This window comes from Pantoea sp. JZ29, assembly GCF_035190385.1.
Classification (GTDB): domain Bacteria; phylum Pseudomonadota; class Gammaproteobacteria; order Enterobacterales; family Enterobacteriaceae; genus Pantoea; species Pantoea stewartii.
Genome location: NZ_CP045241.1, coordinates 1,555,677 through 1,613,347, shown reverse-complemented (window position 1 = coordinate 1,613,347; position 57,671 = coordinate 1,555,677). Strand labels below are relative to the sequence as shown.

Here is a 57,671-nt window from a genome sequence, read left to right as displayed (position 1 = left end):
TGATCAGCTTTTCGGGTTCAGCCGCGTAACTGCGACCGAAAATGGCGCGGGTTTTCTCATCCAGAAAACCGACGGAATCCTGATCCTGACCACTGCGACCAAAGTAGGCGCGGTCCATATCATTCACCAGCGCGAAGATACTGCGGCTGACGGAAACCCGCGGTTCACGTTGATGCCCTGCCGCTTTCCAGGCATCACGGTAGGCGCGAATCTGTTTGGCCTGCTGGATGTGGAACGGCTCGCCGGTTTCATCATCTTTCAGCGTCGAGCTTTGCAGATTCATGCCCATTTTCGCTGCCCATACTGCGGTGGCGTTGGAACCCGAGCCCCACCAGATACGCTCACGTAAGCCTTCCGACAGCGGTTCAAGACGCAGCAAGCCCGGTGGATTGGGGAACATTGGCTGGGGATTCGGTTTAGCAAAGCCTTCGCCACGCAGCGCATCCAGGAACACTTCCGTATGGCGACGGCCCATGTCCGCATCCGTCTCGCCTTCCTGCGGCACGTAGCCGAAGTAACGCCAGCCATCAATCACCTGCTCGGGTGAACCACGGCTCAGTCCCAACTGTAAGCGACCGTTGGAAATCAGATCCGCAGCGCTGGCATCCTCCACCATATAAAGCGGATTTTCATAGCGCATGTCGATCACGCCAGTCCCTATTTCAATTTTTTTGGTGCGTGCACCGACCGCAGCCAGCAGCGGGAACGGCGAGCTGAGCTGACGGGCGAAGTGGTGCACACGAAAATAGGCCCCATCCGCGCCCAGTTCTTCCGCTGCGACGGCCAGGTCGATAGATTGCAGCAACACATCCTGGGCAGAACGCGTGGCGGACTGCGGCGAGGGCGTCCAGTGGCCAAATGAGAGAAAACCAATCTTTTTCATCTGTAACATCTCCTGGCGAAAGACGGGTGCTTTCGCATGATAAACATCGATGAAATAAGGTTACGCCAGCCATGTCATGAGGGATAGTGAATATACTTAAGCACTATATTCAAGATTTTTGACATAGGTCGCGCTCAATGGAACACGATCAATGCGCGATTCTGTGCCCATGCGGAATGTAATAATGCTTGCGGGCAGAATGGGTTTTAACGCATAACTAAACTTTCTGTCCTGCATCTGGACAGGCGCGTTTAACAGAGGGAAAAGGGATGCGTATTTTACTGGTAGGTGCGGGTGCAACCGGCGGTTATTTTGGTGCGCGGCTGATGCAGGCCGGACAGGATGTGACCTTTCTGGTCCGTGAAGGCCGTTTCCGTCAGTTACAACAAACGGGCCTGGTGCTGCAGACCCCATCAGGGCAGGAAACGCTGCATCCGACGTTGATCACTGCCGACAGCCTGGACACGCATTACGACTTAATCATCATCACGGTCAAAAGCACCGGTCTGGATCAGGCCATCCAGGACATTGAGCGGGCTGTCGGTCCGCACACGCTGATCATGCCGATCCTGAATGGCATGCGGCATATCGATACGCTGGTCACCCACTTTGGTGCCGACAGGGTGATCGGTGGGCTGTGCAAAATTAACGCCACGCTGAACGACCAGGGCCATGTGGTGCAGTTAACGCCTCTGCACCAGATCTGTTACGGCGCGCTGGATGGTAATAATGAGGCCCGGCTTCAGCGGGTTGATGTTGCCCTTCGCAGCAGCGTGGTCGACACAGTTTTTACCGACAATATTATCGGTGAATTATGGGAAAAATGGCTGCTGCTGAGCACGCTCGGCGCCGTGTGCTGTCTGGCGCGGGGGAATACGCAACAGGTGCTGAACCAGCCAGGCGGCGAGATGTTGCTTCAGGGCATTTATAGCGAAGTGCTGCAGATTATCTGTGCTGAGGGCTACCAACCGCGCCCGGCCGTGACCGCCAAAATCTACGCGCTGCTGAACGACGCGTCGACGCCGATGACCTCCTCAATGTATCGTGATTTGACCCAGGGCTTTGCGATTGAAGCCGACCCGATCATTGGCGACCTGCTGTTACGTGCCAGCCGTCATGGCATCACTGCACCGCTGTTGAACGCGGTCAATGTCAACCTGCAGATCTATCAACAGAACCGTTAAACACGGATGTGATGAGCACGCAGCCACGCCGTTGCACGACGCGTGGGTAACGGAAATTTGTTACACTCGCTGCCTCATCTTTTGGAGGAAGAATGACGTCCCGCTCTGTGACCCTTGATGATGTTGCCCAACTGGCGGGCGTTTCCTATCAAACCGTTTCTCGTGTGCTTAATCGCTCTGAGCAGGTTTCTCCCCGTACCCGCGAAAAAGTGGAAGCGGCGATGCAACAGCTCAACTACGTTCCCAATCGGGTTGCGCAGCAGTTAGCGGGTAAAGCCACGCGGACCCTTGGCCTGGCCACCAGCAATCTGGCGTTAATGGCCCCAGCGCAGATTGCCTCGGCAATACAGCAGCGCGCCGCCAGAGCCGGCTACCATTTAGTCATTGCTATGGACAGCGCGGACGATGCCGAAGCCACGGTGAATGAACTGATGGCGCAGCGCGTTGATGCCGTGCTGATTAATATGCCGCTTGAGGCCGCCGACGCGGAAAAAATCCGTCGTCTGTGTGGCAAAAAACCGGTGCTTTTTCTGGATGCTGAACCGCACGCCGTTGTGTCTCATTGCCAGTACTCCAATGAAAAAGGGGCGCGGGCCGCGGTTGAGCATCTCGTCGCGCTCGGACATACGCACATCGGCCTGCTGAATGGTCCGGTTCGCTCGGTATCGGCCCGTCAGCGTGAAGCGGTCTGGCGCCAGGCGCTGGCCGGGCACGGTCTGTCTCCCTGTTGTGTGCTGCGCGGCGACTGGAGTGCCCAGTCGGGCTACCAGGCTATGCTGTCTCAGTTACCGGACGCGCTGCCCCAGGCGCTGCTGGTAGCGAATGATGAAATGGCGCTGGGTGCCATGCGGGCATTGCATCAGCATGGCGTGGCGATTCCGGCTGAAATCTCCATTGTCGGCTACGATGACACGGCAGAAAGCGCCTGGTACCAGCCGCCGCTGACCACGATTCGTCAGGATCTCCAGCAACTGGGTGCCACGAGCGTGGAGCAGGCGCTGGCCGCGCTGCAGGGGGAAGCGGTCGCGTCACGGACGCTGGAGCCGGTACTGGTCGTACGGGAAACCACCGCCGCGCCGGCCAGCAAAGACGCAGACTTATCCGCGCTGGCCCGTCAGTTACAGCAGATTGCCCGCAAGCTGTCCCGCTGATCGCGGACGCAAAAAAACCCGCCCAACCGGATGGTTGGAGCGGGCTGGTTATCAGCGATAATACGCGTTGCCTTATGGCGTTTTCGTCTCGCCCACGCCCATGGTCTTGAGCTTTTTAGACAGCTCGCGGCGCTCTTTAGACAGGTCAGCGTTTTTGATGATGTACTCATCCACGCGATCTTCATAGTCGGCACGCATGCTGGCGATGATTTCCTGAATCGCCTCAACGCTCATGCCGGGTTTGATGTATTCGCTCAGGTTATCCAGCAGCAGCACACGCTTTTGGTTGTCACGAATTTTCTTCTCATTATCGACGATTTCACGCTGCAGTTTGTTCTTGCGGCGGAACGTACGGACAAACTCAAGTACGTCCTGAAATGATTGCTTGGCATTTTCCATGATGGCACCTTTCTTTAAGCCTGCTAAAGCAGGGAGAGAGTCAAAACGATCAGCTTAGCGGCCAGCCAGCCTTGTGGGCAATTCTCACAGCTAAATTCGGACTGGCTCTTATCTTAGCGCAAAAAAACCGGGTTTCGCATTAAGTCATTGTCTGAGGTGATTATTTACGCAGCGCCAGGCGCATCAAATCCGTCATGCGTTCCAGCTGCTTCGCCAGCTCCAGACTCAGCCAGACATAGCCATAAATCGGCGCTTCTTCCAGACGGTCACTCCCGTCAGCGATCAACTGCTTAAGCTCTTTGACGATTTCCGTTAACTCATGATTGGCCGCGATGATGTCGTAGGTTTCCCCCTTCACAGCCATGACCGATAAGGTTCGCAGCGCGTTTTCGGTCATCTCCTGCGTGCGGCGTAACGTCGGAGCATTCAGCATGATCAGATGACTTTCGCGTGATGCCCACCAGGCATTAATTTGCATCTCAATGGTGTACACCATATTACGGTTCAACGTCTGTATCGCTTCAAACACCGATTTTGGGATGCGGGTTTCTTTACTGGACGGCTCCAGCAGGGCACGCATTTTCACCACACTGGTGAGCAGTTTGCCCAGCGGTTTGTTCAGCCGGGGCTTTTCCACGAGGTTGGCGGAAAACCCCGCATGGTAGATTTTGGCCATTTCTGCCAGCGTATCTGACAGCTGAATACGCCAGTGAATATACGCACGCTGCGCCCAGATGGCCGTAAATAACAGCGCCAGTAACGATCCTAAAATGACATCGCCACCGCGCCACATCGCCACGGTGAAATCCCCCATTGGCGCGCCTACAACCACGCACAGCGTGATGCCAATCAGCAATGCCATGTAAGGGTGTTTCCCCAGCGTCAGATAGCCGCTGATAAACATGATCACTGCGCACCATGCCAGCATGCCGGGCAGCGAAATCATCTCCAGCCTGAGGGCGATAAGACCAGAGATTGACCCGGCAATCGTTCCGCCAATGCGTTGAATGGCGCGCGGGAAGACGTTTCCCCAGGTCGAGATCGGCCCCATCACCACGACCAGGGTAATCAAAGGCCAGGTGCCTTCGGGAATGCCCGTGACGCGGACAAGCAGAAACGCACACAGAAACGCCACCGCGATGCGTAACCCGTGCACGCTGCGGTAATGACGATATAACCAGAATTCCAGATTTGAGATGGGTTTATCAGAGCGCAAAGTCGCTTGTCCGCTGGTAAAAAATGATTCTACGCGTCGCGCCCTGCCGATCCTGGCGCGCCGTCAATGTTTTCGCTTGTACAGCGTTGATCGGACCATTATCAACAACCCTGCCCCGGAAATCAGCAAAATTCACCATGACGACAACACATGACGCACGATAGCGGGTTCATCCCTGCCCCGCGAAGGCGAAGCAGGGACGTAACGATTAGAACTTGCGTTTCAGGTAGTCCGTGATGCGGCTCACTACGCCCGCCTCGTTAACGGCGGTGAGTGCCACCAGCGGATAGCTGGCGATCTGCTTGTCCTTGTCCATCACCTGGATTTCACCAATATTCTCATTGGCTTTAAGTGGCGCTTCCAGGTCGGTGCGGTTGATCACGTATTTGGCTTTGACGTTCGGGATTTCGCTGCGCGGCAGTGACAGATAAACATCGTTTGCCGTGCCCACGTCAACCTGGTGCGGATTACCGTACCAGACATGTTCACTGCCAATTTTCTTACCGGCATGGAACAGTTGTACGGTATCAAACGTATTCTGGCCCCAGACCAGCAGCTTGCGCGCCTGCTCTTCACGCCCTTTCGCACTTTTCCCGCCCATGATGACGGCAATCAGGCGATGCTGACCCACAATGTTGGAGGCAATAATATTGAAGCCCGCCGTTTCAGTATGGCCCGTTTTCAGGCCATCGACGTGCAGGTTGTTGTCCCACAGCAGGCCGTTACGGTTGTTCTGGGTAATGCCGTTCCAGGTGAGGGTTTTTTCACGGTACATGGCATAGAAATCGGGCTCGCCATCAATAATGGCGCGTGACAGTTTTGCCATATCCAGTGCGCTGGAATATTGCCCCGGCGCATCCAGACCGTGTACGGTTTCGAAATGGGTATTCGTCAGCCCCAGTTTCTCCACGTAGTGGTTCATTAACTTAACAAAGTTGTCCTGGCTACCGGCCACGTAATCCGCCAGCGCAACGCAGGCGTCATTGCCTGAATCAATGATCACGCCGCGGCTGAGATCACGCACGCTTAACTTATCACCGGGCTTAAGAAACATCAGTGAGGAGCCTTTAAAGACCGGATTGCCTGCTGCCCAGGCATCTTTTCCCACCGTCACCATGTCGTCGCGGGTAATTTTCTTTTGGTCGATCGCGCGGTCGACCACATAGCCGGTCATCAGCTTGGTCAGACTGGCGGGATTCCGGCGCTCGTCGGGATTGCCCGCGGTCAGCACCTGCCCCGTGGTGGCGTCCATCAGCACCCAGGAGGCTGCATCAATCGCCGGTGGCGTCACAGGAAATGGCATATCGTCGGCCTGTGCCAGCGAAGCCCAAAAAACAGTTACGGTAATTAACAGACGCCTTTTCAACACTTCATCCTTAGTTGAGCAAGTAAAACGGACATGAACAGCGGGACGTTTTACGGCAAAACCCTTAATAAGGTTTAAATAAATTGAAAAAAAGTATGAACTGCTGCGCACCATTCAACAGCCTGCACCCTGGCAGTTGTACTCAGGCACGCAGACGACTATCCTGAACGTTGATTTTTTGCAGACAGGACAGCGACGTGCCCGCCTCTGAATTCACTTTTTGGTTGAGGGAAATGCTTCGCGCTCCGGGAAGAGTTCGGCCGCTGTGTCCCCCTCTGACGAACGTTTAAGGGCGACGTTAAATACTTACTAGAGGTACGAGCTTTGCGCTGTCAGGTCTTTCGTTGAGGTCATATCCCTGCAGGGTGTTTCTTACTGACGCGCCATGCATCGTTAACCCGCCCCGGCCGTTTCTTTGCCGATCAGTATTTGATAAATCGTGGACACCCTGAGTTTGAATCCACTTTTTAGCGGTATGGTTAGCTCTGCGCCAGTATTTTGGTCTGAACGTCATCATCAGGAATCAGACAGATGTCTTTCTTAATTCTGTTTCGGAATCTACGCCCTGACACCATCAAGGAAGGTAAACCGTTGCATAACCTTCATCAACTTAAATGCCCTGTCAGCTGAACATCGCCATGTAAAGGATGATACAAGCATATGATCTTTTACACACCGTCACGCTTTGTGAAGAAATGCGCCCGTCGTGACCGTCAGAGTCTGCCGTTACGAACCGACCGGAAGCGGATTTATCCTCTGTGCCACCGCGTTTTGTGCCACTCAACATCATCCTGATTTTGTTACACAGAAAAATCGCTTCAGTAATAAATATTGAATGAAATAACCTTTAAAGACAACGAACCGACTCTGGCAAAAGCCAACACATGATTTAGATCAAGCCGCTATGGTGGAGAGATTTGTAGAGTCAGTGAAATTTAATCATTTTCGCGTGAGTACTTTTGCTTTAAAAATCCATCCGCTTACTTAACAGACTAATAATTACACACCAATATGGTCAAAAAGTTTTCATTAACCTCGCAGCAGATCATTAAGGCGAGCGGTTAATACGAACATCAATGGACATCGAAAAGGACAAGGAAATGTATTACAGGGATGAGATAATAAATTATTTGCAAGCTAATAACATATTAGCCTCTAAATTAGATCGTGCGTTAACAGGTGTAATGGATTCTGTTTCAAAGCAGATTAATACGATTGGCGCAGGTGCCAAAAGGGCCATTTATTACACATCGTGCTTTACTCAGCAATACCAGGATGTGTGTAAGAAACAGCGGAATGAAGATGTAAGATTTACTAAAGGTCTCTATCATTTTTTACAGCATGAAGAAGTTATTCATAAGATGTTTTATTTTTATTTTGAGGAGATACTCAAGCAAAAAACACCCGCTCAAATAGAATGTATCAAAGAAATCCTAATGACTGTTAATATTTATATCGCAGCAAGCTCTTTAACTAAATCTGGATTTGCTTTTGCAGTGGCAACATGTGTTTCAATCGGCCTGAATCTGAGTCTTAACATGGGCGCTATTGCTGGTCGTACAGCGAGTGTAGTAGTAGCATATGCGGGAATGTATGGCATTGTGCAGAAGGCCGCAGAGAGTGCTGACCGTCTTCGAATGAGCTATCCAGCATTCTTTTCGACACTATATGCTAATGAGCTTGAGATGCTCTACTTTCTGGTTGAGCCCTTATTTATCCGTGCCGACGCGTTCCCGGCTCAATGGGCATCAGAGGCAGATATTGCTAATATCATTGAAAGGATGATTAGGTAGCCATAATGTCATTTATTAAGAAAACTTTTCTGTGGCTGTTTCAACAGCTGTTTTCGCTTCATGCACCACCCGCTTGCGTTCTAATATTTGCAGTTGTTTTCTTCCAGATATTTCCTGATGGACCTCTATGGCCTGTGGGTATTTTCGCTATATTCATCATTTTTATCTTTATGAAGTATTTTAAATGGTAATTTTTTCATGACAAGGAAGTGAGACATCTGTTCACATGCGCTTGTGTCTTGAAGATGAAAGTTTTAGCGTAAATGCCTGGCATCAATAATTCAACAGGTTACTCGGCAACCCAACAACCATACGTTAATATGAACAAAAGTTTCTCAGTTAAAAACAAAATAAACAGTAAATTGCAATACATAAAAACATCCCTTATGGCTGTGAATGTTCATGTTGCAGCCAGTTATCTGACAAATACCGGTTTTGCATTAGCAACGGCATCAGCCGCCGCCACCGGTATAAATTTGAATCTCCAAATGAGTGCATTGACTGGTCGACACGCAGGTGTGGTTGCAGGCTTTCCTGGTGTTTATGGCGTTGTTCAGAAATCGGCAAACAGTGCGAACCGTCTTCAATTTATAAATACGGCTTATTACTCTGATTTATATAAAAATGAACCCGGAATGATGTATTTCTTAATAGAGTCATTATTTGAGCGCATTGGACATATTAAAACTCAGATTTTCACTGATGATGAAGTCGTCGATATCATTTCCAGCATGGCTGGATAATACTTATGGGCCTGTTAAAAAGAGCCCTTATGATAATATTAAAACCATTGGTATTGCAGTACACTCCAACCGTATTAACTCTCATATTTTCTGTAATACAGGTCAGTTTTTTCCCAAAAGCTCCACTATGGCTTATTTCTCTGTTTTTTTGTTCATTCTTTTCCGTTTTGAACGGTGATTTTTAACATAAATAATTTAAGGAAATCATATGACTACCCCCGCACATTTATGGCTTGAAGATGAAAACGGCTCACCCATTGTTGGTAGTTGCCAGATGCCACTACGGTTAGGTTCAATCGAATTAAAATCTTTTTCTCACGGCGTAACCATTCCGGTTGATCCCAGTTGGGGGAAACTAACTGGGACCCGTATTCACCGCCCCATTACAATAGTGAAAGAATTTGACAGAACCACACCCATTTTATATCGCGCTGTATGCCAGGGTCGTCCTATGAAGAAGGCTACAATTAAAATGTATCATATTCTGGATTCTGGTACAGAAGTCGACTATTTCAATATTATCTTAGAAAATGTCAAAATAACGACTGTTTCGCCCTACCTCGCACCGAATGGGATGAGCAGCACTCATCTGGAAACCCTGGAGATGCGCTATGAGGCGATTACCTGGAAATATGTAGAGGGAAATATTATCTTCCGCGACGCATGGAACGATCGCGCGACGGCTTAAACGACCTGCTGGTCTGCGATGGAGCCAGAAGCATTGTTGTCGTAAGCCTGCAACGACGCGGGCACGCGTTCGCGTCTCTTCTGCGCCAGTTGATTAATCTTATCAGCGTATGAGCATACCAACGGACGAGACAAGGCATTCGGCTATGACCCCAACCGGCCGCCAGAATAATTGCACACAAACGCGGCGTCCAGCGTTTAACTGTCATCACAAGGCAATAAAAACGGCACGTTGCTTTCCATAAGCGGCACGTCCTGGTATGAGACCGCCTCCCTGCATGATGTCCTTTCCCTTACCATTGGCAATTCTGAAACCATACCGAAAACGAATCACGGTTTTAATGAAATGCGTGTACCCTGGCCGCCGGTATCTGCAACTTTAGATGGGCCGGAATATGCTTTACCCTGTATGGAACACAGTCTTATGTCACTTAAATCAAAATATGTTTGGTACACAGAAAAATCGGCTGGGTACAACACAGGATATGAAAAATTTAAACGACGGCGAACCGGTGGTGGCCAAAGTGAACAAGCAATGGAAAAAAATCGATAATTATCTTTTTATTTCATATAATTAATGAACATACATGAATGGTAATGAACATTGAAAAACGATCGCGCACAACTCACGTTCCTCTTTCACGATTACGAAACCTTCGGCACCAGCCCGCAACGGGATCGTCCGGCACAGTTTGCCGGTTTGCGCACCGACAGCGAGTTCAATCCGATTGGCGAGCCAGAGGTATTCTACTGCCGCCCACCGGATGATTACCTGCCCCAGCCTGAAGCGGTCATGATCACCGGTATTACGCCGCAATTAGCCGCCTCCCGGGGCGTGAACGAGGCCGAGTTTGCTGCCCGTATTCATGCGCTGTTTACCACCGAACAAACCTGCGTCGTGGGTTATAACAACGTGCGCTTTGACGATGAAGTGACGCGCAATATCTTTTACCGCAACTTCTACGATCCGTACGGCTGGAGCTGGCAAAACGGTAATTCCCGCTGGGATTTGCTGGACGTGATGCGCGCCTGTTATGCGCTGCGCCCGGAAGGTATCAACTGGCCAGAGAATGATGACGGCTTTCCCAGCTTCCGGCTGGAGCATCTGACCAAAGCCAACGGCGTGGCGCACGAAAACGCCCATGATGCGATGTCGGATGTCTATGCCACGCTGGCAATGGCGAGACTGGTGAAAGAAAAACAGCCAAAACTGTTTGAGTTTTTGTTTACGCATCGCAACAAAAACAAACTGATGACCCTGATCGACATCCCGCAGATGAAGCCGCTGGTCCATGTTTCTGGCATGTTTGGCGCGGCGCGCGGCAATACCAGCTGGGTGGTGCCGCTTGCCTGGCATCCGGACAACCGCAATGCGTTGATCGTGGTGGATTTGGCCGGGGATATTGCGCCCCTGCTGACGCTGGATGCGGACAGTTTGCGCGAGCGCCTGTACACACCTAAAAGCGAGCTGGGCGATCAGCCTGCCGTGCCGGTGAAACTGGTGCACATCAATAAGTGTCCGGTGCTGGCACCCGCTAATACCTTGCGTCCGGAAGATGCCGGGCGGCTGGGTATTGATCGTCAGTTCTGCCTGGATAATCTGGCCACGCTGCGTCAGCATCCTGACGTACGTGAAAAACTGGTGGCTATTTTTGCTGAGGCGGAACCTTTTGCGCCGTCAGAGGATGTCGACACGCAGCTCTATGACGGTTTCTTTAGCGATGCCGACCGCGCCGGAATGAACATCATCCGCCAGACCGCTCCTGCCAATCTGCCTGCGCTCAATCTGACATTTGACAGCCCACGGGTGGAAAAGCTGCTGTTTCGTTATCGCGCCCGTAATTTCCCCGGTACGCTGGATGATGCCGAACAGCAGCGCTGGCTGCAGCATCGCCGTGAGGTTCTGAATCCAGAAAAAGTGCAGGCTTTTCTGATGGAGCTGGAATCGCTGGCCAGCCTGCATGAAGGCGACGCGGAAAAACTGTCTCAGCTTAAAGCGTTGTACCGGTACGCGCAGGAACTGGTGTCCTGACGTCCCGGCAGACCGGGAAGGCCTGTCGCCCTCCCGGTTTGTATATCAGATTACCCACCATAGCGCCCAGGTCAGGGCAAAGCCGCTCAGCCCCATCAGGGTCGTCAGTACCGTCCAGGTTTTTAAACCGTCCGCCACCGACAGGCCCAGATAGCGCGTTACCACCCAGAAACCTGCATCATTCACGTGCGACAGGCCCAGACCGCCGAAGCACACCGCCAGCGTGACCAGTACACGGTGCATATCATCTATGCCAGTCACGGCCTGGGTCAGTAATCCGCTGGTCGTGAGGATCGCCACGGTTGCCGAGCCCTGCGAGGCGCGTAGCGCCAGCGACAGAATAAACGCGGCAGGAATCAGGGGCAAATGCAGCGTTTCCAGCGCCCGCGCCAGCGCGTTGCCGACACCGGACTCCACCAGTACCTTACCAAACGCCCCGCCCGCGCCCGCCACCAGAATCACGCTGGCCGATCCCGGAATGGCGCGACCGGTCAGGTCCTCCAGCTTGTCCTTGCTCCAGCCACGACGCAGGCCCAGTAGCCAGGCGGCCAGTCCCAGGGCGATCAGCAGCGCAATCGGCGGGGTGCCAATAACCGTCATCACCTTGCGCAGCAGGCTGTCTTCCGTCAGCAGCGAGTGCGACAGCGTGCCTGCCACGATCAGCACAATCGGGACGACGATCAAACCGCTGATGGTCAGCGCGCCCGGCGGTGCGGGTTCATTTTTCTTCTGTACCCCTTCCGGCTTCGCCATCTGCAACTGTTCCAGTACCTCAACCGACAGGTGGTACTGCCGACGGTTCATTGCCTTTGCCACGTAATAGCCGAGGATACCGACCGGCACCGAGACCAGAATTCCCAGCATCATCAGCCAGCCCATATCAGTATGCAAAATGGCCGCGGCGGCGGCGGCGCCAGGGTGCGTCGGCAGCGCCACATGCACAGTCAGCATGACGCCCGCCATCGGTAAGCCAAACTTCAGCGGGGATACCCGCGCCACTTTGGTAAAACCGTAGATCAGCGGAATGACAATGATAAAGCCCACTTCAAAAAATACCGGGATGCCTAAAATAAAGGCAGCCATCGTCAGGGCGGCAACGGTACGTTTCAGACCCAGCGTTTTGCTGAAACGCTGGGCCAGCGACTCTGCGCCGCCAGAGGCTTCGATAATGGCCCCCAGCATCGCCCCCAGCACGATAATGATTGTGATATGCCCCAGCAGTCCGCCCATCCCGCTGATAATGGTTTCCATGATTTTTTCAGCCGGAATACCGGTCGCGATGGCCACCAGCAGACTGACAATTAACAGGGCAACAAAGGGATGGACTTTGGCTTTAATGACCAGCAACAGCAATATCACAATGCTGGCGGTCGCAATGGCTAACAGCAACGCAGTCGTCATAGTAAACCTCTGGAATAGTTATCTTTTTTCGCGTTTTTTCGTTAAAGCTCAACCTGGTGCCGCTCCGTTTCAGAGACGAGCAGAATGGCACCGGTACCGCAGCACCGGTGTGATTTTTTCACGTTAACTCAGCGGTTTTTCATCCAGGGCGCCAGCCAGCTCAGCCCCTCTACGGTGTCGCCGCGCGGGAAATATTCGCAGCCGACCCAACCGTCGTAGCCCACCTCATCTAACAGGCTGAACAGCCAGGGGTAGTTGATCTCGCCCTCGTCAGGTTCATGTCGACTGGGCGCGGCGGCGATTTGCACATGGCGATAACGTCCGGCGTAATGGCGAATCAGATGGCTGAGATTGCCGTCCACGATCTGGGCATGAAACAAATCCAGTTGGGTGAATACGTTGGGCCGGTCGATAAGGTCGACCATCTCCAGCGTCTGATACTGGCTGGCATAGAGATAGTGCGGTTTGGTTGTGGGATTAAGGGCTTCGATCAACAAGCGGATATTATACGGCGCAAATCGTTCTGCCGCGTAGCGCATGTTGCGGATGAATGTCTCGACATAGCGCTGGCGATCGGCACCCGGCGGCACCGTTGCGGCCATGATATGCACCTGTGGGCAATCCAGCGCCTGTGCATATGCCAGCGCCCGGTCGATATCTGCGCGCGCGTCGGCTTCCCGTCCGGGAATAGCCGAAACGCCCCATTCCCCCGCGTCAACGTTGCCCGGTGCGCTGTTAAACAGCACCAGTTTAAGCCCGTTGTCCGCCAGCAGCGCTTTCAGTTGCTCAGCCGGATATTCGTAGGGAAACAGAAACTCGACCGCGCTGAAGCCCGCCTGTGCCGCCGCGGCAAAGCGTTGCAGAAAAGGCATTTCGTTGAACTGGGTAGATAAGTTAGCTGCAAACTTTGGCATTACCGGCTCCTGAGTTCAGCGACGTCGTCGGCGGTTAAATAACGAATGGCGCGATCGCCCAGGGTAAACATCAGACGCGCCGTTTCTTCCAGCTCCTCGGTATTATCCGCCGCTTCGCGCAAAGTTTTGCCGACCACCACCGGACCATGGTTTGCCAGCAGGAAGGCGCGGTAACGCGGGGCAAGCACCGCCAGATCCTCCGCCAGCCGCGCATCACCCGGTTTATAATACGGCACCACCGGTACATCGCCTACCCGCATCACCACATAGGGCGTGAACGGGCGGATGCAGTTCTGGCTGTCCAGATGTTGCAGGCAGGAAAGCGCGGTCAGGTAGTGACTGTGCAGGTGAACCACCGCCCGACAGTCCGGATTATTCAGGTAGAGCGCCCGGTGAAAGGCGATCTCTTTCGACGGTTTATCCCCGGCTATCCACTCCCCCTGTAACGTCACGTTAGACAGACGCTCCGCATCCAGTTCGCCCAGGCAGGACCCCGTGGGCGTTGCCAGTAAGGTGCCGTCGTCCAGCAGCAGCGACAGATTACCGGCCGAGCCGGTGGCGTAACCACGCTGGAAGAACGAGGCACCCAGTCTGACCATCTCTTCGCGGGCCTGTTGTTCAGTCATGTGAAAACTCCGTTTGTGCGCGGCGGAAGAACTGCTCATCGCCAAAATTGCCAGACTTCAGCGCCAGTGACAGCGGCTGCTGGATATCTCTGACCCAGGGCACACCGGGCGAAATCACCGGACCAATATGGAAGGCGGTCACGCCCAGGCTTTGGGCGACCACGCCCGAGGTTTCGCCGCCCGCCACGATAAAACGCTGCCAGCCGCGGGATTGCAGATCTCTCGCCACCTGAGCAAACAGTTGCTCTACCGCCTCACTGCTGCGCTGTGCACCGAAATGCTGCTGGATCGACTGCAGCTGTTGCGCATCCGCAGTGGCAAAGAGCATCGGGGCCAGCGGCCCGTCGGCATGCTCAACGACCCAGTCGCACAGCGCCCCGGCGTACTGTTCATCGTTGAGGCAGCGCTCAACGTGAATTTCCCGGGCGGGTGCCTGCTGGCGATACGCGTTGACCTGGCGGTTGGTCATTGGTGAACAGGAACCCGAAAGCACCACGGCCCGCTGCCCCTGCGGATAGCCCGCGCGCTGCGCCTGACCATCGTCGCAGCCAGATGTTGACCACTGGCGCGCCAGGCCAATTGCCAGCCCGGAGCCGCCCGTGACCAGCCGCATCGACGTCAGCGCTTCGCCCTGATTCAGCAGATGCTGCTCAGTAAGCGTGTCGATTACGGCATAGTTCACGCCCTGAGCACGCAGATGTTCAAGTTGCTCTGTTATCGCGCCTGCGCCCTGCTCGACCGTGGCTAACGGAATAAGCCCGGCTTTTCCCGTGCTCTGACACGCCATCAGCCTTAGCAGGTTACTGTCGGTCATCGGCGTGACAGGATGATGGCGCATGCCGGACTCCGACAGCAGGTGTTCCCCCACAAACAGGTAGCCTTGATAAACGGTACGTCCGTTGACCGGCAATGCCGGGCAGATCACCGTCAGCGTCTCATTCAGCGCGGCCATGAGCGCATCCGTCACCGGACCGATGTTACCCGCAGCGGTGCTGTCGAACGTGGAACAGTACTTGAAATAAAAGCGCTCACAGCCTTGCGCCTGCAGCCAGCGCAGCGCCGCAAGCGACTGACTGACGGCCAGCGCAGGCGCACAGGATCGCGATTTCAGGCTGACCACAATGGCCTGGGCATCCGGGACCGTTGTCTGTTCTGGGATGCCGTTAAACTGAATGGTAGAAAGCCCGTTCTGCACCAGAAAGCTGGCAATGTCGGTTGCGCCGGTAAAATCGTCGGCAATCACCCCTAAGCGCATCACATCGCCTCCTCGCGCTGGGGCAGCGTAATGCCGCTGAAGATTTTAATCACCGCACTGTCATCCTCGCGGCCAAAACCGGCATTGCTGGCCTCAGTGAACATATTCAGCGCGGTAGAGGCCAGCGGTAGCGGGAAATGCAGGGCTTTCGCCGTATCGGCGACCAGATTCAGGTCTTTGACAAAGATGTCCACTGCGGATTTCGGTCGATAGTCGCCGTCGACGACATGGCGCATACGGTTTTCAAACATCCATGAGTTGCCCGCTGCGTTAGTGACCACCTCATACATCGTATCGAGCGGAATCCCGGCGCGGGCGGCCAGCGCCATGGCTTCGGCCCCGGCGGCAATGTGCACGCCCGCCAGCAGCTGATGAATGATTTTGACTGTCGATCCCTGACCGATTTCCGTGCCGACGCGGTAAACCTTTGCGGCGACCGCATCCAGTACCGGTTGCAAAGCCGCAAAGGCCGCATCGCTCCCGGATGCCATCACGGTCATCTCGCCACTGGCGGCTTTGGCGGCCCCGCCGGACACTGGCGCATCCAGCATCAGCAACTGACAGTCCGCCAGTCTGGCGGCGATCTGCTGCGCATCCTGCGCGGACAAGGTGGAGGATACCATCACCGCCGTGCCCGGCTTCAGCCTGGCCGCCAGCCCCTGCTCGCCAAACAGAATTGCATTAACCTGCCGGGCATTCACGACCAGCAACAGGACAGCATCCAGGTGTTCGGCAAAGGCATGGGCCGACGACTGCGCGTCACGCGCGCCTGCCTGGCGCAGCGTTTCGCAGGCCTGCGGATTCAGATCAACGCCCCATGTCGCCAGCCCAGCCCGGATGCAGGACTGCGCCGCGCCCATTCCCATTGAGCCTAAACCTATGACACAAATGTTTGAAGCGGGCATCGGTGGCCTCCCTTGTTAAATTAAGTGAATTTTTGGTCTCTGCTGGTAATAGTGGCAGGAAAGTGCAGGTAAAAACGTGCCGTATTTCACATAAATTAACTTCATAAGGCCGCAGTTGAACATTTATTCACATCAGCCACGTAACTGTTATTACCAGGTATCGCGGTCAAACCGCCACCAGCAAAGGGGATCTGGAGCAAAATTTTCGTGTGTCTTTGTGAAGGCATCCCCTACAATGTGAAAAAATGATAAACCGAGGTGTATATGATCCCCGTTGAGCGTCATCAACAGATTCTGGCACTGGTGGCCGAGCGCGGCGTAATGAGCATCGCCGAACTGACCGAGCGTTTTGGCGTGTCACACATGACGATTCGTCGGGACGTGCAGAAGCTGGAGGAACAGGGCGCGGTGCTGTCGGTTTCCGGTGGCGTGCGCTCCGTTAACCGCCTGGCGAGCGAACCCTCGCACCTGACCAAGACCGCGCTGTGTAATGAAGAAAAAAACGCCATCGGCAAATTGGCCGCTCAGCTGATTCCGCCTGACAGCTGTATTTATCTGGATGCCGGTACGACGACACTGGCGCTGGCGCGGGAAATCGCCGACAGGGAGGACCTGTTAGTGGTCACCAATGATTTTATGGTGACCAATTTGCTGATGGAGGCGAGCCGCTGCCGGGTGATTCATACCGGTGGCACCGTATGTCGGGATAACCGTTCCTGCATTGGCGATGCAGCCGCACGCCACCTGCGGCAACTGGCAATTGACATTGCCTTTGTCTCCACTTCCAGTTGGGGATTGCGCGGTTTGTTTACGCCGGATGAAGACAAGGTAGCGGTTAAACAGGCCGTGTGTGACGTCAGCAGCAAACGCGTGCTGCTCAGCGACAGCTCGAAATACGATAAAATCGCGACGTGGCTGGCCTTACCGCTGGAAAAGTTTGATGTGATTGTGACAGATGATCAGTTAAATGCCGCAGGACGGAATGCGTTACAGGCAGGAAGCTGGGAACTGATGCTGGCAAGTAAAAGCTGACAGAAAACGGCCCTGCTCTGTGAATGAGCAGGGCCGGGGGATTACACTTCTTCGCTAAACTGTGGAACGGGATTGCGGAAGCTGCGCGTCACAAAGGCCAGGTAAACAATACCAATCGCGGCCCAGATCAGTCCCAGCACCATAGAACTTTGCTCCAGGTTAACCCACAGTGCACCCACGGTCAGGGCACCCATCATCGGCAGAACCAGATACTGGACGTGATCTTTCAGGGTTTTATTCCGTTTTTCACGTACCCAGTACTGCGCAATCACTGACAGGTTAACGAAGGTAAACGCAACCAGCGCACCAAAGTTAATCAGCGCAGTCGCGGTGACCAGATCGAAGTTGATCGCCATCAACGCCACGGCACCTACCAGAATCACGTTAAGTGACGGCGTGCGCCATTTTGGATGGATATAGCCGAAGAAACGCTCCGGGAACACACCATCACGGCCCATCACGTACATCAGACGTGAAACGCCTGCGTGCGCTGCCATACCGGACGCCAGTACCGTAACCACAGAGAAGATCAGGATACCGATCTGCAACGCTTTACCGGCCACATACAGCATGATTTCAGGTTGCGACGAATCCGGCTCTTTAAAGCGCGAGATGTCCGGGAAATACAGTTGCAGGAAGTACGACGCGACAATAAACATCAGGCCACCAATCAGCGCGGTCAGGAAAATCGCACGCGGAATGGTACGTTCTGCATCTTTCGTTTCTTCTGACAGCGAACTGATGCCGTCAAAACCGAGGAATGAGAAACACAGAATCGTCGCACCGGTGATCATCGGCACCACATGGGCGTTTTCAGACCAGAACGGTTTACTGCTTACCACTGTTCCCGCACCTTCGCCGTGCGCCACGCCGTAAATCACCATCGCGGTGATACCGACCATGACCACCACCTGAAGGATGACAATCACGCTGTTGAAGTTAGCGACCGTTTTGATGCCCTTAAGGTTGGAGAGCGTCATAAAGCCCACCAGCAGCACCACGAAAATCCACGACGGGATCCCTGGCACCAGGGTTTCAAAATAGTTTTTAGCCAACAGAATGTTGATCATCGGCATGAACAGATAGTCCAGCAGCGATGACCAGCCCACCATAAAGCCGACGTGCGGACTGATGGCCTTCTGAGCATAGGTATAAGCGGAGCCCGCAGATGGGAAGCGGCGTACCAGCTTACCGTAACTCACGGCGGTAAACAGAATCGCAATCAGGGCGAAAGCATAAGCGGTGGCAACGTGACCGTCCGTCAGGCCCGATACGATACCAAAGGTATCAAACAGGGTCATCGGCTGCATGTAGGCTAAGCCCATCATGACAACAGGAAGTAACGTCAGCGTTTTTTTCAGTTGGGCACGTTGTGGTGCGGCAGAGGTATTAAGCGACATGCTTCAGTCCTCCTTGCGCAGCAACCTGGCTGGGTTGATTCACAAGGAAACTGCGCATTAAGCGACAGGGAGTAAGGCTGGCGGCCAGCGCGGCGCCGTAGTCATCACGGAAACGTGTACCAGCCTGGGCTGGCAGAGTGTTAAACATCCCCATCTTTACATCCTCAATCTCACGCGGCTGCGTGTTTTCAGTGTTTATCTATCCGGGTGCGTGCCCGGCCTCGTTGGTGTCAGCTAAATGCTACGCGTTAAAAACAATATGCAAAAAAATAACCGGCGCGGTGAGCGTCGGTTATGTTCTGAATTTGCAGGGGGCGTATTTTGCCCTAACCCAACGCATTATTTCAAGACGTTGTCGCATAGAATGCAAAATTTTAATCAGGCGTTTTTCAGCATCCAGTCGATTTCGGTGGCAGTGATTAATCTTTCGAACTGCATAAGCTCATAATTTTTGCAGCTAAACCACACTTTGGCAAATTTCTCACCCAGTAATTTTTGTAAAGGATAGCTGCTTTCGAAGGCATAGAGTGCATCGCTCTGCCGAATCGGCAGCGCCAGCCCTTCCGCTTCATGGCCGTTTCCTTTAACCGGCTGTGGCAGCGGCAGCTGCGTATCGAGGCCGTGCAACATGCCGGCCAGAATGGTAGCCATGACGAGATAAGGATTCGCATCCGCCCCGGCTACCCGGTACTCGATGCGGCGACTTTCCAGATCGCCACAGGGAATACGCAACGCTACCGTACGGTTATTGTGGCCCCACGACGCCTGCAAAGGAACGTAGGCATCGGGCACAAAACGACGGAAGGCATTGACGTTGGGGGCCAGCAGCGCCATGGAGGCAGGCATAAGGTCAATCATGCCCGCCAGCGTGCGTTTCAGCAGCGGGGAATCGCTTCCGTCATCACAGGCAAAGGCATTATGGTCAGCGGCATCAAGCATGCTGATATGGACGTGCATCCCGCTTCCGGCATAGTCCTCATAGGGTTTTGCCATAAACGTTGCCGTCATGCCGTGGTTCTCTGCCACCTGGCGGATAAGGCGCTTGAGCTGGATAGCATGGTCGCAGGCGCTCAGCACATCACGGGTATGATGGAGATTGATTTCGAATTGCCCCGGCGAGGCTTCCGCCAGCGCGCCATCCGCAGGAATGCCCTGCAGACGGGCCAGCGCATCGATATCACGCAGGACATCGGCGAAGTGATCGAGATTATCCAGCGAGTAAACCTGGCTTTGTCTGTTGCGATCGTCACTGCCTGGCGCACAGGGCGGTTGAATATAGCCTTCTGCATCGCGCTTTTTATCGACCAGATAGAACTCCAGCTCTACCGCTACCACCGGAAACAGTCCACGATTACGCAGCTGTTGCCACAGCCGGTTCAGAACATTTCGGGGTTCAACGTCAAAGGGAGTGCCATCTTGGTTGCACATGGTTAACAGCAGTTGTGCAATGTGTTGCGGATCGGCGGCGGAAGGGACGAGTGTGCCCTGGACGGGAAGGCAGAGGTTATCGGGTTCACCAAGCGACTGGCCCAGACCGGCCTCTTCGACGGTATTGCCGAGAATATCCATGGCAAAAACCGAGGCGGGAAAGTAGCAACCTTTTTCCAGCCTGGCTAAGGCCGAAACCGGGATGCGCTTACCGCGAAAAACACCATTTAAATCGTTGAGCAAGATATCGACATACTGCGTTTCAGGGTGGCGCTCCAGCCAGTTTTTCACTTCTTGCTGGAACGCGCTGGTTCGTCTCTCTTCACTGTGAAGCGTGAAGTCTTCTACTTCTACCAGGTTAGTCATGATTTCATCCGCCTTTGACCACAAAAATGGGAGTGCGTAATGCTCAAAAAAACCGCCACTCATCTAACATAGCTCTAACGCAAAAAGTGTGCAAATGTAACAAATCTGTTTGAAGATCGACCAATGGATTGCTAGATTGACAAAATATTGCACACTTAACCATCAGACATGCCCTTTTCGTCAAATATTTCGAACAGCAGTTAAGGGGGAAAGATGGGCATTATTTTTGACAAGCCTTTGATTGGCGTAGTGATGTGCCAGACGCACAATCAGGGCCACCCGGTTCAGTCTGTCCACAACAAATATCTTGATGCCATCGTCCTGGCGGGCGGCGTGCCGCTTGCCCTGCCCCATCACCTTATGGCTGCCCCGCATCTATCAGAAAACGCTATGGCTGTGCTGGACGGCATTCTGCTGACCGGGAGCCCCAGCCACCTGGAGCCCTGGCTGTATGGCGAAGAAGGCGAAGAGCCGGAGGCAGATGCCGGCCGCGATCGCCTGGCGTTTAACCTTATTACGCATGCTGTCGGCAAACAGGTGCCGCTGCTGGGCATATGTCGGGGCATGCAGGAGCTGGTCGTGGCCAACGGCGGTGCCCTGTATCGCCACCTTGACCACCATCCGCAGTTTCAGCGCCACCATGTAGACGAGGATGCCTCACCTGAACAAACTTACGCACCCGCTCATGCCATCCAGATTGCACCGGGAGGATTGCTGGACAGGCTGCTGGGACGTGCGCCGATCACCGTCAACTCCGTTCATCACCAGGGCATTCGTGAAGCGGGACCGCAGGTGCGCGTTGAGGCCCGTGCGCCCGATGGTCTGATTGAGGCGGTCAGCCTGCCAGCGCACCCTTTCGCCCTTGCCGTACAGTGGCATCCTGAATGGCAGCTGAAACCCGCCACGCCGTCCTTTGCGCTGTTTGACGGCTTTATTCAGGCCGCCCTGCACTATCACCAGAGGAAAAAGGTATGAATGATGCGGCTCAGGCTCCGGGACGACGCCTGGCGCAGATCCGTCAGGCCATGGGACTGTCACAACGGCGCGTCGCGGAACTGGCCGGACTGACCCACAGCGCCATCAGTACTATCGAACAGGATAAGGTCAGCCCGGCGGTCAGCACGCTGCAAAAGTTGCTGAAGGTTTATGGCCTGTCTTTGTCTGCGTTTTTTTCGGAGCCGCATGCTGAGGACGCGCCCAAAGTGGTGGTCCGGCCTGAAGATCTGCTGGAAATCGGCAGTCAGGGCGTTTCGCTTAAACTGGTTGATAACGGCACGAAAACCCGGGCGTTAGGCATGTTACTGGAAACTTACCAGCCAGGGGCCAGCACCGGCGAAAAATTACGCCATGCGGGCGAAGAGACCGGTACCCTGCTGGAAGGGCGCATCGTACTGGAAGTTAACGGACAGCAATTTCATCTGACGGCCGGCGAAAGTTACGTGATCGATACGGGTTTGCCGCACAGTTTTACCAACCAGGCCGATGTACCCTGTCGCATCGTCAGCGCCCATACGCCCGCCAATTTTTAATCAGGGACGTTCGCCAAGGAGCTTGATATGAATTACGTAGAAAACTACTACACCTCCACACGGAACCCTCATGCGCCCTGGCCGGTGCTGCAGGAAAGCATCCAGTGTGACGTTTGCATTATTGGTGCCGGTTTTACGGGCTTATCGGCCGGCCTGTTTTTAACCGAAGCGGGTTACGATGTGGTGCTGCTTGAAGCGGCTCGTGTTGGTTATGGTGCCAGCGGCCGCAATGGCGGCCAGGCCGTGAACTCCTACAGCCGCGACGTGGATGTGATTGAACAACGCTATGGCAAAGACAGCGCGAAAATGCTGGGCAGTATGATGTTTGAAGGCGGTGATATTATTCGTGATCGTATCGACCGTTACGCGATCGCCTGCGATTACCGCCCGGGCGGTATCTTCGCCGCGTTTAACCGCCGTCAGATGGCGCACCTGGCCAGTCAAAAAGCCGCCTGGCAGCGTTACGGTAACGACCAGCTTGAACTGTTAGATGAGCGCGGCATTCGTCGCGAGATCGGCTCAGAGCGCTATGTAGGTGGGCTGCTCGACAAACGCGGCGCACATCTGCATCCGCTGAATCTGGCGCTGGGAGAAGCCGAAGCCATTCGTCGCCACGGCGGTCGTATCTATGAACAGTCCGCCGCGTTAAGCGTCAGCTACGGTTCACCTAATCGGGTAAAAACGGCACAGGGAGAAGTCAGCGCCACGTTTCTGATTTTTGCCGGCAATGCTTATCTGCCTTCCGAACTCGAACCGCGCCTGAGTCGCAAAAGCATGCCGTGCGGCTCGCAAATCATTGCCACCGAACCGCTGTCCCGTGACCGGGCATTAGCGCTGTTACCCAACAACTATTCGGTAGAAGATTCCAATTATCTTCTGGACTATTTCCGCCTGACCGCCGACAACCGGCTGCTCTATGGTGGCGGTGTGGTTTATGGGGCGCGCGAGCCTGGCGATGTGATCACGATGATCCGGCCTAAAATGCTTCGCACCTTTCCGCAGTTGCAGGACGTGAAAATTGATTTCGCCTGGAGCGGAAATTTTCTGCTGACGCTGTCGCGCATGCCACAGTTTGGTCGGCTGGAAAACAACGTCTACTTTATGCAGGGCGACAGCGGCCACGGCGTGACCTGCACGCACCTTTCCGGCAAGCTGATAAGCGAAGTGTTACGTGGGGATGCTGAGCGCTTTGATGCCTTCGCGAAGCTTCCGCATCTGCCCTTCCCTGGCGGACGGCGATTTAAAGTGCCGCTGACGGCCATGGGTGCCGCCTGGTATGCCTTACGCGACCGACTCGGCGTGTGATCAGGAACAGAATACGACGCTTTCCCCACTAAGGGGAAAGCCACACTCATTCCAGCGGCATTTTCTGCGGATCGTCATAGCGGTATTCAAAGCCCAGCTCGTGACAGATACGCGCGCCGTCAATCAACTTACCGCTGTCGTCGTGCGTCTGCGGTTCAAAGGTGGGCGGCGTCATGCCCAGCTGGCGCGACACACAGGGATAGAAATGGGCGCGGGACGGATGTTTCAACGCACACAGGTTGAACGTCCTGCCGCCTTTTGGCGTTTGCAGCAGCAGCATAATCGCCTCCACCACATCATCCAGATGCACCAGATTCACCCCGTGCGATCCATTGGGTAAATCCTGTTTGCCGGCCAGGAAGCGACCGGGATGCCGTTTCGGGCCCACCAGCCCGGCCAGACGCAATACATCGACGCTGGTGCCGGGTAAGTCGTGCAGCCAGTTTTCCAGGTCCACCAGCGTTTTGCCTGCCGTGGTTTCTGGTTGAAGCGGGCTTTTCTCCGTTTTGATACCGGCGCTGCCGCCATAGACGGAGGTGGAACTGGTAAAGATGATCCGTGGGACATTGCGCGCCAGCGCGGTATCCACCACGTTTTGTACTGCCTGCACATAGGCGTCGCCGCCCTCTGCCGTGCGGCTGGCGGGCAGGGTGACAACCAGCGCATTCACGTCAAACAGCGCCTCCAGGTCCTCGGCCTCACAGACCAGTTCGGGCGTCAGTTCAAGTTGAAACGCATCAATGCCACAGCGACGGGCCGCCTCTACGCCATCCGGCGTGGTTTTACTGCCGGTCACCTGCCAGCCTCGCGCGGTCAGCGCCATCGCAAGCGGCATGCCCAGCCAGCCGAGTCCTACAATTGCGACCTTTTTCATATTGTCTCCTGCTGCGAACGTCAAGATTCAGCCATCTTAAGCTGCCCCTGAGTTGCAAACCAGTGCAAAGTGTTTCTGTGCTTTGCGAAGAACAACATTAAAAAAGAGTTGCCAATTTCAACTATCTTCGTTAGGTTAATTCCACACAAATGAATAACTTTTCATTATCGAGAATTTTATGACACGCGTTCAGTTCAACCATCATCACCACCATCACCCTGACTAGTCTTTCAGGCGATGTGTGCTGGAAGACGTCTAGGATCTTCCAGTGGTGCGAACGCAAGAGAACCCCCGGAAGATCGTCTTCCGGGGGTTTTTTTATGGGCTGACGCAAAATACGCATTCAGGACAGGTTAATTAAGGGGACAGGAACAATGTTAGACAATAGCCGTTTACGCATAGCTATGCAGAAATCAGGTCGGTTAAGCGATGATTCACGCGAGCTGCTGGCGCGCTGCGGGATCAAAATCAATCTTCAGCAACAGCGTCTGATCGCCTTCGCTGAAAATATGCCTATCGATATTCTGCGCGTGCGCGATGACGATATTCCGGGCCTGGTGATGGACGGCGTGGTCGACCTGGGCATTATCGGCGAAAACGTGCTGGAAGAAGAGTTACTGACGCGCCGCGCACAGGGGGAAGATCCTCGCTACTTCACGCTGCGTCGCCTCGACTTTGGCGGCTGTCGTCTGTCACTGGCCATGCCGGTCGATGACGCTTACACCGGCCCGCAGTGCCTGAACAATGCCCGCATCGCCACCTCCTATCCTCACCTGTTAAAACAGTATCTCGACAAGCAAGGTATCGCCTTTAAATCCTGTCTGCTGAACGGCTCGGTCGAAGTGGCGCCGCGTGCCGGCCTGGCCGATGCGATCTGCGATCTGGTCTCCACCGGTGCCACGCTGGAAGCGAACGGTCTGCGTGAAGTGGAAGTCATCTATCGTTCTAAAGCCGTGCTGATTCAGCGCGACGGCGACATGCCCGCGGCCAAGCAGGAGCTGATCGATAAAATGATGACCCGTATTCAGGGCGTGATCAAAGCACGTGAATCCAAATACATCATGTTGCATGCACCGAGCGAGCGTCTGGAAGAAGTCATCAGCCTGCTGCCGGGCGCCGAGCGTCCAACCGTGTTACCGCTGGCGGGCGATGTGAGCCGTGTGGCAATGCACATGGTGAGCAGCGAAACGCTGTTCTGGGAAACCATGGAAAAACTCAAAGCGCTGGGTGCCAGTTCGATTCTGGTGCTGCCAATCGAAAAAATGCTGGAGTAAACGATGAGCAAAATCATGACACCCGTGAACTGGCAGGCGTGCAGCGCGGAGGCTCAACAGGCGCTGCTGGCACGCCCGGCGCTGTCTGCCTCTGACAGCATCAGTCAGATTGTGCGTGACGTTCTGGCGCGCGTGAAAAGCGAAGGCGACGCAGCTCTGCGCGATTTTAGCGCGCGCTTTGACAAGGTTGAGCTGACGGATTTTCGCGTGACCGCTGAGCAGATGCAGGCTGCCAGCGATCGTCTCAGTGATGAACTCAAACAGGCAATGGCGGTGGCGGTCGCCAATATCGAGACTTTCCACCGTGCGCAGATTCTGCCAGCCGTGGATATCGAAACCCAGCCGGGCGTGCGTTGCCAGCAGGTGACGCGCCCGATGCAATCGGTCGGCCTCTATATTCCCGGCGGGTCCGCCCCGCTGTTTTCAACCGTATTGATGCTGGCGACACCGGCACGTATTGCCGGATGCGGCCGCGTGGTGCTGTGCTCACCGCCGCCGATTGCCGACGAGATTCTCTATGCGGCCCAGCTGTGTGGCGTAGAAGAAGTATTTCAGGTGGGCGGTGCGCAAGCCATTGCCGCCCTGGCCTTCGGCACCGAGACCGTGCCGAAAGTGGCTAAAATTTTCGGACCGGGCAACGCCTGGGTCACCGAAGCTAAACGTCAGGTCAGCCAGAGCCTCGATGGCGCGGCGATCGATATGCCCGCGGGCCCGTCAGAAGTGCTGGTGATCGCCGACGACGGTGCCACGCCCGCGTTCGTGGCGGCCGACCTGTTGTCTCAGGCGGAACACGGGCCGGATTCGCAGGTGATTCTGCTGACGCCTTCACAGGGGCTGGCTGAGCGCGTGGCTGACGCTGTCGAACAACAGCTGGCGCAGTTGCCGCGTGCCGCCACGGCCCGTAAGGCGCTGGAAAGCAGCCGCCTGATCGTAGCCCGCGATTTGCAACAGTGTGTGGCGATTTCCAACCGCTATGGTCCGGAGCACCTGATTCTGCAAACCCGCACGCCGCGCGAGCTGGTTGAGCAAATCACCAGCGCAGGCTCCGTGTTCCTGGGCGACTGGTCGCCCGAGTCTGCAGGCGATTATGCCTCCGGCACGAACCATGTGCTACCTACCTATGGTTATACCGCGACCTGCTCCAGCCTGGGGCTGGCCGACTTCCAGAAACGTATGACGGTACAGGAACTGACGCCGCAGGGCTTTATGGATCTCGCCGCCACCATTGAAACCCTGGCCGCCGCGGAGCAGTTGGATGCCCACAAAAATGCCGTCACGTTGCGCGTCACCGCGCTCAAGGAGCAAGCATGAGTCAGGATATTGAAAAACTGGCCCGCGCCAATGTGCGTGCGCTGACGCCTTATCAGTCGGCGCGTCGTCTGGGCGGCAACGGTGATGTCTGGCTGAATGCTAACGAGTTTCCGCTGCCGGTGCCCTTTGAGCTGTCGCAGCAAACCCTGAACCGCTACCCGGAGTGCCAGCCGAAGCAGGTAATCACCCGCTATGCGGCTTACGCGGGCCTGTCTCCTGAGCAGGTGCTGGTCAGCCGCGGCGCAGATGAAGGCATTGAGCTGTTGATGCGGGCGTTCTGTGAGCCCGGCAAAGACGCGATTCTGTTCTGCCCTCCGACCTACGGTATGTACAGCGTCAGCGCGGAAACCATCGGCATTGAGTACCGAACCGTGCCGGCACGTGAAGACTGGCAGTTGAACCTGCCCGCGATTGCCGAACAGCTCGACGGTGTGAAAGTCGTTTATATGTGCAGCCCGAACAACCCCACGGGCAACCTGATTGATCAGGACGCTATCCGTCAGCTACTGGCGATGACCGCCGGCAAAGCGCTGGTCGTCGCGGATGAAGCCTATATTGAATTTTGTCCACAGGCGACGCTGGCGGGCTGGTTGCGCGAATATCCGCACCTGGTCATTCTGCGCACCCTGTCGAAAGCCTTCGCGCTGGCCGGTCTGCGCTGCGGATTTACGCTGGCGAATAAGCCGGTTATCGACCTGCTGATGAAGGTGATTGCGCCCTATCCGCTGGCGACGCCGGTGGCCGACGTGGCGGGCCAGGCACTGAGCGACGAAGGGATTGCCTTAATGCGCCAGCACGTCGATGAGCTGAATGCCAACCGTAGCTGGTTGTTTGAACAGTTGCCGCAAATTCGCGTCGTGGAGCAGGTCTTCCCCAGCGAAACCAACTATATTTTGGTGCGCTTTACCGATTCACCAAAGGTGTTTAAAACCTTGTGGGATCAGGGCATTATTTTGCGTGACCAAAACAAGAACCCCGGCCTCGCAGGTTGTCTGCGCATCTCGGTGGGAACCCGCACCGAGTGCGAACGCCTGATCGCCGCGCTGCAAGCCTTATCTCTGGAGTAAGCATGAGTCAGAAGACCCTTTTTATTGACCGCGATGGCACGATTATCTCGGAACCGCCGCAGGACTTTCAGGTGGATCGGATGGATAAGCTGGCGTTTGAGCCGGACGTCGTGCCTGCACTGCTGGCGCTGCAGGACGCAGGCTATCAGCTGGTGATGATTACCAATCAGGACGGTCTGGGCACGGACAGTTTTCCACAGGCGGACTTCGATGGCCCACACACGCTGATGATGCAGATTTTGTCATCGCAGGGCATTCGTTTTAGCGATGTGCTGATTTGTCCCCATAAGCCTGAAGACCGCTGCGCGTGCCGTAAGCCGAAAACCCAGATGGTTGAGGCCTGGCTGGCTGAAGGCGCCCTTGATACGGCCAACAGCTATGTGATTGGCGATCGCCAGACCGATATTCAGCTGGCGGAAAATATGGGGATTCAGGGCATTCGCTATGGCGCAGAAGGTCAGGACTGGAAAGCGATTCAGCAGCAGCTGACGCAGCGCGACCGCTACGCGCTGGTCCAACGCAACACCAAAGAAACCCAGGTCCGCGTGGAACTGTGGCTGGACCGCGAAGGCGGCAGTAAGATCAACACTGGCGTCGGCTTCTTTGATCATATGCTGGACCAGATTGCCGTGCACGGCGGCTTCCGCATGAACATCGACGTCAACGGTGACCTGTATATTGACGATCACCACACGGTAGAAGATACCGGTCTGGCATTAGGCGAAGCGCTGCTGAAAGCGTTGGGCGATAAGCGCGGCATTGGCCGTTTTGGCTTTGTGCTGCCGATGGATGAGTGCCTGGCGCGCTGTGCACTGGATATCTCTGGTCGTCCACATATCGAATTTAAAGCGGAATTCAGCTATCAGCGCGTTGGCGATCTGAGCACCGAGATGGTCGAGCACTTCTTCCGTTCCCTGTCCTACGCCATGATGAGCACCCTGCACCTGAAAACCAAAGGGAAAAACGATCATCACCGCGTGGAAAGTTTATTCAAAGCCTTTGGCCGGACCTTACGTCAGGCGATTCGCGTTGAGGGAAATACCCTGCCGAGCTCTAAAGGAGTGCTGTAATGAACGTGGTGATCCTGGATACAGGCTGTGCCAACCTGTCGTCGGTAAAGTGGGCCGTTGAACGTCTGGGCTATACGCCAGAGGTCAGTCGCCATCCGGATGTCGTCCTGCGCGCCGATAAGCTGTTTCTGCCCGGCGTTGGTACCGCGCAGGCGGCCATGAACCAACTGCAGGAGCGTGAGCTGATTGAGCTGGTCAAGGCCTGTACGCAGCCGGTGCTGGGTATTTGCCTGGGCATGCAGCTGCTGGGCAGCCACAGCGAAGAGAATGGCGGTGTGCCCACGCTGGGCATTATCGACCAGCCCGTGTCACTGATGGACACGCAGGGGTTACCGTTACCGCACATGGGCTGGAACCAGATCACCGCTCAGGCCGGTAATCATCTGTTCCGCGGCATTGATGAAGGCAGCTACTTCTACTTCGTACACAGCTTTGCGATGCCCGTAAATGCCAGCACCATTGCGCAGTGTCACTATGGTCAGGCGTTCACGGCCGCGGTACAGAAAGATAACTTCTTTGGCGTGCAGTTCCACCCGGAACGCTCTGGCAAAGTCGGCGCGCAGTTGCTGAAAAACTTCCTGGAGATGTAATGATTATCCCCGCATTAGATTTAATTGATGGCAAGGTTGTGCGCCTGCATCAGGGTGATTATGCCCGTCAGCGCGATTACGGCAGCGATCCGTTACCCCGCTTACAGGATTACGCACGCCAGGGCGCAACGGTACTGCACCTCGTGGATTTAACCGGTGCTAAAGATCCGGCGAAACGCCAGATTACCTTACTGAAAAGCCTGCTTAACAGCGTGGATGCGGTGGTCCAGGTTGGCGGCGGCATTCGCAGTCGGGAAGACGTTAAAGCGTTACTGGACGCGGGTGCCAGCCGTGTGGTGGTAGGGTCGACCGCCGTCAAACAGCCCGAGGAAGTGAAAGCCTGGTTTACCGAGTTTGGCCCGGACGCGATTGTGCTGGCGCTGGACGTCCGTATTGATGCGACCAACCGCAAAGAGGTGGCGATTAGCGGCTGGCAGGAAGCTGCGGGCGTTACGCTCGAAGAGGTCATTGAACAGTTCCAGCCGGTCGGGCTGAAGCATGTTCTGTGCACCGACATTTCCCGTGATGGTACGCTCAGCGGGTCGAACGTGGATCTGTATAAAGAAGTGACCGCACGCTTTCCGCAGATTGCGTTTCAGTCCTCAGGCGGTATTGGTGAACTCAGTGACGTTGCCGCCCTTCGCGGCAGCGGTGTTCAGGGCGTGATCGTCGGACGTGCGCTACTGGAAGGCAAATTTACAGTTTCGGAGGCCATAGCATGCTGGCAAAACGGATAATTCCTTGTCTCGATGTGCGTGACGGTCAGGTGGTAAAAGGCGTTCAGTTTCGTAACCACGAAATTATTGGCGACATCGTGCCGCTGGCGCAGCGCTATGCGCAAGAAGGTGCGGACGAGCTGGTGTTTTACGATATCACCGCTTCATCGGACGACCGCGTAGTGGATAAAAGCTGGGTTGCGCGCGTTGCCGAAGTCATCGACATTCCGTTCTGCGTGGCAGGCGGCATCAAAACCCCGGAAGACGCCGCGCGGATTCTGGAGTTTGGTGCGGACAAAATTTCCATTAACTCCCCTGCGCTGGCCGATCCTTCATTGATCACCCGCCTGGCCGACCGCTTTGGCGTCCAGTGCATCGTGGTCGGTATTGATACCTGGTTTGATGACGCCAGCGGGAAGTACCATGTTAATCAGTATACCGGCGACGAATCCCGCACCCGCGTGACCCAGTGGGAAACACTGGACTGGGTGCAGGAAGTGCAGAAACGGGGCGCAGGCGAGATTGTCCTCAACATGATGAACCAGGACGGCGTGCGCAACGGTTATGACCTGGTGCAGTTGAAGAAGGTACGTGATGTCTGCAAGGTACCGCTGATCGCCTCTGGCGGTGCGGGTACCATGACTCACTTCCTTGAAGCCTTTGAGCAGGCCAATGTCGATGGCGCGCTGGCGGCGTCGGTTTTTCACAAACAAATTATTAATATCGGCGAGCTGAAACGCTTTCTGATCGACAACGGTGTGGAGATTCGTGCGTGTTAACTGAACAACAACTGGCCCGGTTAGACTGGGAAAAAACCCAAGGCATGATGCCGGTCATCGTCCAGCACTCTGTTTCTGGTGAAGTTCTGATGCACGGTTATATGAATCAGGCGGCGCTGGAAAAAACGCTGCAGGACGGCAACGTGACGTTCTTTTCACGCACCAAAAACCGTCTGTGGACCAAAGGCGAGACCTCAGGACACTTTCTACAGGTCGTGAGCATCACACCTGACTGCGACAACGACACGTTGCTGGTGCTGGCCAACCCGATTGGCCCCACCTGCCATCTGGGCACCTCCAGCTGCTTCACCCCTGCTGCGCCTGACTGGACGTTCCTCTATCAGTTGGAACAACTGCTGGCGTCCCGTAAGCAGGCCGACCCGGAAAGTTCTTACACTGCCAGACTCTATGCCAGCGGCACCAAACGTATTGCGCAGAAGGTCGGTGAAGAAGGCGTGGAAACCGCGCTGGCTGCCACGGTAAACGATCGTGAGGAACTGACGAACGAAGCCTCCGATCTGATCTATCACCTGCTGGTACTGCTGCAGGATCAGGATCTGGATCTCAGCACCATCATCAATAACCTGCGCGCCCGTCATAAGTGACAGACTGCGTTACGGCTGCTCGACGGTTTGCTGAGCAGCCTTTCCCGTCCGTTTAACCTGTAAGGATTTTACCGTGACTACGCATGAAAAACTCATTGCTCTGCTCGACCAGCATCGCGCGCGTTACCGCCTGATGCAGCATGAGGCAACCGGCAAATGTGAAGCCGTTGCCAAAATTCGCGGCACGGCAGTCGGACAGGGCGCAAAGGCGCTGGTGTGTCATGTGAAAGGCAATGGCGTCAAACAACATGTTCTGGCGGTACTGCCTGCGGATCAGCAGGCCGATCTCAGTAAAGTCGCCTCAGCCGTAGGCGGACGCCGGGCATCCCTTGCCTCGCCCGCAGAGGTCGATGTGCTGACCGGCTGCGTATTTGGTGCGATTCCCCCGTTCAGCTTTCATCCTGATTTAACTGTGGTGGTCGACCCGCTGCTGTTTGAGCGCTATGACGAGATTGCCTTTAACGCCGGCGTACTCGACCAGTCTGTCGTACTGAATACCCAGGATTACCGTGGCCTTTGCCAGGCTAACATTGTGAAAATCATCCTCTAATTGCCATCATCCCGGGTGAAAGGTACTCTGCGTAATACACTATTACGACAACAGAAGACCGAAAACTATGGCAATCACTTCTCTGAAAACCCGTTTACACAAAGCGTTAGCGCTGGCCCTCCTGGCTGGCTGCGCGTTTGGCGCCCAGGCGAAAATTGAGCAGGTTCGCTTCGCTGTTGATCCCACCTATCCCCCTTTTGAATCCAAAACGCCGCAGGGGAAGCTGGTCGGCTTTGATATCGATTTAGGTAACGCGCTGTGCGCGCAGATGCAGGCCAAATGTGTCTGGGTGGAAAGCCAGTTCGACGGGATGATTCCGGCGCTTAAAGCGCGTAAATTCGACGCCATTCTGTCTGATATGGGCATCACCGAAGAGCGACTGAAGCAAATCGACTTTACCGTGCCGCTGTACGATACGCACACCCAGCTTATCGCGCGTAAGGGGTCGGGCCTGTTGCCCACCCCGGAATCGCTGAAAGGCAAAACCGTCGGCGTAGAACAAGGCACCGTGCAGGAGCGTTATGCCCGGGCAAAATGGCAACCTTTTGGCGTGACGGTCGTGCCCTATGGCGATCAGGCGCAGGTTGAAAGTGATCTGGTGGCCGGGCGCCTTGATGCGGTCTTTACCGATGCGGCTCAGGCGGCAAACGGTTTTCTCAAACAACCTCAGGGCAGCGCGTTTGAACTGGCCGGGCCGATTGTGAAAGACCCGATCATCGGGCCGGGCACGGCGATTGGCCTGCGTAAAGGCGATACCGAACTGAAAACTGCGCTGGATGATGCCTTCGCTGCCATTAAGAAAAATGGCACCTTTGACAAACTGCAAAAGAAATATTTCGCCACGGATATTTCCATTCAACCGTAACGTCAGGGCAGGCTTTTTCCCCCTCCTCCGTCTGCATGACTATACTCAATGACTTTATGGGCGGCATTTGTCCGCCCCTGAACCGACAAAAGGACATTAACACGGTATGTACCAACAACATCACCCTTTGTTAAGCGCCTCTCTCGGCACCCAGCGTGAAATTATCAGTTTTCATTTTGGCGATGATCACAGTCGCCAGGTCTATATTCAGGCTTCCTTACATGGCGACGAGATCCCGGGGATGGCGGTGGCCTGGTATCTTAAGCAGCGTTTACAGGCGCTGGAATCTGCCGGACGACTCAAAGCTTTTTTCTCCCTGATACCGGTATCCAATCCGCTGGCCCTGAGCCAACACTGGCACGGTACGCATCTGGGACGCTTCCACGCACAGTCCGGCCAGGATTTTAACCGCAAATTCCCGTCTCTGGGTGCACTTCTGGCGGGGGAACTGGCCGAGACGCTGACCCAGAATGAGAGTCAGAACCGGCAGCTGATTCGTGATGCGATTGACCGTTACTACCGTGACACAATCGCCAAAACTGAACTGGAAGCCCAGCGTTATACGCTGATGCGCATGGCCAGTCAGGCCGATCTGATGATTGATTTGCATTGTGACTGGGAGGCGGTTCCACACCTTTACACCACGCCACATGCATGGCCGGATATCGAACCCTTAGCACGCTGGCTGGGCAGTGAAGTGCAGCTACTGGCACAGATATCGGGGGGTGAGCCCTTCGACGAAGCCTGCTGTGAACCCTGGCTGACGCTGGCTGAAAAATTTGGTGAAACATTCCCGATGCCGCGCGGCCTGCTGCCGGTAACGCTGGAGCTACGTGGCGTACGTGATGTCTCGCCTGAACAGGCTGAGCAGGACGCAGATGCGATCATTAACGCGTTGCAGGAATCCGGCTATATCTCTGCGGCCGATACGTCCGTGTCTGTTGAAGTCGCTGCGCCGGTGATTGGCGGTGATGAGCTGGTGTCGGTGGTGAGCGGCGGCGAGGATGTGGTCGGTGTGGATGAGAGCGGCACCGGACTGGGTGCGCCTGGTGTGGCGCAGGCCGCAGAAGAAGGCAATATTATCAAGCAGCGTCACACCGAAGGCACGTCGGCTTTAATGCCGCCGCTTAAAAATCCCCCGACGCCGCTGGCGGGTTGTGAATATGTTCACTCACCGGTATCGGGCCTGATCCTGTATCGCAAACCGCTAGGCGCGCGAATCCGTCCAGGAGAAGTGGTTGCGGAGATTGTTGATCCTGTCACCGACCACATCACCCCGCTGGTCGCAGAATTTGGAGGCGTGCTATACGCGCGGCACTGGGCCAGATTTGCGACGGCAGGCATGCTGGTGTTAAGGCTGGCGGGCGATAAGGCGGTGAGGAGTGGGGACTTATTAGTCGGTTAAAAAAAGGCTTCCCTTGGGAAGCCTTTAAACATTTTAAAATCGGGTGATTAGTCTAACCACTCAGTATGGAACACACCGTCTTTATCAATACGCTTGTAAGTATGTGCGCCGAAGTAGTCACGCTGTGCCTGAATCAGGTTAGCGGGCAGCACTTCTGAACGATAGCTATCGTAGTAAGCGATCGCCGCAGAGAATGTCGGTGTAGGGATACCGTTCTGAATCGCATAAGACACCACATCACGCAGTGCCTGCTGATACTGATCCGCGATATCTTTGAAGTACGGTGCCAGCAGCAGGTTAGCAATACCCGCATCTGCTGCGTAAGCATCAGTAATTTTCTGCAGGAACTGGGCACGGATGATACAGCCGGCACGGAAAATCTTAGCGATTTCCCCGTAATGCAGATCCCAGTTATTCTCTTCGGACGCAGCACGCAGTTGTGAGAAACCCTGCGCGTAAGAAACAATCTTGCCCAGATAGAGCGCGCGGCGTACTTTCTCAACGAATTCAGCTTTATCGCCGGTAAAGGCTTTTGCCTGCGGGCCACTCAGCACTTTTGACGCGGCAACACGTTGTGATTTCAGCGATGACAGATAGCGGGCAAACACCGATTCGGTGATAAGGGATAACGGCTCGCCCAGGTCCAGAGAGCTCTGGCTGGTCCATTTACCGGTACCTTTGTTAGCGGCTTCATCAAGGATGACATCAACCAGGTAGTGTCCGTCTTCATCTTTTTTGGTGAAGATATCTTTGGTGATATCGATGAGATAGCTGCTCAGTTCACCATTGTTCCAGTCAGTGAAAGTTGCGGCCAACTCTTCGTTATTCAGACCCAGCGCACCTTTCAGCAGCGCATAAGCTTCGGCAATAAGCTGCATGTCGCCATATTCGATACCGTTGTGGACCATCTTGACATAGTGACCCGCACCGTCCGGACCGATATAAGTCACGCAAGCCTCGCCATCTTCAGCACGAGCTGCAATTTTATCCAGGATAGGTGCAACCAGCTCATAGGCTTCTTTCTGGCCACCAGGCATGATAGATGGACCTTTCAGAGCGCCCTCCTCACCACCGGAAACACCGGTGCCGATAAAGTTAAAGCCCTGATCAGAAAGTTCTTTGTTGCGACGAATGGTATCTTTGTAGAAGGTATTACCACCATCGATCAGGATATCGCCTTTATCAAGATGCGGGGTGAGGGAGGCGATAGTCTTGTCAGTCGCTTCACCTGCCTGAACCATCAGCAGAATGCGGCGTGGTTTTTCCAGCGAATCGACAAACTCTTCAACGGTGTAGAACGGCGCAAGCTTCTTACCCGGATTCTCAGCGATCACTTCATCGGTCTTCTCGCGTGAGCGGTTGAAGACAGAAACGGTGTAACCGCGGCTCTCAATGTTTAAAGCCAGGTTGCGCCCCATGACTGCCATACCGACAACACCGATTTGTTGCTTGGACATTTTTTACTCCTGTCTGAAGATCAATCTACAAGTGTTCTTATGATCAGTTAAGATAGTGACATGATACTAATAACAGACCTTCCGTGGAAGTTAATTAAAGGAAATAATAAATGGAAGAGACGAATATGTAAGATCTGGTTAATAGAACTGACTAAGGCATTTTTTGTTCAATTTAGCTCTTATTATATCACGCCACCATCCCCACTTATTAAAGTACTTACAAGCCGAAACGATATGGTAAAAAAGAAATTTATATTTGATATAAGATCTCCTTTGTGCCTCATGATAAACAACAGATACTGGGCAATAAACTACTTTCAAATCGGAATCACATAAACGTCGTGACAAATCAACATCTTCAAAATAAAGAAAAAACCTTTCATCGAAGCCGCCAGAATATTTAACCGCAGCATTGCTTAATATCATGCAACAACCCGAAAATGATGGTGCAAAAAAAGGTTTACCATAGTCAGCCTGATGTAATTCATACTGCTGATTTAGCTCACCGCCGCTATTCTTAAAAAAACGTCTGGCAAAAAGCTGAACAGGATTAGGTAACAACTTACAGGCATACTGTAATGTACCATCAGGATAAACTATTTTGGGAATAGAAAAATCAACGTTATTTGCCAGACAATAATCATAAAGCTTTGACATCTCACCTTTCGGAAATGAGATATCAGGATTACAAATAAGAAAATAATCTGCTGAGTCTGTATATTTTGACAAAACTGTATTATGACCCGCACCAAAACCACGATTATGGCGGGTATTGATTATTTCGATTTTAGCATTCGTTAACTCTGAAAGCCAAAGACAATGACTCCCATTATCAACAAGGACAATTTTATCAATACTTTCGTCAGCGATTAAAGAATCTAAGGTACTCTTAATATCATTATAATTATGTTTATAAAGAACAACAGAAGCTATAATTTTCACTATTCACCATCACAAACCCAAATGTAAAAAACTCATCGACGTGATCTATTTGTGGAAAGAACGCTTTGGGTCACTTCCAGAAATGCATTTTTTCGCTTGTCATCTGGTTCAAGGTAAGCGCTTTCCGACCACTCATTCCAAGCATTAATAAATAAAAGTGGTTGATGAGAGTTTGAGAGCTTACCAATAGCTAGCGAAAGTGCTTCTCTATAATTTTCTACAGAAACATTATCGAACAACGTCGCTCTTTCACCATAACGAGCAGTATTATCCCAGTCGGGAAAAACCGAATGATATACAGGTTTATTCAAAACAAAGCTTTCGCTATGCATTAATGAAGAAATAAAACCATTATAATCAAATCTTTTTATACTTGAATTATTTTTACGAAACCTGGAGATAGTTGACTGTATACTCTCGGGTAAACTACGAGCAATTTTCTCAAGTTTAGGGAATTTACTTTTGTTAAGATAAAAATTTATTGCATAGCGAGGATTGAAATTCATTATCGCATCAAAATGCTTATAAACATTATCAGCGTTAGAAATATCATAACTTCTGCAAGCAATAAAGTACAATCCATCGAAACCATCTTTTTTGGCAAGATCATCAAACTTAGATAAAACGCTATGTAGCGAAGGTATAAGCTCTGGTCTGTATATATTTAAAACAGGTTTATTATTTATCTTATAGTATCTATCATCTTGAAAAAAACGGCTCAGGTAATCATAATGTGATACGATTTCAAAATCGTTACTATAATAATTCTGTTTGATCAAAAATTCGTTTGGCTTGCCAATCCATTGTCGAGTCCAGCTCTCATTCGCCCATGTCATCATAAATTTAATATTGACAGAAGGCTGACCAAGCAAATTTTTGATAGGTATATCAAGATAAGGTTTGCCGTTAAACCAGTAATGGTAGAAGTTAAAACCCGTTAAAGAATAATCTCTGGCAAGTTCCGCTTGCGAGGCAATCACTGAAGGATTCGATTGATTAACATATCCATTTGTGGGTAATCTTGGCTGATTATGCATAGGAAACTGCGGGCGAGCATCACGAACCAGATCCCAATCCGTAAACCCTTCACCCCACCATTCAGAGTTTTCCACTGTTGAATAAAACTGTGGAAAATAAAAGGCGAATGTATCGATCATATCGCTCTTCACTTAAGAACAATTACTTCGTTATTTTTTACCATGGAATGGTCAACCTCAAAAAATTCATTTATGTCTATGGCTTTATAGCCTTTACTCATTGTTGACAAACACGTTAGTCTTTCAAATACATGAGCAAAAGTCCCATCCTGCTGGTTGAGTTCTTCTTCAAAATCCTTCTCACAAATGAGCTCTACAAGAGGGTAAAGGGCATCTGGTTTAAACCAGAACATTGTGCCGCCAACAAAGAACAGATTAATTTTGTCATTATCTATCCCTAAGCGTTTAGCATAAGTATAAACACGCTCTTTATTCGCCCCCCAATAATTCTCACTGGAGAGGTAATCTTTGAATGGTGCGGCAATACCTACCTGCCCTTCATTAAAAGAAGAATATAATTTATCAATATTAGCAGCAGATGAAAGAAGACCAGAGTAAATATTTTTTCTCCATATATCTCCTAACGTGCTATATTTACTCTTTTTAGTATGTAACTTTAAAACCATTGTGTATTTTTTAAAGTCATACGACTGCATTACTTTAACAAACGGATAAACATCACGTCCTTTATTTTCCGTAACAGCAATAAATAGCGAAGATGCGCTTGCTATGAATAAATCTATAATACCAGGAATGTAAGATTCTTCGGGAACAGTAATAAAAACATCAATGTTTTTAGGAATTTTTTCAATATATTCGCGGATTTCTGAAGAAATATCAGGGTAGAATATATGTATGATTACCGCTATATTTGCATGGATATCAGAAATATGTGAGTACTCAAAAAAGTTATCTCCAGCTTTAATATTCTTCCCAAACTCCAACTTACGTTGACTATAAGCAGATGTTGTTCTAAGCAGATGAGCGCGAACTATATCTGCTTTATCTAATCTATTAACATCAAAATATGATATATTATTTCTTAGCACATCAATTTTGACGATACCTATCTTAGAAAATAATTCCTCAACATTTTTATGGCAAGGATTGTCCTTATGTTCAAATGAAATAACGCTCCCTACTTTTAAGCCTTCATGTAAAGCTGTAGATGTCAATCCCATTTCATAATCGAAAATGATCTTCATTTTGCGTTTATAGGTAAAGATACTACGCCAGAATTTAAAAAACCATTTAGACAATATAGCTTTCTTATTAAAAACCAGAAAATAACTTTGCAAGTGGTATCTAAACTGGTTAGTTGATGTGAGACTAAAAATATCTTTACCCTCACTTTCAAGAAGAATATTTTCTAAGTTAAAGGATTCGTTAACATAAAAACTATCATTCAAAACTAATAATCTATCATATAAATACAGATCGGTTATACTATTAATTCCAGTTTTATAACTCAAAAAATCGTAGCCTACGTTTTCACGCGTAATAACTTCTAAATCACCTAACGCATGAAGCGCAGACTGGCTGTTCGGATCTATTCCAGAGGTTGTAACAACCACAATTTTATCGCATACCAGAAATAACTTTTTGAATAAGATTAATAAATAATCATCAATCACATTATTTATATCGTAGTGAGCAATAACAGCAACTGTTTTCATCTGAATCTTCTTACCAGTTTATAAATTGGAAGGATGAATTTATAAACCCCAGGATGGTTTACTCTAATGTAATCACGGAGTCTCACGTTTTGATAGCTATGCGAGTTATTACTCAAAGTGACACTTTCAGGTGAGTAATAAGATAACCGAATAGCTTCATTTATCATGCGAATTTCTTCTTCTGAAGAGTTTTTTACTAAAAAGGCTAAAAGGTCTTCATTAACAATCACACTCTTGATATCGATTTTTTTTTCGTTGATCGCAGACAAAGTAGCCTCAAGATATGCGCGACCATTTTTTAAGTCAGGTTCAAGATGTGCGCCTTCTGCCCATTCGTTCCATGCATTTATAAATACAAATTCCTGACCATTTGGTAAATATTTTTTCGTATAATCAACCAAATATGACAACCAAAATTGATATAGCTTAGCTGAGGCATTGACAAATATATGCCCTGTATGCTGACGTCTTGCTGTGTTATCCCATGAAGGAATAATACCTCGATAGCATTGATAATCTGGCACGGTTCGCCGAATAGCCTGACTCAATACTTTTCTGTAATCAACAATACCGCCTGAAAACTCCGGATTAGTTATTTCCTCAGTCCTATCTGGGCGATTTTCTGGCCCAATAAATTTGTGAGGTGGAAACTCAACGGCAGCATCGAAGCCATAATCGGCTGGATTTTCTATTCCATAGAATTGTACAGCGCATAAGTGTAAATCAGGGAAACCCGCCTCCTTAGCTATCTCACGCCATCTCTTCGTTAGTGATATCGAATCCACTAACAGATCAGCGCGATATACAAGGAGCATTGGTTTACCATCTACTTTTATGTATCTCTCATCCTTAAAGACGCTGATCAATTCGTTTATAAAATCAATATCGTCTTTTCCTCCATGATTTTGCTCAAGAAGGACTTCTTTGTCTAAACCATCCCATGTTTTAGTCCAGTTTTCATTAGCCCAGCAGTAACAAAATGGAAAATCAATGTCGCTTTCGACATAGTTATTTAATGGCTTCTCTAATATACGTCTTCCATCTTTGAACCTGTAGTAGTAAAAACAAAAACCATGTATCCCGTGCTCACGAGCTAAGTCGGCCTGCTCTCGCATGTTTTCGACATCATTAAGATCATAAAACCCGAGATCCGCAGGAACATGAGGCTGATAATGGCCTTTAAAATTGGGTTTTGCTCTGGCAACATTTGTCCATTCAGTAAACCCTTTTCCCCACCACTCGTCATTTTCTTTAACACGATGAAACTGAGGAAGATAAAAAGCAAGAGGCTTAATTTTATTCATTTATGAGTTCCAAAAAATGACTTTATTTTATTAATCAAACGATATGAAAATGAATTTCTGATACTATCGACTTCACGGTTAGCAATGTTCAATTCATCTTTAAGAGAAGCGATCTTAGCATTTAATTCCGATTTTTCATTTTCGAATGATAAACTCGAATTCTTTAGATCTTCGATTTCTTTTAAATAGTTATAGTTTTTTCCCAATAAATCAGGATATAAAGATTCAGGAGAACTGTATATGTTAGACCAAAAATTTTCCGACTGGTCTGGAGCCTGACTTTGCATTGTGACGTTATCCAGGGAGATAACTTGTTGTGTCGTACCAGCCATGATACGGCGACCTAACTGGTTAGATTCAGCTGGTTTCTTAGTAATAATACAAATTGAATTATAAAATGTGACACTATGGATTTCCGAAATAAGATCTTCATCAATGTTCACACCATAAAACTTTTCAAACTCACTAAGAAATTTTTTCCGACTTTTAGATGGCGTTCCCCAATGTTCGAAATTAATGCAATCCGCTAACTTCTTTAAGAAAGCTAAGGACGACATTGGATCATAAAGGCCGCCACCAAAATCTTTCCAATAGCTACAATGTAAATCTTCAATGATCATAAAACGATTATGATTCAATAACGGGAAATAGTTAAGAAAGGATAGGATGATATCTTTACTGGTGTGGGAGCCATCATCAATAATCAAATCCAAACCCAATGGAAAACGGTCTTTTATCAATGATACCGTATCAGGAAGATTAGCATCCTGAACGAGTACGTTGATTTTACTATTTTCATAAGTGAGTTCAGCACATTTTGGGTTAATATCACATCCAACTATAGCATTTAAGTTAGTAAAATATTTATCCCAAATCTCCAGCGAGCCGCCATTTTGAATTCCAATCTCAAAAACGCTCTTAATTTCGTTTTTAACTGGCATGAGAATATTATCATAAACACCGATATAGAGTTCCCACTTATCAGAACGTTTGTTATCGTGTTCTTGATATAATTTAGAAAGAGAATTACTCATTTGGCTTCCATTTTTATTTTACTAAACTTAACTCCGACCAGTCCCCAACGTACCTGGCTGTTGAAAACTTTAATAAAAAGCGCATCATGCAAATGATGATGCTGAATATTATTAACAAGGTCACCATTAGCAACTGAGCACATTAAAGCATAATCACCATTTGGCAACATCGGCAATACAAACTCAAAGGTGGCTGAAAATTTTTGACCTGCATGATAAGTTGGCGGGGCTGAACCTGTAATCACAAGTGTATTTTCGCCAAAAAGATACTGTCCAAGCTTATCTTTGACTAAGAAACCTAAAATAGGAGCATCCAGTGAGCTATGGGCTAGTGCATTTATAGTTACTCTTACTGTCTCACCTCCGCGCATTATATCATCATCATGCGACAGATTTTTTAGTGTTACGCCAGTAATCTCAGCATGTCCTGTTTTCCAGCCGTTTGACTCAGACAAGTTATCTATTACTTTAACATCAGCCTTGTAATCAATTATCGACGGAGTCGTATCTGTCAACTCCTCTTTTTTAGCTTTATCACCGACATCTTCTAAAATAGCACTTTCACCGTAGATTTGCTCAAGGGTAAATTTCAAATATTCTTCTGCAATATCTTTAGACAACCCGTAATTAAGTGTATTGCCTTTATTTAACCATAATGCTTTTTCACACAAGTTTTGTACAGAATACATATCATGACTAACAAAAAGCAAAGTGCCATTCTTTTGAAAATCGCGAATAAACCGCATACATTTTTGTGTAAAGACAGCATCACCTACAGCTAAAGCTTCGTCTATAACTAAAATATCGGCGTCAACATGAGCAATAACAGCAAAAGCAAGCCTTACGTACATGCCGCTTGAGTATGTTTTTACTGGTTGTTCAATGAAGTCACCAATATCTGCAAATCTCACGATGCTGTTAAATTTTTTGTCAATTTCATCACGGGTTAAACCGTACACAGAAGCATTTAGATAGATGTTTTCTCTACCGGTAAATTCTGGATTGAAACCTGAACCTAATTCAAGTAAAGCAGCGATCTTACCTTGTACTTTAATTTTACCTGACGTTGGTTGAAGCGTTCCGCATATCATCTGTAATAGTGTAGATTTACCTGAACCATTTCTACCGACTATTGCAACCGTTTCACCTGGTTTAATTTTTAAAGAAACTTTATTTACAGCCCAGAACTCATCGTAATATTTCTTATTCTTTAATCCAACCTTTGGAAAAATAAACTGTTTTAGCCTGTCAATAGGTTTTTTGTATACGAAAAAACACTTACTTACATTATCGATTTCTATAGCAAATTGTTTAGAGGACATCAGCAAATCCTTTCCTCAATTTATTGAAAATACGATATGAAATAAAAGTAAAAATCAGGCTTACCACAGTGTAAATCGCTATTCCGAGGAAGTCAGGCAACTCACCAAAAATAAACACTTTCCTGAATTGCTCGATAATGAATGTCAGAGGATTTAATTCTATAACCCCCCTGAATTCTGCAGGTAAAGAATTTAAAGAGAAAAAAACAGGAGAAAGAAATAAAAGTAGCGACGTCAATACGCCCATGAATTGACTTATATCTCGAATGTATACACCAAGTGCAGACACTAACCAACCAGTGCCGACTGCCAGTATAAATAGCGGTAAAACTACGACAGGAGTTAATATCATTGTCCAGTGCAGTGCATCACCTAAAATTATGTTTATTAAAAATAGTACAACTGTACTAATAAACATATTAAATAAAGCTGCGAAGCATGTTATTAACGTCAATATTTCGAGAGGGAAAACCACTTTTTTGACATAATTAGAGTTCCCAACAATATTTCCTGAGGATAAATTCAACACTTCACAATAAAATGCATGGATAATCATCCCTGCGAAAAGAATGATTGCAAACTGAGATTTTGACTCTTCAGCAGTACCCGGCCATTTAGCTTTGAATACGACCGAAAATACAAATGTATAAACAATGAGCATTAGTAGTGGATTGATAAAGGACCACAACATACCTAATGCAGAACCCCTGTAACGACTGGTGATTTCTCGCTTCGTCATCTGATAAATCAACTGTCGATGCGCAGTAAAAAGATGTTTATTAAGCATTTTCATTACTCAAAATATATTGCATCATCAAAGCCAGCTGCCAAGGCATCTTTTGAAGATAATTTAGGCTCAGATGTTATAGGCCACGCTATTCCAAGCTTTTTATCATTCCATAACAAAGAATGTTCAGCATTGGGATTATAGTAATCTGTGCATTTATAGACAAACTCGGCACTTTCAGAAGTTACATAAAATCCATGAGCAAAGCCCTCTGGTACCCAGAGCTGAAGTTTGTTTTCAGCTGAGAGTAAAACCCCCACCCACTGGCCAAACGTTTCGGAAGATTTACGCAAGTCTACAGCAACATCAAAAACCTCCCCAGAAACGACACGTACTAATTTACCTTGCGTATTTTCGGTTTGATAGTGTAATCCTCTCAAAATACCTTTCGCAGATTTTGAATGGTTGTCCTGTACAAAATTTCTTTTACAAACTAAGTCTTCGAATTTTTTTTGTTGCCAGGTTTCCATAAAAAAGCCACGCTCATCACCAAATACTGATGGCTCAATAATTTTCACATCCGGAATCTTCGTATCAATTATTTTCATTATAATTTTCCGTTATACAAAGCCATTAAATACTTACCATAATCATTTTTTAATAATGGTTGAGCCAGTTTTTTGAGCTGTTCAGCGTTAATAAAACCCATGCGATAGGAAATTTCTTCGGGACAAGCTACCTTCAATCCTTGCCGCGTTTCTATGGTTTGAATAAAGTTATTGGCTTCATTCAGACTCTGATGAGTTCCTGTATCCAGCCACGCATGCCCGCGCCCCATTATGGAAACCGAGAGTTCACCTTTCTCAAGATAGAGATTATTGATATCGGTAATTTCAAGTTCACCACGTGGTGAGGGTTTAAGGTTTTTCGCCATTTCTACTACGCTGTTATCATAAAAATAAAGACCTGTAACGGCGTAATTACTTCTTGGTTCAGCGGGTTTTTCAACCAGCGAAATCGCTTTACCAGCCTGGTCAAACTCAACTACACCGTAGCGTTCGGGATCATTAACATGATAGGCAAAGACAGTTGCACCTTTTTCTTTGTTTGAGGCATCTTCAAGCTGTTTGTGAAGATCATGTCCATAGAAGATGTTGTCGCCGAGAATCAGGGCGCAATTATCATCACCGATAAAATCTTCGCCTAAAATGAAAGCTTGAGCGAGTCCATCCGGACTTTCCTGCACTACATACTGAAGCCTGAGTCCCCACTGTGAACCATCCCCCAGCAGACTTTCAAATCGAGGCGTATCTTGAGGCGTACTAATGATCAAAATATCGCGAATACCAGCCAACATTAACGTACTGAGCGGGTAATAAATCATAGGTTTATCATAAATTGGCAGCAACTGCTTACTCACAGCCATGGTTACTGGATACAGGCGGGTACCTGAACCACCGGCCAAAATAATACCTTTTTTATTTTTCACAACGTTTTCCTTTCGAATTGGTCAAGCTATGTAGGGCTCAACTGTATAGTTCATCCAGCATACGGATAACACCCTGCTGCCATTCCGGTAGCGTAATACCAAAGGCCACTCTGACTTTTTCTGTATTAAGACGTGAATTGTGGGGGCGTTTGGCTGGCGTCGGAAATGCAGCGGTTTCGACTTTGTTCACCGATGAGACCGTAAGCGGTAAACCTTTGTTACGAACATGATTTATAATAAATTCAGCGTAGGCATGCCAGGTCGTTACGCCGGAGGCTATCAAGTGATATATTCCTGATTTTTCAGGGTTCTCCAGCGTCGCTTTGATAGCATGTACGGTACAATCTGCAATAAGCTCTGCGCCTGTTGGAGCACCAAACTGGTCATCAATCACTGACAGCGTTTCACGTTCCTCTGCCAGACGAATCATAGTTTTTGCGAAGTTATTTCCTTTCGCCGCGTAGACCCAGCTGGTACGAAAAATCAGATATTTTGCTGCATGTGCGATAATGGCCTCTTCGCCCAGACGCTTTGTTTCACCATACGCATTAAGCGGAGATGGTGTATCCTCTTCGCGCCATGGACGCTCTCCGCTACCATCAAATACATAATCCGTTGAATAATGTACGAGTAACGCATTCACCTCACGCGATGCTCGTGCAATGGCTTCAACGCTCACTGCGTTAATCAGGGTAGCATTTTCTCTGTCACTTTCTGCTTTATCTACTGCCGTATAGGCTGCTGCATTAACGATGACATTGGGTTGAAGGTCGCGGATCGTTATGGCAATACCGTCAGGATTTGTGAGGTCACCGCAGTAATTTAAAGAATGCCGATCCAGCGAAATTAATTCACCCAAAGGTGCAAGCGCACGCTGAAGTTCCCAACCGACCTGACCATTTTTACCTAAGAGCAGAATTTTCATTAGCTACGCTTCTCGTAGTTTTGTTCAATCCAGTTCTGATAAGCCCCACTTTTGACGCGTTCAACCCACTCATGATTGTCCAGATACCATTGAACGGTCTTACGCAACCCCGTTTCAAAACTTTCTTGCGGCTTCCAGCCTAACTCGTGCTCGATTTTTGAAGCGTCAATTGCATAGCGGCGATCATGGCCAGGACGATCTGCTACGTAAGTAATCTGCTGCTTATAAGAAACCTCTTTAGGGCGCAACTCATCCAGCAGTTCGCACACTTTATTGACCACTTCAAGGTTTTGTTTCTCATTATGACCACCAATATTATAGGTGGTACCGATTTTCGCTTGCGTTGCAACGAGATAAAGTGCTCGTGCATGGTCTTCCACATAAAGCCAGTCGCGAATTTGATCGCCTTTGCCATAAATTGGCAACGGCTTTCCTTCCAAAGCGTTGCTAATAATTAATGGGATCAATTTTTCCGGAAAGTGGTATGGACCATAGTTATTTGAACAATTAGTAACCACTACAGGCAAACCATAAGTGCGCCCCCAGGCGCGCACCAGATGGTCGCTAGCTGCTTTTGTAGAGGAATAAGGGCTGCTGGGCGCATACGGTGTACTTTCTGTAAATAACGGCAGTTCACCCGACATCTCATCCGGATGTGGTAAATCACCATACACTTCATCAGTAGAAATGTGGTGAAAACGAAATGCATTTTTACGTTCTTCAGTAAGACTCATCCAGTACTGACGGCTTGCTTCAAGTAAAGAATAGGTACCTACAACATTAGTCTGGACAAAATCTGCCGGTCCGGTTATGGAACGATCAACATGACTTTCTGCCGCCAGATGCATCACTACATCCGGCTGGTGTTCAGAAAATACTTTAGCAAGAGCGACTCCATCACAAATGTCAACATGGCAAAATCTGTAGCGTGGATCATCACTGACCATTTTTAGAGATTCGAGATTGCCTGCATATGTGAGTTTATCAACATTGATCACCTCATCGGACGAGACCTGGATGATGTGACGAACAACAGCCGACCCGATAAAACCTGCACCACCAGTAATTAAAATCTTCATGACGTTGTGCTATTCCTGACATTGTGGCCGAGCCATACCCGAGCCGCTTTGAAATTGTTACGATGTCCCAGTAATGTAAAAACGCTACCGCCCTTGGGTTGCAGCTCCCAATGTGCTGATACTAAAACCGACTTGTACCATAGTACGTATTCCCAAATGAGGAGCACTATACTTTCGAAAAAATATGATTTTTTAATATTAATTAAAAAGAGTGAATTATTTCAGAACAAGAATTTTACCACTGCGGTCTTATGAACACGAACAAAATGGCCCATGCCATTTAGTGATGGTTCAATTATTAACCAATTGTGCTAAAAGAGCATGGAAAACAGTTGGGCATAACCTGATTTGAGAAATCAGGTAGCGATGATAGAAGATTTAGGACATGTCAATAGGGTAACAAGCGGACACAAAGTCCGCCTGAAATAGAAGCGTTAAGCAAACCCTTCCGGGTTCTTCGACTGCCAGTTCCACGTATCGCGCATCATCGCGTCAATCCCCCGTGTCACACGCCAGTCCAGTTCACGGTTCGCCAGCGACGCATCCGCCCAAAACGCCGGCAGATCGCCATCGCGACGTGGTTTGATTTCATACGGAATCGGTTTGCCCGAGGCTTTTTCGAAGGCTTTGATCATCTCCAGTACGGAGAAGCCTTTGCCACCACCCAGGTTGTAGGCTTTATAACCTTCAATTTTGTCCAGATGATCCAGCGCTTTAAGGTGGCCTTCCGCCAGGTCAACGACATGAATGTAGTCACGCAGGCAGGTGCCGTCTGGCGTATCATAGTCACCGCCAAACACACCGAGCTTATCCAGACGACCGATAGCGACCTGGGCAATGTAGGGCAGCAGGTTGTTTGGAATGCCTGACGGATCTTCACCGATCTCACCCGATTCATGCGCGCCAACCGGATTGAAGTAGCGAAGCGCAATGGTTTTGAACTTCGGCTCGGCTTTGGCAAAATCACGGATAATGAATTCGACCATCAGCTTGGAGGTGCCGTACGGGCTGGTCGTCCCCCCAATTGGGGTAGTTTCAACGTAAGGTACCGGCGCGTTAGCGCCGTAAACGGTGGCAGAGGAACTGAAAATGAAGTTCCAGACGCCAGCGTTACGCATTTCTTCCAGCAGAACAACGGTACCGGCAACGTTATTTTCGTAATATTCCAGCGGCATACGCGTGGATTCACCCACCGCTTTAAGTGCGGCGAAGTGAATCACGGCAGAAATACGGTGAGAGGCAAACAGGTCGCGCAGGCAGGCGCGGTCAAGGACATCACCTTCAATAAAGGTGGCTTTCTTGCCGGCGAGTTTCTCAACACGGTTAATCGCCTCACGCGAGGCATTGCACAGATTATCCAGGACGACGACGTCGTCACCGCGCTCCAGCAGCGCCAGTACGGTATGAGAGCCGATGTAACCCGCGCCGCCTGTAACCAAAATTGCCATCTCAACTTCTCCCTTTCTGCCGCGTTAACCGCGGCGAATTATACAGTGATTACTTCGCCAGAATATGCTTGATCGCTTCGCGGAAATCACGGCCCTGCGCATTGTTTCGTAAACCGTACGAGACAAATGCCTGCATGTAACCCAACTTGCGTCCACAGTCAAAGCTGTGCCCGGTCATCAGGGACACATCGACCGTTTTTTTCTTGCTCAGGCTGGCAATCGCATCCGTTAACTGAATACGTCCCCATGCGCCCGGTTCGGTACGTTCCAGTTCTGGCCAGATATCGGCAGAGAGGACGTAGCGCCCTACCGCCGCCAGGTCTGAGTTTAACTCAGCCGGATGCTCTGGTTTCTCAACGAAGTGACTGATGGTGCTGACGTCGCCCGGGTTTTCCAGCGGTTGTTCCGTCGTGATCACCGAGTATTCTGACAGGTCATAATCGGTCAGATGCTTCGCCAGAACCTGGCTGTGACCGGTCTCTTCAAAACGCGCCACCATGGCCGCCAGATTATAACGTAAATGGTCAGCGGTAGAATCGTCCAGCAGGACATCAGGCAGAACGACAACAAACGGGTTATCGCCGATCATCGGACGGGCACAGAGGATGGAGTGCCCCAGGCCCAGTGGCTGCGCCTGACGTACGTTCATGATGGTCACGCCTGGCGGACAAATTGACTGTACTTCACTCAACAGTTGGCGCTTCACGCGCGCTTCAAGCAACGCTTCAAGTTCGTACGTTGTATCGAAGTGGTTTTCCACCGCATTTTTGGACGCATGGGTGACCAGCACAATCTCTTTAATACCTGCAGCTACGCACTCGTCAACGATGTATTGAATCATTGGCTTGTCCACAACAGGCAGCATCTCTTTCGGAATGGCTTTGGTCGCCGGAAGCATATGCATGCCGAGACCCGCAACCGGGATTACTGCTTTAAGCTTGGTCATATTTATTCCATCTAATGAAGTGAAGACATGCGTCAATTATGCCGGATGGACCGGAAAAGGAAGTATAATCTTTATCTGAAAAGCCCACACTAACTCGCTGTGAAATCTTACAAATTCGGGATTTTCCCTGGGTTTTCGCCGTTTGGAAATAAAGCGCAATCTCACAGACAAGCGAGTGTCTGGCGGTCCGAATGCAACGTCCTTTGCCCTTTTTAAGGCCAGCCATAAAACGACACGGGCGACCCGAAGTCGCCCGTGATAATGACACTTACAGCCACTGTTCAAACCATTCCGGCATCACGAAAAGGTTGAAGTGATTGACCAGCAGCATCAGTCCCGCAAACAGTACGGAGACCGACACCCACTGTCGGGCATAGGGTATAAAACGAATGCCAATGACCGGTTTAATAAAGAACGGATGCGCCAGGGCGGAAATTAACACCTGCGAAATCGACAGCGTCAGCGCGACATAGAGGACGTTCGGCCAGATAAAGGTCGTGGCCAGTACCGCCACCACCACCAGACTCGCGACGATGTTCCAGTAGAACTCCACGTTGGTGCGACCGTTAGCCTGGGAAATAGCACCAGTCAGACCGCCCATCGGGCGCAGCATGCCAAACAGCAGCATCAACGGAATGAGATGGTAAACCTGCTCATGTGAGGCACCATACAGCACGCGAACAATGACGGGTGACAAAATACCAATAGCCAGATACATCGCGCTGCTGAACAACATAATCACCAGCGTGCCCTTGAGGAACAGTTTCTTCAACTGCTCTGGATCGTGCTGCTTTTCGGCAAAGCGCGGCAGCGCCAGGCGGTTAATCACGGGCGACACCAGCTTGAGCGGTTGCAGCACCAGCTCTTTCGCCAGTGAGTAAACACCGAGCATGTCAGCGCCCATCACTTTACCCACCACCAGCGCATCAGCCTGAGTGCGTAACTGGTTAATCGTCTGCGAACCGAGCTGGTAAATTCCGTAGCGCACCGCGTTAAAAAAGGTCTGTTTGTCGAACTCCAGCGTAGGCCGCCAGGACTTCTCTCCAAGCGCAATCATGCACAAAATACGGGTGAACGCATTGATAAACAGGCCCAGAATCGCTGCCGCGACGGTGAGCGACGTAAACTCCAGCATGGCGACAACACACAGAAAGGCGAACAGCTTCGTGCCCATCTCAATTTTCGCCAGCGAAACCATGCGTTTGGTTTTGATATAGTGCGCCTGATACTGAGACAGATGACCGAGCACCAGGAAGTTGAGACTGGTCAGCATAATCAGTCCGGTTAACGCCGGCAGGTGATAGAACCAGGCAACCGGGAAAGCAATGCCCAGCATAACCAGGCCGGTACAGAAACTAATGCCGACGTTAACCCAATAGATCGTGCTCTGCTCGCGGCGCGTGATGTCCTGGCGGTGTACCAGATAGCTGCTCATTCCCATGTCCTGCAGGACGCCCGCCACCGCCAGAATGGCGTTGATAATGGCCAGCAGCCCCAGTTCATGGGTTTCGAGTTTACGGGCGAGAAAACTCAGTTGCGCGACCTGCAGTACGGCTGAAAAACAGGTACTGCCAAACAACCAAATCGCCTGTGACTTTATTCCACTCAAACCATTCGCTCCAGAATCTGTGCCAGCTCGCGGTAGGCGATATGCTGATTAAACTCGGTTTCCACTTTCTGTCTGGCGGCCGCAACAACGGGGGCAACGTCTACCTCGCCCTGGGACAGTTTCAGTAAGGTGTCGGCCAGCGCGTCAGCGTCATCTTCTTTGACCAGCCAGCCGGAAACGTTGTTTTCGATAAGTTCAGGAATACCGCTGTGGAAGGTGGAGACCACCGGCAGCCCAACCGCCATCGCCTCCATCAGCGCGACAGGAATACCTTCCATGTCGCCATCGGCGGCGGTTTTCGACGGCAGCAGGAAGATATCGGCATCACTCAGCGCCTTACGAATCTCCTCCTGCGGTTTAAAACCTGGCATGGTGACGCAATCCTGCATCGCTTCGTTCGCAATGAAGTCACGCATCATCTTGTCCTGATCGCCGTTACCAATAATCGTGTACTGGAACTGACCGCCGCGCTGCTTAAGCATGGCGCTGGCTTTGACCGCGACATCCAGGCCTTTCTTCTCAGTCAGGCGGGCGACAGACACGATACGCAGCGGCGTGTGAAAACCGTCGCGCGGCTGGAAGTTGAATTTCTCTGGCTCGATGCCCATACGGGTCACGTGAATCTTTTCGGGCGGGCAGCCCATTTCGATCAACTTGTTTTGCCACAGATGGCTGATCGGTAGCATCAGCTCGCTCTGCTGAAACAGGTTGCGGTAATCCTGCTTGTGCTCGTCAAGAATGTGACGACGCGAAATATCCGCGCCGTGGAAAACGGTGGCCTGTTTGCCCTTCAGAATACCCAGTTCGCGGAGTTTATTTGCCAGCGCACCGGCATAGCCGAAGTGCACCAGGAACACATCCGCTTCATAGGTCTGACGCGCATTGGCGACAATGGCGGGAAGCAGCAGTTTGCTTGACTGTGCGCCATAGCGGCGCACGTTAAGCGAACGTAATAAGGATGCCCGGGTGATTTTAGGCAAAACCAGTTTCAGGCGTTGTCCCAGCTTGTCCGTCAGCGACACTTTTTCTTCTGGCAGCAGGTAGTGCGTTTTTGCTGCCAGGCCGTACTCATCAAACGCGCCATGCCGGTTGACCAGATCCCCCGGAAATACCGAGATAATCTCAACGTCATAGCCCGCATCAATAAAATGAGTGACCTGGTTCAGAACAAATGTTTCAGAGGCAACCGGGAAACGCATCGTGAAAAAAGTCAGTTTCATCACATCATCCTATTACGTTTAGAATCTCTTCAGTGATTCGGTTACCCACTTCCCTTTCGTGCGCCACGGCAGCAGCAACGTTTTGCTTGATCGCGTCGTAGTCGGCCAGGACGCTCTGCACCTTATCGATCAGGGAACCGTCCATCAGGCTCTGCACATCGGTCGCCATCTGCGGCAGGCCTAACTGATTCATGACGCCCATGGATTTGTGCTCATAGTTAATCGCTACGGCAGGCGTGCCGAAGTTCATCGAGATAATGGCAGAGTGCAGACGGGTACCAATGGTGAGATGACACTCGCTGAGCAGCACACCCAGTTCCAGGTCATTAAACTCGTCCATCACGACGTGATAATGCTCAGACTGTTGTACGTGGTCACGCAGGGTCAGCGCGACCATGCGGTCATCTTTGGCGTAGCTGTCGATACCGGTGCAGGTAGACAGGGCGACGACCTGATAACCGCTCGCGATCATCGCGTTAATCACCCGGCCAAATGCGGCTTCATAGTCTTGCTGCGTGACGCCCAAACGCTTATCAAAGGGGGCCAGTTCGCGTACCGTGATGGCAATGGTTTTACGCGAGCGGATCACGCTCTGCCAGTGTTGCAGGCTGTGGCTGGGATTTTCCACTTCACGGGCACGAACCAGAAACGCGGTATCCACACCGGCCACCACTTTCGAGCTGGTAACGCCATCCCGCTTCATCAGATCCAGACTGACCGATTCACGCAGAATAAGCTTGTCCACCCGATCAAACACAAAATTTGCCAGTTGGTTGGTGCGCGCATTCTGGAACGGACCGACCGAGTGACCAATCAGGTAAATAGGTTTTTTAGCTAACAGAGCACAAAGCGCATGGTCAAACTGCGTTACGCCATAGAGATCGACAAAAAATGAGCCGCCTACCTGGATGATGGCATCATAATCCTTCAGACTTTCCGTAAAGGTTTTAAGGTGCGGCGGCACGGAAAATGACTTGTAAGGACCGCCCTTACCCAGGTGTGCCATCATGATGTTGGGCATCAGGCGGTTCGCTACCTTACGTTTGACTGAGCCTATCAGGCCCTTCCCCGAGGAGTTGTTATGCAGGAACAGCTTGTCCTGCTGAATATGTTGCTGAAGCAGATAACCGGAGCTGGTTGGATAACGGCTAATCACATCAATATCGACATCGTTGCGCGCGGCCTGAATTGAATCAATCAGTCCACGCAGAATCGCGCCATCCCCACGATTCCCACAGGTATGGTTACCCACCAATAAAATTTTCATAAAAACTCCGAATTAAATTTTTTCTAATTCTGACAACCGCCCAGTTCCGAAACGGGCAAAATGAACACTGATAAAAAACAGCAATAACGTGCACGCCAACAGCCCAGATCCTGTTGGCCCTGGCTGCCGCTAAGGGCAGCCCTCTCTCAATTACGCTTTAATGGCAAAATAGGGCAAGGCAACGGTTTTACCGTTAATGACCACCGACACGAAACCTTCTGGTTTACGGGTATCCACGTTGTCAGCCGACAGCGCGCGGGAAGCCAGCAGGAGATCGCCTTGCTCATTTGCGCCCACGCCCGCTTTGCCGTTGTGCAGACTAAAGCGCTGCGGTGCAGCATGGCTGCCACTGTCGGGCGTAGCTTTAGCCATTTTGGCATCGACGCGCGCGCAGCGGCCGGTCACAAAACGGTCCTTCGCGGTGCTTTTGATCATGATGGCAGCAGAAGGCGTCCAGCCTGCCAGCCTGATAAAGACCTGTGTATCGGTGTCGGTTTTCGCCACGTAACGCACGTCCAGCACCGGGCTGCTGCCTTCCGCTGACCAGCTGGCTTCAGCATGATCTTTCTTACGCTGTACATGAATCACCGCGCGACCACCGGTGTTTCTGCCGTCGATCAGATTCATCAGCGGTTCGCTGTCCGTGCCGTTGTTAAACTGCGACTGGCCGAAGACCTCGATTTCCCACGAGTCACCGACAGTAGGAGAATAAAGGTTAGCCAGTTCGTACCACACGGGCTGACTGGTGTTGTTTTCCAGCAACCAGCGCGAAGTGAGATAGTTGTATTTCAGGCTGCCATCAATCGCGACGCCGTAGGATTCAACGCGGGTCGATCCCATCTCCCAGGCGCTTAACCAGCGATCGCCCTGCTCTGAGTTATCAATCCAGCTCCCCGACTGCAGGTTGGTCTGGCGCGTATTCAGGCGCGAGTGCCAGGCGATAAGCGGGTTTTTGCAATCTTCCAGGCTGAGCGCATCAATAATCCACTGACCATTGGAGATATCGCCGGGATTGTCGCAGTGTTCAATCCAGCCGTTATGAATCAGCGACTGACTGCAGCGCGGCAGATTCAGGACCTTGCCACCTTTACAGTGCTGCGCATTGAAGTTGGAAAGCTCAATCGCCGTGCTGTGATCCCAGTTGCCCTTCTTCTGTCCTGACCAGCCGGCCTGAATGACATCACCGGTACAGGCCGAGGCGTACCACTGGTCAATTTTACAGTCCAGCGTATCCAGCAGGCTCAGCGCGGTGCCACCAACGTTGTTGAAACGCAGACAGGCCCCCCGGAAGAATTGCCCTCCCGGACAGGTATTGCGGAACAGGCCCTGCCTGTTCGGCTTCGTATCGGTATTGCCATTGAAAATCAGGTTGGAGATTTCCACCCAGCGGGCGCTGACCTCAAACACAAACGGGGATTGACCATCAGAAACGATGGTGGTCGCCGGGAAGTAGCCGAAGTTGACCATGGCCCCGGAGATACGGAAAAAGCGACGCTGTTCTTCGCCAAAGTCACAGCCTGTCACGAAGAAGGTGCCTGCCGGGAACTGGACACAGATAGGCTGATCGCTCTGTTGCGACCACTGATACATGGCTTTAATGGCGGGCGCGCTGTCGGTTTTGCCGTCGGCGATCGCGCCGAAGTCAAACAGCGACAGCCGGTTATAGTCATCCACCACGCGGCGCCAGTGAAAGCCGTCGCCGCTGAAAATCACGCCCTGATCGTCCTGAGCGGGTTGAAAACTGCCAACAAACTCGCCCCCGCCTACTTCCAGGCCGGGATGCCAGCTCTTCAGCTTAATCTTTGCCCCTTCAAACAGCGGCCGCGTTTTACGCAGATCATCGACAGAAGGAATTTCCCCGATGAGCTGATAACCGGCAGGCTGCGCCAGACGCTGACTAAAAGCGGCCTGACCCGGCTGACTGACATCCGGAATGTTGAATACGGTCTGTCCGTTGCTGTCCTCCAGCGCCATGGCGTGCGACGGATTAGCGATAAGCGCCGCATTGTCTTTGACGAACTGATCAAAATTGCCTTTGTTCAGCGTAATCGGCTGGGTGATTTGCGCCAGATTGCCGTTGGCATCGCGCAAAAAGACCGGAATCTGGTTACCGGGCTGGCGGGCATCGCTGCCTGCTTTGCCAATCCACAGCTTCCCCTGAAAATTTTGCCAAAACTGCGGTGGCATGGCGTACACATTTTCAGGGGTAAGAATGGGAACATCCCCTTTCGGGATCGCCGTTGCATCAACCGATTTCAGCGCCAGACCCGTATTTTTGGCGGCGTAGCTGGAAAACGTGCTCACGGAAAGCGCACCGACAAGGGCGGAGGCTGCGGTTTGCAAGACTTCTCTTCTTTTCATGCAGTAAATCCCGTCGTCATGAAGGCTGTAAACTCAGCCATAAAAGGTGTCCCATGAGGCACAGCAAAAATGAGCATCTCCAGCCCGTTTACACCAGCGCCAGCCAGCTTTGTTTAATCTGTTTGCCGTCAAATTTCAGCGCAGTGTGTTGGGTTTTTTCGCTCATGGCGAAGAACAAGGCATCATCGCTCGCCAGTTGCTCCATCCGCGCCAGAAATTCGCTTTTCTTGTTCATTGGCACCAGGAAGCCGTCTTCACCGTGATTGATGATCTCCTGAGGACCCGTCGGGCAGTCATACGCCACCACCGGCAACGACCACGATTTGGCTTCCAGCAAAACCAGCGGTAAACCTTCATAACGCGAGGTCATCAGCGCCATATCGCTGTCGCGATAGTAGTCGTTTATGTTGCTGACTTTGCCGACGAACTTCACGCTGGAGGTGATGCCCAGCACGGCAGCCTGATCGTGCAGCTGCTGGCGCAGCTCGCCGTCACCGGCAATGACCAGGGTCCAGTCTGGATGGGCTTTGGCAAAGTCGCGCCAGATATCCAGTAGCAGGTCAAAACCCTTTTGATTGTCCAGACGGCCGACTGCCAGCGCCTGGCGATGACGCGAGGTGCGTTGCCAGGCTTTGTATACGACCGGGTTGGGGATGGTCTGGCTGGGAATGTGCCAGCGCTGAAAGACCTGATGATCTTTATCCGTCAACACAATCACGCGGTCGTAGTAGCGCAGAAGCAGAAATTTGAGGAATTTAATGGGCTTGCTAAAGGAGTTGATGGCCACGTGCTCACAGGCATAGGCTTTGAAACGTTTCTTTTTAAACGTCATCAGATTCCAGAACGCAAACATCACGCTCAGGCGGCCCATGCTGATCAAAAACACGGTATCAAAGCCTTCCCGCTGGATACGTGCCACCGCACTTTTAATCGGGTTACTTTCCCCTTCAAAGCTGACGATGCGCTTAACCTTTTCAAACGGGTAAAACGGCTGACCGTGCCCTTCCAGCGAGTAAATGGTGACGTCGTGCTCATCACCGAGGCATTCCGACATAAAGTTACAGATATTCTCGGTGCCGGCATACGAGTAAGCGTCTTTGATCACCA

The 57,671-nt window shown here is 51.2% G+C and carries 54 protein-coding genes and 1 other annotated feature (2 of these 55 cut by a window edge); of the genes, 22 read left to right on the top strand and 32 right to left on the bottom strand.

Annotated features, from left to right (window positions below):
- Positions 1–883, bottom strand: partial view of an LLM class flavin-dependent oxidoreductase gene (locus tag GC090_RS07555; RefSeq protein WP_054633503.1) — the 5' portion only. 140 nt of this gene lie to the left of the window's left edge; only the first 883 of its 1,023 coding nucleotides appear in the window; it begins with the start codon at positions 881–883; its stop codon lies off the left edge, out of view.
- A gap of 269 nt (positions 884–1,152) precedes the next feature.
- Between GC090_RS07555 and GC090_RS07550 the strand changes: the two genes are divergently transcribed.
- Positions 1,153–2,067: a ketopantoate reductase family protein gene (locus GC090_RS07550; RefSeq protein WP_324021256.1), complete on the top strand. Its 915-nt coding sequence runs from the start codon at positions 1,153–1,155 to the stop codon at positions 2,065–2,067.
- A gap of 92 nt (positions 2,068–2,159) precedes the next feature.
- Positions 2,160–3,218 (top strand): LacI family DNA-binding transcriptional regulator, encoded by a 1,059-nt coding sequence (locus GC090_RS07545; protein ID WP_033740416.1) that lies wholly within the window; start codon positions 2,160–2,162, stop codon positions 3,216–3,218.
- A 72-nt stretch (positions 3,219–3,290) separates the two neighbouring features.
- Here GC090_RS07545 and tmaR read toward each other — a convergent pair whose 3' ends face one another.
- The 3 genes from tmaR to dacD form a co-directional block, all read right to left on the bottom strand.
- Positions 3,291–3,617, bottom strand: a complete 327-nt coding sequence (gene tmaR / locus GC090_RS07540; RefSeq protein ID WP_033740422.1) for a PTS system regulator TmaR — start codon at positions 3,615–3,617, stop codon at positions 3,291–3,293.
- Positions 3,618–3,777: 160 nt separating this feature from the next.
- A complete protein-coding gene (locus GC090_RS07535; RefSeq protein WP_033740425.1) occupies positions 3,778–4,833 on the bottom strand; it encodes an FUSC family protein in 1,056 nt (351 codons plus the stop codon).
- 208 nt (positions 4,834–5,041) lie between these two features.
- A complete protein-coding gene (gene dacD / locus GC090_RS07530; RefSeq protein WP_172913000.1) occupies positions 5,042–6,199 on the bottom strand; it encodes a serine-type D-Ala-D-Ala carboxypeptidase DacD in 1,158 nt (385 codons plus the stop codon).
- A 1,100-nt stretch (positions 6,200–7,299) separates the two neighbouring features.
- Between dacD and GC090_RS07525 the strand changes: the two genes are divergently transcribed.
- The 4 genes from GC090_RS07525 (at position 7,300) to sbcB (ending at position 11,454) form a co-directional block, all read left to right on the top strand.
- A complete protein-coding gene (locus tag GC090_RS07525; protein ID WP_324021545.1) occupies positions 7,300–7,992 on the top strand; it encodes a hypothetical protein in 693 nt (230 codons plus the stop codon).
- Between the two features lie 263 nt (positions 7,993–8,255).
- The gene (locus tag GC090_RS07520) at positions 8,256–8,735 is read left to right on the top strand and encodes a hypothetical protein (protein ID WP_324021253.1); all 480 of its coding nucleotides are present in this window, start codon (positions 8,256–8,258) and stop codon (positions 8,733–8,735) included.
- Between the two features lie 208 nt (positions 8,736–8,943).
- Positions 8,944–9,423 (top strand): Hcp family type VI secretion system effector, encoded by a 480-nt coding sequence (locus tag GC090_RS07515; protein WP_110268260.1) that lies wholly within the window; start codon positions 8,944–8,946, stop codon positions 9,421–9,423.
- Between the two features lie 603 nt (positions 9,424–10,026).
- Positions 10,027–11,454: an exodeoxyribonuclease I gene (gene sbcB, locus GC090_RS07510; protein WP_205956570.1), complete on the top strand. Its 1,428-nt coding sequence runs from the start codon at positions 10,027–10,029 to the stop codon at positions 11,452–11,454.
- Between the two features lie 45 nt (positions 11,455–11,499).
- On the opposite strand, the gene GC090_RS07505 is transcribed toward sbcB, so the two are convergent.
- The 5 genes from GC090_RS07505 to ltnD all read right to left on the bottom strand — a co-directional run bounded on the left by GC090_RS07505 (position 11,500) and on the right by ltnD (position 16,555).
- Complete coding sequence (locus GC090_RS07505) at positions 11,500–12,855, bottom strand: GntP family transporter (RefSeq protein WP_033740429.1); 1,356 nt, start codon at positions 12,853–12,855, stop codon at positions 11,500–11,502.
- A gap of 128 nt (positions 12,856–12,983) precedes the next feature.
- Entirely contained in the window at positions 12,984–13,769 is a 786-nt protein-coding gene (otnI, locus tag GC090_RS07500; RefSeq protein WP_324021252.1) for a 2-oxo-tetronate isomerase, read from the bottom strand.
- Complete coding sequence (locus GC090_RS07495; protein WP_324021250.1) at positions 13,769–14,395, bottom strand: 3-oxo-tetronate 4-phosphate decarboxylase; 627 nt, start codon at positions 14,393–14,395, stop codon at positions 13,769–13,771. The genes otnI and GC090_RS07495 overlap by 1 nt, the downstream gene beginning before the upstream one ends.
- Positions 14,388–15,650 carry a 3-oxo-tetronate kinase gene (gene otnK, locus GC090_RS07490; protein ID WP_054633497.1) on the bottom strand — a complete coding sequence of 421 codons (1,263 nt, stop codon included), beginning with the start codon at positions 15,648–15,650 and terminating at the stop codon, positions 14,388–14,390. The genes GC090_RS07495 and otnK overlap by 8 nt, the downstream gene beginning before the upstream one ends.
- A complete protein-coding gene (gene ltnD, locus GC090_RS07485; RefSeq protein WP_039338099.1) occupies positions 15,650–16,555 on the bottom strand; it encodes an L-threonate dehydrogenase in 906 nt (301 codons plus the stop codon). The genes otnK and ltnD overlap by 1 nt, the downstream gene beginning before the upstream one ends.
- Positions 16,556–16,819: 264 nt before the next feature.
- Here ltnD and ygbI point away from each other — a divergent pair, with 264 nt between their 5' ends.
- A complete protein-coding gene (ygbI, locus tag GC090_RS07480) occupies positions 16,820–17,587 on the top strand; it encodes a DNA-binding transcriptional repressor YgbI (RefSeq protein ID WP_133745352.1) in 768 nt (255 codons plus the stop codon).
- A gap of 41 nt (positions 17,588–17,628) precedes the next feature.
- Here the strand turns inward: ygbI and GC090_RS07475 are convergent, their stop codons facing one another.
- The 3 genes from GC090_RS07475 to GC090_RS07465 form a co-directional block, all read right to left on the bottom strand.
- Positions 17,629–18,987, bottom strand: coding sequence for an APC family permease (locus tag GC090_RS07475; protein WP_039338101.1), 1,359 nt, complete (start codon positions 18,985–18,987; stop codon positions 17,629–17,631).
- Positions 18,977–19,141: a hypothetical protein gene (locus GC090_RS07470; RefSeq protein ID WP_006119821.1), complete on the bottom strand. Its 165-nt coding sequence runs from the start codon at positions 19,139–19,141 to the stop codon at positions 18,977–18,979. The genes GC090_RS07475 and GC090_RS07470 overlap by 11 nt, the downstream gene beginning before the upstream one ends.
- Positions 19,142–19,365: 224 nt before the next feature.
- The gene (locus GC090_RS07465) at positions 19,366–20,781 is read right to left on the bottom strand and encodes a glutamine synthetase family protein (protein ID WP_416381878.1); all 1,416 of its coding nucleotides are present in this window, start codon (positions 20,779–20,781) and stop codon (positions 19,366–19,368) included.
- Between the two features lie 213 nt (positions 20,782–20,994).
- On the opposite strand from GC090_RS07465, the gene puuD reads away from it, so the two are divergent.
- From puuD to GC090_RS07450, 3 genes are read left to right on the top strand one after another with little or no spacing between them, the layout of a single operon-like run.
- Positions 20,995–21,756, top strand: coding sequence for a gamma-glutamyl-gamma-aminobutyrate hydrolase (puuD, locus tag GC090_RS07460; RefSeq protein ID WP_324021247.1), 762 nt, complete (start codon positions 20,995–20,997; stop codon positions 21,754–21,756).
- On the top strand, positions 21,753–22,310 hold the full coding sequence (gene puuR / locus GC090_RS07455; protein ID WP_054633493.1) for an HTH-type transcriptional regulator PuuR: 558 nt from the start codon (positions 21,753–21,755) through the stop codon (positions 22,308–22,310). Before puuD ends, puuR begins: the two co-directional genes overlap by 4 nt.
- A gap of 27 nt (positions 22,311–22,337) precedes the next feature.
- On the top strand, positions 22,338–23,615 hold the full coding sequence (locus tag GC090_RS07450; protein ID WP_039338107.1) for an NAD(P)/FAD-dependent oxidoreductase: 1,278 nt from the start codon (positions 22,338–22,340) through the stop codon (positions 23,613–23,615).
- A 46-nt stretch (positions 23,616–23,661) separates the two neighbouring features.
- Here GC090_RS07450 and GC090_RS07445 read toward each other — a convergent pair whose 3' ends face one another.
- Entirely contained in the window at positions 23,662–24,489 is an 828-nt protein-coding gene (locus GC090_RS07445; protein ID WP_006119826.1) for an SDR family oxidoreductase, read from the bottom strand.
- A gap of 178 nt (positions 24,490–24,667) precedes the next feature.
- Between GC090_RS07445 and hisL the strand changes: the two genes are divergently transcribed.
- The 12 genes from hisL (at position 24,668) to GC090_RS07385 (ending at position 34,721) form a co-directional block, all read left to right on the top strand.
- Entirely contained in the window at positions 24,668–24,715 is a 48-nt protein-coding gene (gene hisL / locus GC090_RS07440; protein WP_100396937.1) for a his operon leader peptide, read from the top strand.
- Positions 24,691–24,811, top strand: a sequence feature (His leader region). It overlaps the preceding gene by 25 nt.
- Before the next feature lie 52 nt (positions 24,812–24,863).
- Positions 24,864–25,763 (top strand): ATP phosphoribosyltransferase, encoded by a 900-nt coding sequence (gene hisG / locus GC090_RS07435; protein ID WP_006119827.1) that lies wholly within the window; start codon positions 24,864–24,866, stop codon positions 25,761–25,763.
- Positions 25,764–25,766: 3 nt separating this feature from the next.
- Positions 25,767–27,074: a histidinol dehydrogenase gene (gene hisD, locus GC090_RS07430; RefSeq protein ID WP_054687555.1), complete on the top strand. Its 1,308-nt coding sequence runs from the start codon at positions 25,767–25,769 to the stop codon at positions 27,072–27,074.
- Positions 27,071–28,141: a histidinol-phosphate transaminase gene (gene hisC / locus GC090_RS07425; RefSeq protein WP_039338110.1), complete on the top strand. Its 1,071-nt coding sequence runs from the start codon at positions 27,071–27,073 to the stop codon at positions 28,139–28,141. Before hisD ends, hisC begins: the two co-directional genes overlap by 4 nt.
- Positions 28,142–28,143: 2 nt before the next feature.
- Complete coding sequence (gene hisB, locus GC090_RS07420; protein ID WP_324021243.1) at positions 28,144–29,211, top strand: bifunctional histidinol-phosphatase/imidazoleglycerol-phosphate dehydratase HisB; 1,068 nt, start codon at positions 28,144–28,146, stop codon at positions 29,209–29,211.
- Positions 29,211–29,801: an imidazole glycerol phosphate synthase subunit HisH gene (gene hisH, locus GC090_RS07415; protein ID WP_006119831.1), complete on the top strand. Its 591-nt coding sequence runs from the start codon at positions 29,211–29,213 to the stop codon at positions 29,799–29,801. Before hisB ends, hisH begins: the two co-directional genes overlap by 1 nt.
- On the top strand, positions 29,801–30,538 hold the full coding sequence (gene hisA / locus GC090_RS07410) for a 1-(5-phosphoribosyl)-5-[(5-phosphoribosylamino)methylideneamino]imidazole-4-carboxamide isomerase (protein WP_324021241.1): 738 nt from the start codon (positions 29,801–29,803) through the stop codon (positions 30,536–30,538). Before hisH ends, hisA begins: the two co-directional genes overlap by 1 nt.
- Positions 30,520–31,296 carry an imidazole glycerol phosphate synthase subunit HisF gene (hisF, locus tag GC090_RS07405; protein WP_006119833.1) on the top strand — a complete coding sequence of 259 codons (777 nt, stop codon included), beginning with the start codon at positions 30,520–30,522 and terminating at the stop codon, positions 31,294–31,296. Before hisA ends, hisF begins: the two co-directional genes overlap by 19 nt.
- Positions 31,290–31,901: a bifunctional phosphoribosyl-AMP cyclohydrolase/phosphoribosyl-ATP diphosphatase HisIE gene (gene hisIE, locus GC090_RS07400; RefSeq protein WP_133745357.1), complete on the top strand. Its 612-nt coding sequence runs from the start codon at positions 31,290–31,292 to the stop codon at positions 31,899–31,901. Before hisF ends, hisIE begins: the two co-directional genes overlap by 7 nt.
- Before the next feature lie 73 nt (positions 31,902–31,974).
- Positions 31,975–32,451: a YbaK/prolyl-tRNA synthetase associated domain-containing protein gene (locus tag GC090_RS07395; RefSeq protein WP_006119835.1), complete on the top strand. Its 477-nt coding sequence runs from the start codon at positions 31,975–31,977 to the stop codon at positions 32,449–32,451.
- Between the two features lie 67 nt (positions 32,452–32,518).
- Positions 32,519–33,316 (top strand): ABC transporter substrate-binding protein, encoded by a 798-nt coding sequence (locus GC090_RS07390; RefSeq protein ID WP_033740450.1) that lies wholly within the window; start codon positions 32,519–32,521, stop codon positions 33,314–33,316.
- Positions 33,317–33,422: 106 nt separating this feature from the next.
- Positions 33,423–34,721: a succinylglutamate desuccinylase/aspartoacylase family protein gene (locus GC090_RS07385; RefSeq protein WP_162286463.1), complete on the top strand. Its 1,299-nt coding sequence runs from the start codon at positions 33,423–33,425 to the stop codon at positions 34,719–34,721.
- 47 nt (positions 34,722–34,768) lie between these two features.
- On the opposite strand, the gene gndA is transcribed toward GC090_RS07385, so the two are convergent.
- The 19 genes from gndA to GC090_RS07290 form a co-directional block, all read right to left on the bottom strand.
- Positions 34,769–36,178 (bottom strand): NADP-dependent phosphogluconate dehydrogenase, encoded by a 1,410-nt coding sequence (gene gndA / locus GC090_RS07380; RefSeq protein ID WP_162286462.1) that lies wholly within the window; start codon positions 36,176–36,178, stop codon positions 34,769–34,771.
- 138 nt (positions 36,179–36,316) lie between these two features.
- Complete coding sequence (locus GC090_RS07375) at positions 36,317–37,120, bottom strand: glycosyltransferase (RefSeq protein WP_262959261.1); 804 nt, start codon at positions 37,118–37,120, stop codon at positions 36,317–36,319.
- Positions 37,121–37,152: 32 nt separating this feature from the next.
- Positions 37,153–38,277 (bottom strand): glycosyltransferase WbsX family protein, encoded by a 1,125-nt coding sequence (locus tag GC090_RS07370; RefSeq protein WP_324021237.1) that lies wholly within the window; start codon positions 38,275–38,277, stop codon positions 37,153–37,155.
- Between the two features lie 8 nt (positions 38,278–38,285).
- Positions 38,286–39,833, bottom strand: a complete 1,548-nt coding sequence (locus GC090_RS07365) for a rhamnan synthesis F family protein (RefSeq protein WP_324021235.1) — start codon at positions 39,831–39,833, stop codon at positions 38,286–38,288.
- On the bottom strand, positions 39,830–41,137 hold the full coding sequence (locus GC090_RS07360) for a glycosyltransferase WbsX family protein (RefSeq protein WP_324021233.1): 1,308 nt from the start codon (positions 41,135–41,137) through the stop codon (positions 39,830–39,832). The genes GC090_RS07365 and GC090_RS07360 overlap by 4 nt, the downstream gene beginning before the upstream one ends.
- Entirely contained in the window at positions 41,134–42,171 is a 1,038-nt protein-coding gene (locus GC090_RS07355; protein WP_324021232.1) for a class I SAM-dependent methyltransferase, read from the bottom strand. The genes GC090_RS07360 and GC090_RS07355 overlap by 4 nt, the downstream gene beginning before the upstream one ends.
- Positions 42,168–43,493, bottom strand: coding sequence for an ABC transporter ATP-binding protein (locus tag GC090_RS07350; protein WP_262959266.1), 1,326 nt, complete (start codon positions 43,491–43,493; stop codon positions 42,168–42,170). Before GC090_RS07350 ends, GC090_RS07355 begins: the two co-directional genes overlap by 4 nt.
- Positions 43,483–44,280, bottom strand: a complete 798-nt coding sequence (locus tag GC090_RS07345; protein ID WP_324021230.1) for an ABC transporter permease — start codon at positions 44,278–44,280, stop codon at positions 43,483–43,485. The genes GC090_RS07350 and GC090_RS07345 overlap by 11 nt, the downstream gene beginning before the upstream one ends.
- Before the next feature lie 5 nt (positions 44,281–44,285).
- Positions 44,286–44,828 carry a dTDP-4-dehydrorhamnose 3,5-epimerase gene (rfbC, locus tag GC090_RS07340; RefSeq protein ID WP_262959268.1) on the bottom strand — a complete coding sequence of 181 codons (543 nt, stop codon included), beginning with the start codon at positions 44,826–44,828 and terminating at the stop codon, positions 44,286–44,288.
- Positions 44,828–45,709, bottom strand: a complete 882-nt coding sequence (rfbA, locus tag GC090_RS07335; protein WP_262959269.1) for a glucose-1-phosphate thymidylyltransferase RfbA — start codon at positions 45,707–45,709, stop codon at positions 44,828–44,830. Before rfbA ends, rfbC begins: the two co-directional genes overlap by 1 nt.
- A gap of 37 nt (positions 45,710–45,746) precedes the next feature.
- Complete coding sequence (rfbD, locus tag GC090_RS07330) at positions 45,747–46,634, bottom strand: dTDP-4-dehydrorhamnose reductase (RefSeq protein ID WP_262959270.1); 888 nt, start codon at positions 46,632–46,634, stop codon at positions 45,747–45,749.
- On the bottom strand, positions 46,634–47,713 hold the full coding sequence (gene rfbB / locus GC090_RS07325; RefSeq protein ID WP_324021227.1) for a dTDP-glucose 4,6-dehydratase: 1,080 nt from the start codon (positions 47,711–47,713) through the stop codon (positions 46,634–46,636). Before rfbB ends, rfbD begins: the two co-directional genes overlap by 1 nt.
- 434 nt (positions 47,714–48,147) lie before the next feature.
- A complete protein-coding gene (gene galE / locus GC090_RS07320; RefSeq protein WP_262959272.1) occupies positions 48,148–49,161 on the bottom strand; it encodes a UDP-glucose 4-epimerase GalE in 1,014 nt (337 codons plus the stop codon).
- Between the two features lie 49 nt (positions 49,162–49,210).
- On the bottom strand, positions 49,211–50,107 hold the full coding sequence (gene galF, locus GC090_RS07315; protein WP_324021224.1) for a UTP--glucose-1-phosphate uridylyltransferase GalF: 897 nt from the start codon (positions 50,105–50,107) through the stop codon (positions 49,211–49,213).
- A gap of 268 nt (positions 50,108–50,375) precedes the next feature.
- Positions 50,376–51,716 carry a lipopolysaccharide biosynthesis protein gene (locus tag GC090_RS07310; protein ID WP_033740483.1) on the bottom strand — a complete coding sequence of 447 codons (1,341 nt, stop codon included), beginning with the start codon at positions 51,714–51,716 and terminating at the stop codon, positions 50,376–50,378.
- Positions 51,713–52,936, bottom strand: coding sequence for a glycosyltransferase (locus GC090_RS07305; RefSeq protein WP_006119862.1), 1,224 nt, complete (start codon positions 52,934–52,936; stop codon positions 51,713–51,715). The genes GC090_RS07310 and GC090_RS07305 overlap by 4 nt, the downstream gene beginning before the upstream one ends.
- Before the next feature lie 4 nt (positions 52,937–52,940).
- A complete protein-coding gene (wcaK, locus tag GC090_RS07300; protein ID WP_324021221.1) occupies positions 52,941–54,203 on the bottom strand; it encodes a colanic acid biosynthesis pyruvyl transferase WcaK in 1,263 nt (420 codons plus the stop codon).
- Positions 54,204–54,353: 150 nt separating this feature from the next.
- Positions 54,354–56,564 carry a phage tailspike protein gene (locus GC090_RS07295; protein WP_033740488.1) on the bottom strand — a complete coding sequence of 737 codons (2,211 nt, stop codon included), beginning with the start codon at positions 56,562–56,564 and terminating at the stop codon, positions 54,354–54,356.
- An 88-nt stretch (positions 56,565–56,652) separates the two neighbouring features.
- A protein-coding gene (locus tag GC090_RS07290; RefSeq protein ID WP_324021218.1) for a glycosyltransferase crosses the window boundary here: on the bottom strand, positions 56,653–57,671 show its 3' portion. Its footprint extends 16 nt past the window's final position; the window shows 1,019 of its 1,035 coding nt (coding positions 17–1,035); its start codon lies beyond the right edge, outside the window — the gene reads right to left on this strand; it ends in the stop codon at positions 56,653–56,655.

Coding starts and splice junctions, on each gene's coding strand:
- GC090_RS07550 (WP_324021256.1), top strand. CDS start 1,153: ATGCGTATTTTACTGGTAGGTGCGGGTGCAACCGGCGGTTATTTTGGT.
- GC090_RS07545 (WP_033740416.1), top strand. CDS start 2,160: ATGACGTCCCGCTCTGTGACCCTTGATGATGTTGCCCAACTGGCGGGC.
- tmaR (WP_033740422.1), bottom strand. CDS start 3,617: ATGGAAAATGCCAAGCAATCATTTCAGGACGTACTTGAGTTTGTCCGT.
- GC090_RS07525 (WP_324021545.1), top strand. CDS start 7,300: ATGTATTACAGGGATGAGATAATAAATTATTTGCAAGCTAATAACATA.
- GC090_RS07520 (WP_324021253.1), top strand. CDS start 8,256: ATGCCTGGCATCAATAATTCAACAGGTTACTCGGCAACCCAACAACCA.
- GC090_RS07515 (WP_110268260.1), top strand. CDS start 8,944: ATGACTACCCCCGCACATTTATGGCTTGAAGATGAAAACGGCTCACCC.
- GC090_RS07505 (WP_033740429.1), bottom strand. CDS start 12,855: ATGACGACTGCGTTGCTGTTAGCCATTGCGACCGCCAGCATTGTGATA.
- otnI (WP_324021252.1), bottom strand. CDS start 13,769: ATGCCAAAGTTTGCAGCTAACTTATCTACCCAGTTCAACGAAATGCCT.
- GC090_RS07495 (WP_324021250.1), bottom strand. CDS start 14,395: ATGACTGAACAACAGGCCCGCGAAGAGATGGTCAGACTGGGTGCCTCG.
- otnK (WP_054633497.1), bottom strand. CDS start 15,650: ATGCGCTTAGGGGTGATTGCCGACGATTTTACCGGCGCAACCGACATT.
- ltnD (WP_039338099.1), bottom strand. CDS start 16,555: ATGCCCGCTTCAAACATTTGTGTCATAGGTTTAGGCTCAATGGGAATG.
- ygbI (WP_133745352.1), top strand. CDS start 16,820: ATGATCCCCGTTGAGCGTCATCAACAGATTCTGGCACTGGTGGCCGAG.
- GC090_RS07475 (WP_039338101.1), bottom strand. CDS start 18,987: ATGTCGCTTAATACCTCTGCCGCACCACAACGTGCCCAACTGAAAAAA.
- GC090_RS07470 (WP_006119821.1), bottom strand. CDS start 19,141: ATGGGGATGTTTAACACTCTGCCAGCCCAGGCTGGTACACGTTTCCGT.
- GC090_RS07465 (WP_416381878.1), bottom strand. CDS start 20,781: ATGACTAACCTGGTAGAAGTAGAAGACTTCACGCTTCACAGTGAAGAG.
- puuD (WP_324021247.1), top strand. CDS start 20,995: ATGGGCATTATTTTTGACAAGCCTTTGATTGGCGTAGTGATGTGCCAG.
- puuR (WP_054633493.1), top strand. CDS start 21,753: ATGAATGATGCGGCTCAGGCTCCGGGACGACGCCTGGCGCAGATCCGT.
- GC090_RS07450 (WP_039338107.1), top strand. CDS start 22,338: ATGAATTACGTAGAAAACTACTACACCTCCACACGGAACCCTCATGCG.
- GC090_RS07445 (WP_006119826.1), bottom strand. CDS start 24,489: ATGAAAAAGGTCGCAATTGTAGGACTCGGCTGGCTGGGCATGCCGCTT.
- hisG (WP_006119827.1), top strand. CDS start 24,864: ATGTTAGACAATAGCCGTTTACGCATAGCTATGCAGAAATCAGGTCGG.
- hisD (WP_054687555.1), top strand. CDS start 25,767: ATGAGCAAAATCATGACACCCGTGAACTGGCAGGCGTGCAGCGCGGAG.
- hisC (WP_039338110.1), top strand. CDS start 27,071: ATGAGTCAGGATATTGAAAAACTGGCCCGCGCCAATGTGCGTGCGCTG.
- hisB (WP_324021243.1), top strand. CDS start 28,144: ATGAGTCAGAAGACCCTTTTTATTGACCGCGATGGCACGATTATCTCG.
- hisH (WP_006119831.1), top strand. CDS start 29,211: ATGAACGTGGTGATCCTGGATACAGGCTGTGCCAACCTGTCGTCGGTA.
- hisA (WP_324021241.1), top strand. CDS start 29,801: ATGATTATCCCCGCATTAGATTTAATTGATGGCAAGGTTGTGCGCCTG.
- hisF (WP_006119833.1), top strand. CDS start 30,520: ATGCTGGCAAAACGGATAATTCCTTGTCTCGATGTGCGTGACGGTCAG.
- GC090_RS07390 (WP_033740450.1), top strand. CDS start 32,519: ATGGCAATCACTTCTCTGAAAACCCGTTTACACAAAGCGTTAGCGCTG.
- GC090_RS07385 (WP_162286463.1), top strand. CDS start 33,423: ATGTACCAACAACATCACCCTTTGTTAAGCGCCTCTCTCGGCACCCAG.
- gndA (WP_162286462.1), bottom strand. CDS start 36,178: ATGTCCAAGCAACAAATCGGTGTTGTCGGTATGGCAGTCATGGGGCGC.
- GC090_RS07370 (WP_324021237.1), bottom strand. CDS start 38,277: ATGATCGATACATTCGCCTTTTATTTTCCACAGTTTTATTCAACAGTG.
- GC090_RS07365 (WP_324021235.1), bottom strand. CDS start 39,833: ATGAAAACAGTTGCTGTTATTGCTCACTACGATATAAATAATGTGATT.
- GC090_RS07360 (WP_324021233.1), bottom strand. CDS start 41,137: ATGAATAAAATTAAGCCTCTTGCTTTTTATCTTCCTCAGTTTCATCGT.
- GC090_RS07355 (WP_324021232.1), bottom strand. CDS start 42,171: ATGAGTAATTCTCTTTCTAAATTATATCAAGAACACGATAACAAACGT.
- GC090_RS07350 (WP_262959266.1), bottom strand. CDS start 43,493: ATGTCCTCTAAACAATTTGCTATAGAAATCGATAATGTAAGTAAGTGT.
- GC090_RS07345 (WP_324021230.1), bottom strand. CDS start 44,280: ATGCTTAATAAACATCTTTTTACTGCGCATCGACAGTTGATTTATCAG.
- rfbC (WP_262959268.1), bottom strand. CDS start 44,828: ATGAAAATAATTGATACGAAGATTCCGGATGTGAAAATTATTGAGCCA.
- rfbD (WP_262959270.1), bottom strand. CDS start 46,634: ATGAAAATTCTGCTCTTAGGTAAAAATGGTCAGGTCGGTTGGGAACTT.
- rfbB (WP_324021227.1), bottom strand. CDS start 47,713: ATGAAGATTTTAATTACTGGTGGTGCAGGTTTTATCGGGTCGGCTGTT.
- galE (WP_262959272.1), bottom strand. CDS start 49,161: ATGGCAATTTTGGTTACAGGCGGCGCGGGTTACATCGGCTCTCATACC.
- galF (WP_324021224.1), bottom strand. CDS start 50,107: ATGACCAAGCTTAAAGCAGTAATCCCGGTTGCGGGTCTCGGCATGCAT.
- GC090_RS07305 (WP_006119862.1), bottom strand. CDS start 52,936: ATGAAACTGACTTTTTTCACGATGCGTTTCCCGGTTGCCTCTGAAACA.
- wcaK (WP_324021221.1), bottom strand. CDS start 54,203: ATGAAAATTTTATTGGTGGGTAACCATACCTGTGGGAATCGTGGGGAT.
- GC090_RS07295 (WP_033740488.1), bottom strand. CDS start 56,564: ATGAAAAGAAGAGAAGTCTTGCAAACCGCAGCCTCCGCCCTTGTCGGT.